Raw genomic sequence first — 57,671 nt, forward strand, 5'->3', positions numbered from 1 at the left:
ATAATTATTACCCACGTCCAGATACAGGTTTAACAACTGAATTTGTTCATCATCAAAACTCACTAATTTTAAAGTATAATCCAAACGCAACAATTTTCGGTTTTATCACAGGTACAACAAAGCGTGGGCCTTTATTTAAAGGTTTACCGACTATAGAATCAACGAGAACAAAACACCCTATTGAGAGTGCACAACTACTATTAGATCACCAGACAACACAAATTTTGATTGGCGATTCTAAACTTAATACGCCATTAGACGAACAATTAATGAATGCATTGTGTCATAGAACATTCACACTCACAGTTGATTTATTTGATACTCAAGCGACTTCTATATTACAGCAAACGCACACTGTACGCCCAGACAATCCACAAGCTGTAATTCGATCGCAAGAAGCTAGACACTATTGTACAAGTGAAATGAATGCTTATAATACGACAAATCGTGACACGGGTACTGTGACAATTGACAATAAACTGAACGGACGTTATCAAGGAGAATTACAACTCTTAAAAGCTGACTTACCAGCGCATCCTCATGTTAATGTTATAGGTAAAATTTGTGAGTCTGAGCGCAGATTGATTCATTGTATGAAGCCAAATGATACATTTAAATTTATTATTAAAACAAGGGAGTAGAAATGAATGAGTGATTTAACTACTGAATCTAGAAATAAAGCTACAATGCATTTAGATGAAATGTCTATTACAGAAATTCTTAAAACAATGAATGATGAAGACCAAAAGGTTCCTCAACAAATTAGAAAAGTCATACCAGAATTGGCTAAAGTCATAGAAATCACGACAAAACAATTTAGAGCTGGTGGTCGAATAATTTATATGGGGGCTGGAACGAGTGGAAGATTAGGTGTACTAGATGCTGCCGAATGTATCCCCACTTTCAATACGTCCCCAGATGAAGTCATTGGATTAATTGCAGGCGGTCAGAGAGCAATGACAGTTGCTGTTGAAGGTGCTGAAGATAGTACTTCTTTGGCAGAAGAAGATTTACATCATATTCACCTTAATGAAAAAGATGTTGTAATCGGTATCGCTGCAAGTGGTAATACACCTTATGTTATCGGAGGATTAAAATATGCAAATAGCATTGGTGCACATACCGTTTCAATTGCATGCAATACCAATACTAAAATAAGTAAAATAGCTACAAAAGCAATTGAAGTTAATGTAGGCCCGGAAGTATTAACAGGTTCCACTAGATTAAAATCAGGAACAGCACAAAAATTGATACTTAATATGATTTCAACTATCACAATGGTTGGTGCCGGTAAAGTATACGATAATCTCATGGTCGATGTAAAAGCTACAAACCAAAAATTAATTGACCGCTCTATACGCATCGTACAAGATATCTGTGACACATCATATCAGCAATCTGAGAAGTTATATAATGCTGCAGACCATAACCTTAAAGTTGCTATCGTTATGCATATGTGTGAAACATCAAAAGAAGACGCAAAACAGCGCTTAGACAATAATAATCACATCGTTAAGCAAGCAATCAGAGATTAAACCAAATACTTAAAATAATTTATGTATACTAGGAGGGTTTTACGATGTCTAAAGAACAAAAACTTGCAGAAAACATTGTAAATGCAGTTGGCGGTTTAGAGAACATGGAAAATGTTATAAATTGCATGACGCGCGTTAGAATTAAAGTGCACGATGAAAACAAAGTTGACTATGATAAATTAAAATCTACTAACGGCGTTATGGGTGTGGTCAAAGACGACCGTGTGCAAGTGGTCGTTGGGCCTGGCACAGTTAATAAAGTAGCTGATCATATATCTGAAATGAGTGGTGTGCGTTTAGGTGAAACCATTCCACACCAAGATAAAAATTATAAAGCTGAAACTGAATCAAGAGCTAAAGAAAACAAGGCAGCTTTTCAAAGCAAGCAAAAACGCGGTAAGTTCAATAAACTTTTAAAAACAATCGCAAATATATTTATCCCATTGATTCCAGCATTTATTGGCGCAGGTTTAATTGGTGGTATTGGTGCAGTTTTAAGCAATTTACTTGCGGCCGAGGTTATATCAGGTGCTTGGATTACGCAACTTGTCACTGTTTTTAATGTAATTAAAGATGGTATGTTAGCTTATTTAGCAATCTTCACTGGTATAAACGCTGCAAAAGAATTTGGTGCAACACCAGGTTTAGGTGGCGTTATTGGTGGGACAACGTTATTAACAGGTTTAACAGAAGAAAATATGATTACTAATATTTTCACAGGTGAACCTTTACAAGCAGGACAAGGTGGTATAATAGGTGTTATCTTTGCAGTTTGGTTATTGAGTCTCGTAGAAAAGAGATTACATAAAATTGTACCAAATGCCATAGATATCATCGTAACACCCACGATCACTTTATTCGTTATCGGCTTATCAACGATCTTTATCATTATGCCATTAGCTGGCTTTGTTTCTGATGGTTTAGTATCCGTAGTAAATGGCGTTATTGATATCGGTGGTGTTTTTAGCGGCTTCATCATTGGTGCTTTCTTCCTACCATTAGTTATGTTAGGATTACATCATATATTTACGCCTATTCATATTGAGATGATTAATCAATCCGGTGCTACTTACTTATTACCTATTGCTGCCATGGCAGGAGCAGGACAAGTTGGTGCCGCATTAGCACTTTGGGTAAGATGTAAGAAAAATACTACTTTGAGAAATGCAATTAAAGGTGCACTTCCTGTTGGTTTCCTCGGTATTGGTGAACCTTTAATTTATGGGGTTACGTTACCTCTTGGCAGACCATTCTTTACAGCATGTATTGGTGGTGGTATTGGCGGCGCAGTAGTTGGTGGTATCGGACACATCGGTGCCAATGCTATTGGACCAAGTGGTATTTCATTGTTACCTTTGATTTCAGATCATATGTACTTAGGATATATTGCAGGATTAATCGCTGCTTACATTGGTGGTTTCCTCTTCACCTTCTTTTTAGGTACAACAAAATCAATGAGAGAATCTGATAACTTAGGTGGTTAAACTATGACCAACGTACTTTATAAAATTGATAACATTTATGAAACTTTTACAAAAAGTGAAAAGAAAATTGCTGATTTTATTTTAAATGAACCGCATCGTATTATTAATATGTCTGTCCAAGACCTTTCTAATGAAATTAATACAAGTACTGCTTCAATTGTACGTTTTAGCAAGAAAATCACAGAAAAAGGCTTTCAAGAACTTAAAATTACAATTTCACGTTATTTGCCTGAAGATGCAATTAACAATAATCATATGGAATTAATTGATAATGAATCAGTCGATATTATCAAATCTAAAATGTTAGCTAGAGCAACCGATACAATGAGTTGTGTTGCGTCACAAATTGAGCAACATAACATCGATGATATCTGCGATACATTGAAACATGCGCGTACTATATTCTTATTTGGTTATGGTGCATCACTCGTCATTGTCACAGATTTATATCAAAAATTGTCTCGCATCGGTTTAAATGTGCGCTTAATACAAGAAACGCATTTATTAATGACTACCATGGCTACACATGATGAACAAGATTGTATTATTTTCGTGACCAATCAGGGTAGTCATAGTGAAATGCAATCTATGGCAAAAGTTGCTACAGACTATAATATACCTATCATTACGATCTCAAGCTCGAACAATAATCCTGTAGCTAAAGTTTCTGATTATACTTTAATTTATGGTCAAACAGATGAGAATGAACTACGCATGGCCGCAACAACGTCTTTGTTTGCGCAACTTTTTACTGTAGATATACTGTATTATCGATTTATTGCTTTAAATTATCAACGCTCATTGGATTCAATCACACAGTCCAAAATGGCACTTGATAATTATCGAAAACATTTATCAAAAATCCAATTTAAACACTAAAACAATGCTAATATTACTTTTTAAATAACATAATAAACAAGAACGACATAGAAATCGCATTTTTATAAAGGATTTCTATGTCGTTCTCTTTTTTAATCTAGCCTTAACATTATTTGTTTATTACATCATTACTTTACATCTTTTTGGAAAAAGTCGAAAATATTTTTGGCATTATCTGTATTATCAATATTTCCTTTAAATTTATCACTACCAGGACCATATGCATAAGTATTTACATCTTCTCCCGTATGGCCATTTGTAGTCCAACCAGTATGAGATTCGTCATTAATCGGTTTTTGTACTGCATCTTGAACTTTTTGTAATTGACTTTCATATGCTTTTTCGTCTTTTTTAAGGTCTTTAAGTTTTTTAGCTTCATCTTTTATTTTATTAATTTGATCTTGTGAAACTTCGAAACCATAGCCGTCTTTAATCACTTTCTCCACGTTTTTACCCTTGCTGATTTCTTCAGTCATATATTTACCTGAATGTTTCATTTGGTGAATAGCATCTGGATTCCAAACATAATCTTTACCTTTCGCTATAGACATACCACCTGTAGAATGATCTGCAGTGGCTACCACAAGCGTATCTGGATTCTCTTTTGCGTAATTCATAGCATATTCAAATGATTTTTCAAATCCAGACATTTCAGACATTACCCCTGTTACATCATTTGGATGTCCAGATTTATCAATAGAAGCGCCTTCTACCATTAAAAAGAACCCTTTGTCGTTTTGTTTTAATTTGTTTACAGCACTATCTGTCATATCCACTAATTTCGGATTTTTATCTGGTGCATCTATCTCTAATGGCATATCATTATCTGCAAATAATCCTAATATTTGTTTACTTTTAGAGTTTTGTAGTTCATTTTTATTAGTAACTACATCGTAACCATCTTTTTTAAATTTATTTTTTAAGTTGCCGTTATCTTTACCGAAATACTCAGCGCCCCCGCCCAGTAGTACATCTACTTTATGTTTGCCATTAATTTTGTCATTGTAAAATTGTTTAGCAATTTCATCCTTTTTATCACGATCATCTACATGTGAAGCGTATGCAGCAGGTGTAGCATCTGTAATTTCAGCAGTAGATACTAGACCAGTTGATTTACCATTTTCCTTAGCTTGTTCTAAAACTGTTTTAACATTGTTTTTATTGGCATCGACACCAATAGCACCATTATATGTTTTTTGTCCTGAACTAAATGCGGTTGCACCGGCTGCAGAATCAGTAACATTCTCTTTTGGATCATTTGGATTTGTACGCTGACTACCTATTAGATATTTATCAAAAGCGGTTTGATCCATTTCTTTAGTATCTGGATTATCTGCAAAATAGCGATAAGCAGCATTATACGAAGGTCCCATACCATCACCAACTAAAAAGATGACGTTTTTAGGGTTTTTTGTATTGCCCATGTAAGCTACATCAGAATTCTGATTTGAATCTTTAGTTTCATCTTTTTTCCCTGATGCATAAATCCCTTGTCCACTCCCTAATGATGAACCGGCAATAATTGTACCTGCAATTGTAGCAATAGCTAGTTTATTAAGTATTTTCATATAATAACTCCTTTAAATATGTATTATGACTTCAGCTTTATTCTAAAGCAGGAGTTTTGAGTGAGTATTTTTATATTGTTAATTTTTTGTAAAACATTAGTGTAATCATACTTACGATATTGTCGATAACAAAATAAGCCATAAATGATACAAGTAAATGCATCATTTATGGCTTTTTTAAAGTAGATTGTAAAACAGCCTACTGTTTTACGTTTTGCTTTATTATTTAAATTTGCTGATCATCACTTAATTTATGATAGCCTTTCAAGTAATAGAACAATGTCATACAACCTAAGAATACGATACCAATAACAACTGAAACAACTGTTTCTTTATTAAATAACATGCCTATTAACACCATGATAAAGAACGCCATTGTAATATAATTTGTTATTGCACCGCCTGGCATTTTAAACGGATGATTCTTGATTTCTTCACTGTGATTCTTTCTGAATCTTAAATGACTAATTAATATCATAAACCACGGTACCATACCTGGTAAAATTGAGGCACTGTATACATAAACAAAAATGCTGTCCGCACCTTTAATGAATAAAGGCAAAATAACATTCAATAATGCGCCAATTAAAATACCGATTGCGATTGCAGTTACTGTCCAAATAGGAACACCATTTTTCATAACTTTACGGAAAAACTTAGGTAACATTCCTTTTTGCGATAAGTTCAACGTCATTCGACTAGCACTAAATATACCAGAGTTACATCCAGACATCGCTGCCGTTAAAACTACAAAGTTAATGAGTCCTGCTGCAAATGTAATACCTACTTTTGCAAATGTTGCAACGAATGGACTGCCGATATTTCCTAATTCATCCCAAGGATAAACAGTTACAATAACGAAGATAGCTCCGATATAGAATATTAATATACGCCATATAACACCATTAACCGCACTTTTAATATTTTTTTGCGGGTCTTTCGTTTCACCAGCAGTGATACCGATTAATTCAACACCTTGATAAGAACCAATTACAATAGAAAGTGCAAAGAAGAATCCTATCCAACCATTAGGCATAAAGCCACCATGTGACCATAAATTAGATAGTCCAATAGCTTCTCCTCCATTACCAAGACCAAAGAATATCAAACCGAATCCTGCGATAATCATTAAAATAATTGTTACTACTTTGATCATTGCAAACCAAAATTCAAATTCACCAAATGCTTTAACTGACACTAAGTTAGCACCTGCCAACAATAATACTACAATTATACCTGGTATCCACTGTGGTAAATCAGGGAACCAATAATTCATATATTCTCCAACGGCGATAACTTCACTCATACCTACAACAACCCATTGGAAAATATTGCTCCATGCTGTCAGATAACCAGCAACTGGATTTATGTAATCACTTGCAAAGTTTGCAAATGAACCTGAGGTTGGATGTAAATATACCATTTCCCCCATAGCTCTCATTACTAAAAATAAAAACAGACCTGCTATTAAATATGCAAATATTACTGAAGGTCCTGTCCACTTGATTGTACTTGTCGCCCCCATGAAGAGTCCGACACCAATTGTTCCACCAAGTGCTATCATCCGCATTTGACGTGCACCTAGTCCCCTTTGTAATTCATTATTCTCATTCATCATTCAAACCCCATCTCATTCAAATATAAGTGAAAATAATTCACTTATTATGACGCTATTATACTATAAATTCTAAAAATTAAAACAATTATTTTTTGTTTATGTAAGCCCTTACATATGTTTTTATTTTAGATTACTTTGTGAGAAAACGCAATGTAAATTTTATTTTTGATATTATAGTGAACAATTAAATATTCTCATAAGTTAATTAATCCGCACTATTTAATTATGATTATTTTGTGAATTCTTTCACAAAAATGTTATAACATAGTATAATATTTTTAATTAATAGAAAGTGAGGATAAAGTTTTGAACGAAAAAAATATCAAATGGGATAAAGTTTTTTATGGTAAAGCTTGGGTCCATCATGTCGTAGAGACAATTCGTGCTAAAGATATATTGCAAAGTTTTTATTTAAAACGCTATCTGCTACGTGCCATTATGGCTGGATTTATCTTAGGCGTGATAACAGTTTTTGTCTTACTCATTAAAGGCTCATTAGCATCCGATGTTCCAATGGGTGTTACAAATTTAGTGGGTGCGATTGCATTCAGTTTTGCATTAGTATTAATACTTTTTACAAATTCCGAATTATTAACAAGTAACTTTATGTATTTTACAGTAGGCCTTTATTATCGAGTCATTTCGCCATTCCGTGTTTTTAAAATTTTTGCACTTTGTTTTATTGGTAATGCTCTAGGTGGATTAATATTCTTTTTATTAATACGTTCCTCAGATATAATGACTCCTGAGATGATGCAACAATTAGAAGCTACAATTGACCATAAAACATTAACTGCAGGTTTTGTCGCCATTCTTATAAAAGGTATTTTTGCTAATTTCTTTATAAACATCTCCCTTGTCATAGCGATGCAAATAGACGATGTTCTGGCAAAAATGTTTGTCATGATGTTTGGTGTATCAATTTTCGCATTTATGGGTTATGAGCACGTTGTTTATAATACTGTATTATTCGCAGGCGGTGTCGTATATCAAAGTGATGTTCTTTCAGTCTTACCTGCTTTAATCAATTTGCTTGGTGCAGGCATTGGCAATTATATCGGTGGTGGCTTGGTTATAGGCTTGTTCTATGCTTATTTAAATGATCATAAGCAATATCAAAACAACAAAATTCATTAACTACAGCTTAAGTTATTGCAATTGAAAGTTAAAGTCTAGTATTTATGAAGTTATAGTTCCTAATTTTATATGATATAATGCTCAATAGATTTTATTATAAAGGAGTTCAATATGAATAAACATCTATTGAAACGAACAATCACAGTTTCAATTATATTTGGCATATTATTTTTCCTGATCAATTATTTTAGTGATAGTGATGTTTCTGCCGGAAATTTAGTGCTAAAAAGTTTACTTACGATTGTTGTATTCGGGATACTATATTATTTAATTTTCACTATTGTAAATTCACCAGAACGAAAATATAAATTTGGTATTACTTTACCTATTTCACTACTCATTGCAATCATTATCAGCGCTATGTTTTCTGCCTTGAAAATCGGTATTATAACTGGACTAATTATTGGTATAATAGCGGGTTATCTATGGGAATTTATAGATACTCATAAAAATGGTGGTGATAAATCGTGAGCATTTTCATTGGTATTGTTGTTATCATTTTATTAAGCGTAAGTTTAATTCCTAATTTAAAAGCTGTTAAAAAATCTAAAGCTACTGGAGAAAAAAATCCACGTTTTGCAATTATGGTAGGGATAGATTCTATTTTACTCGTGTTAGTTATTGTGACACTAATACTTCAATTTTTAAAATAAGCTATCATTTTCATTTTATATTATAAAACCCCTTATTGACACATGTTTCAATGTCAAAATAAGGGGTTTTAAATTAAAATTGATTTTGTAAAACAAGAAAATATAAAACCAAAGCTCCTAATAAGTAAACAAAGCTTCCAACCATGAATGAGCGAAATTGTATCTTTAACGGAACTTTTTTATTAAAGATTGGACCTAAAACTAAATTTCCGATTGCTAAAATAATTGGACCGCCTAAAAAAAAGAGAATTAAATATCCATTCATACACTAGCCTCTACTTTTTTCAAAATATTTTTCAATGATTGCTGTACCTGATAAATCTTTACCTACATAGGCTATGTTACTAAAATCTTGTTTTTCCGTCATATCATTCGTGTTTACAATCACATCTAAACCAGCATTTACCGCTGCGGTTGCCCCATTGACCGAGTCTTCTATGGCTAAACAATTAACTGGGTTATAATTTAATCTTTGAACTGCTGTTAAATATAGTTCAGGACTTGGCTTTATTTCTTCTACATCTTCTCTTCCAACAACTACATCGATATACGTATCTAAGCCCAATTGATCGAATGTGGGTTTAATATCGTTTCTAAAACTACTTGTCGCAATAGCCATTGGTATATGGCGCACTTTACAATAATCCATAAGTTGTTTCATATGCGTAACAATCGGTAAATGTATACTTGTTTCATTATGCTCTTGATAAATTGCTTTCTTGCGTTCTGATCCGAGTTGAACCTCTAGGTATTGGTGCAAATCTGAAGCCAAACCTCCGATGGATTGTCGATAAAAATCTAAACTAACTTCCTCCAAACCATAATGATTTAGATGTTTATTTATTATTTCAAACAAGTGTTTTTCTGTATCAATAATTGTTCCATCAAAATCAAATATCACTGCGCGATACATACATTACCCTCCTCTAAAATAAGCATGATAAAATCAAATTATTGTCAGTGTATCATACTTTCCACTTCTCTAGCCTGCCAACGCCTCTGATAAAATAAACTAAGATGAAAACACAAAATATTAATGTTTTCATCTTAGTTATGAATTCCTTATTAATTTCAAACTAAAATCAGATATACTTACCTTTTGTTCCAGTATTTTGCAAGTATTGGTCCTGTAATATTATGTATTAAGCTAAATACCGCACCTGGCACTGCAGACAATGGATTAAAATGTACTGTGGCTAAAGAAACTGCTAATCCTGAGTTTTGCATACCTACTTCTATTGATACTGCTTTTTTATCCGGTCGATCTAATTTTAAGATTTTGGCAAATGTATACCCCAATACATATCCAATCAAATTATGAAGAATGACAACCGCAAAAATAAGTAAACCAGTGGCCAAAATTTGTGCTTTACTACTACCAACTACAGACGCAAGTATCAATGAAATAGCTACAACAGAAACAATTGGCAATGCAGTAGCAGTCGTATCAGCAAATTTCTTAAATACTTTTTGAAGTACAAAACCAATGATTATTGGTATTAAAATGACTTGAACTACAGACCAAAACATACTAATAAATGAAACTTGCAACCATTCATGCGCAAATAAATATATTAACGCTGGTGTTAAAAATGGAGCTAGCAATGTTGAAACACTAGTAATAGCAACTGACAGAGCAACATTTGCATTTGCTAAGTAACTCATAACATTACTAGATGTACCACCCGGACAACATCCAACTAAAATCACACCAATAGCAATTTCCGGAGGCAAATGAAACAGTTTGACAATTAAAAATGCACTTAAAGGCATAATTGTATACTGCAATATCACTCCGACAATTACTGATCTAGGTGCTTGAAATATAATTTTAAAATCTTTAGGATCTATGGTTAATCCCATACCTAGCATAACAATCCCTAGTAAATAAGGTACCCAACTACTTAAAGTAGCAAGTTGCGCTGGAAATATAAAACCAATGATAGCTGCAATAAGCATCCATATTAAGAACGTATTCGTTGCAAACTTACTTACTTTTGATAACATCTAAACACTTCCCTCTCTGTATTAATAAAGAAGAATGTATCATACTTTAAGCCTTGAAACAACAGAATTTTCTAAATATTATGAATTTAAAATTTGCAATTTTTAACAAATTTTATACTTCGTTCTAAAGACCTAGTGTCTTCTTTTAAAAAGAGTGGTACAATTTAATAGAATTTAAAACATGTACAATTTTAAGTGCAGTAGAATATTATTTTTAATATACGTACGTCACTTTATATAGATATGGAGGTATAATATGTTTTTAGATAAAACTGAAACGTTTGTATTAAACATCAGTGGTTTAAATAAACGTCATATCCGCAAAAATTTGTTAAAACTTTTGAAACAAGTACACTTTTGTGAATCATTCAAGTTTACTATTTTCAAAAAAAATCATTTATATGCTTTAGAAGTGAATTTACCCAAGCAACAACTACCTTATTTAATTAGTTTTCTCAGTTTCCACAATTATTTAATCTATCAAATTTTAGAAAATAATCATGCACATGAATTATTAGACTTAGATCATTTATTATTATCATCTAAACGTTTCGAAATCGCTGTTGACGGCCTTCACGATGCTTTTATTAAAGATAAAGTTATCGATATTATGAATTTACTCAATCACACTGAAACTATTGTTTATACCTTCAATCGAAATACCATCAACGTTTCTTGTTCACCTACAGTATTTTCTAAATTAATTCACGCTATCGCGACACACAACATTGATATTTATAGTGCGACCTATCAACCACGTTTAATGCATAAAACTAGGATTTCTTAAAGTACACACATGCACAATATCACTAATATAAACAACAATCTCGATTTGTTTCATTTCCACCGCAAATAAATAAATAAATATGAGTCTAAAGTATCAACATCTAATGCTTAAACATAAACGTCAATTTTTATTGTAATTATATAGAAATTGACTTTTTTGTGTTTCGTTACGTACTGACGATATGAGCGAGAGATTACAGGCTCGAGTCATATCCCCAGGCAAGCATGCACGATCAAAATCACAAGTTATATCAAAAGGACCAATTCTTTATTACTTATAATTTCAAACTAACTATGTTATTAACTTTATAAAATAAGAACATCATTAATTTATTAGGATTAATGAATTGTTTTAAATGAGCCTTTGCTTTTATATCTTGAGAAATATTTCAAACGATTTTGCATCGTGCTGACGCCCAGGGAAATGATATGATCGAGAGACTACAGGCTCGAGTTCATATCCCCAGGCAAGCATGCACGATCAAAATCACAAGATCCATATCAAAAGGACCAATTCTTTATTACTTATAATTTCAAACTAACTATGTTATTAACTTTATAAAATAAGAACATCATTAATTTATTAGGATTAATGAATTGTTTTAAATGAGCCTTTGCTTTTATATCTTGAGAAATATTTCAAACGATTTTGCATCGTGCTGACGCCCAGGGAAATGATATGATCGAGAGACTACAGGCTCGAGTCATACCCCCAGGCAAGCATGCACGATCAAAATCACAAGTTATCCATATCAAAGGACTAATCCATTTTTTTCATATGGATTAGTCCTTTTTTGAGCATAGTTTTATATGCAACCTTTTTATTAATTATTTTTATCTTCAAATACTAAATTTTCAAATGCTTCTCTTACTTGTGGTACAGACATCCCTACTACTACTTGCACATTTTTCCCACTTTTTACTAAACCATGAGCCATTTGTCTATGCGTAAAGTAATCACTATCTTCAACTTTATTGACATCATTCACTGTCAATCTTAGACGCGTCGTACAATTTGTGACATCTTTAATGTTTTCTTTTCCACCCAAACCTTCTAAATAATATATTGCTTTATCTTCAAACTCATTTGTTGAACCAGTTTTTTTAGTAACTTCTGTTTTACCATCCTTATTTTTATAATCATCTTTACTATATAATTTCATATCTTTATCGCCTTTTTGACGTCCAGGAAGTGGAATATTAAATTTTACAATTAAAAACTTGAATAAAAAGAAATAAATTGCAGTAAAACCTAAACCAATTGCAATTTGTATCACATAAGTTAACCAATGATTCTGTGCCAAAGGTATCCAATTCGTAGCAAAGAAATCTAATAACCCTCCGCCAAAGTTACCTACTAAGCCAAAACCATACATTAACGTATCCATTGTTGCTGCTAAAATTGCATGTAAAACGAATAAATAAGGTGCTATAAATAAAAATGTGAACTCTAATGGTTCAGTGATGCCAACAACAATCGCTGTCAATGTTGCTGGAATTAACAATGCTGCAATTTTCTTTCTATTTTCTTTCGGTGTCGTTGCATACATTGCTAAAGCAATACCAATTGAGCCGAAGACTTTCCCGTTACCCTGTAACATAAAACCATACGGGAACAATTCTTTTAATGGCTCTTTACTTTTAGCAAATTCATTTACATGTTCAAACCATTCAGCTTTTAACCCATGATTCACAACAACAGGACCTACTTCTATTGGTGCATAAATAAAATGATGTAATCCTGTTGGTATCAATACTCTTTCTAAGAAATGATACAACCAAACACCTATATAACCAGATCCAATAATAAAACCTTGCAATGAAGAAATACCGTTTTGTACCGTTGGCCATACAATACAAGTAATTAAAGCAATCGGTAACATGACAAAAAATGAAATCGTCACTACAAATGTCAAACCTTGAAATACACCAAGCATTTCAGGTAATTTTTTGCTATAAAATCGATTATGTATCCATGTCACAATGCTTGAAATAATAATACCGCCTAGAATATTTGTGTCTAATGTTTCTATACCAGCAATCGCTTTTAACCCCGTTACATTTTCCACACCTTTATCCAAATTTGCTCCGAATGTATGTGGCCATTGCGTTAATATGGCATTGATAAAAGTATTAAATATTAAATATCCCATTAATGCTGCTAATGCTGCATGTCCAGGTGCTTTTTTGGCCAAGGATAAGGGTAGTCCAACAACAAACACCACTTCCATGTGATTAAATATTGTCCAACCACCAGACTCTATCACTGACCATATTTTGAACCAATTCGTACCTTCTTCTGCAATACTCCCCATTATTGAAGGATTTTTAAATAGCGTCGCTAAACCGAGTACAATACCAAAAAATGCAAACATCAATACAGGTACAATCATTGCACTCCCAAATCTCTTTATTGCGTTCATATAAAGTTCCCCCTTCTTTCTAAATTTCTGAAACTATCCATTTATAATTATAAAGTGTTTATCAGTTCGAATGATTAAATATCAATTTATCTTCGATTTTATAGTAAACGCTTACATACAAACAATAGTTTGACGCTATTACGAACAATTTTGTACAATAAGATTATATTTTCAAAACGTGAAAATATTTTCAAAAATTTGAGGTGAGACTATTGCTTTTAGATGAACGTATTAACAATAATTTTAATAAATTAAATGAAAATGACCTACAAATCGCTCATTTTATAAACACACATATATCAGATTGTAAAACAATGAAAATACAAGACTTAGCGGCTTATACCCATGCATCAAATGCAAGTATCCATCGTTTCACTCGAAAGTTAGGATTTGATGGCTATAGTGATTTTAAATCATACTTAAAATTCGAATCTGAACAAGTTCATCAATTACCTTCTGACTCTATGAACGCTTTTAAGCAAGAAATTGAAAATACCTTCACTTATTTAGAGCGTATTGATTACGACCTAGTTACAGACAAAATATATCAAGCTGAAACGGTATACTTATATGGCACAGGTGTAGCACAAATGAACGTTGCGCAAGAAGCTCAAAGAATTTTATTAACCATACATAAAAATATTATTGTGCTACACGATGTACATGAATTTAAAATGGTATTAAATAAAGCTTCTGATAATGATTTATTTTTTATTATTTCTTTATCCGGAGAGACAGATCATTTATCTGACATAACGAATTTACTGCAACTGCGTCAAAAATATTTTATTTCTATTACTACGCTCCAAGATAACACATTAGCTCAAAAAGCAAATTATAATATTTACGTTTCAAGTAATACTTTTTATTTAACAAATGGCATCGATTATTCCAGTTTTATCAGTTATCATATATTTTTTGAAACGCTACTGCGTAAGTTTAATGAGCGCAAACAATATGGTCAATTTACCAATAATGAATCTATAAAATAAAAGAAGGCTGGACAAGTTAATTGTCTCAGCCTCTAAGTTCCACTACTTTTTTATTTAGCTCAGTTGAATTGATATAATGATTTTATTGTTCTTCTTCATAAGCTTCTAGCGTTGTTTGAAGCTTATCAAATAACATTTCAAAACCGTGCGCAGTGGAATCATGATATTCCTTTTTCTTTTGCTTATACTCTAACGATGTTAGTCTACGTTCTCTAGGCACATAAGCCGTGTAACTAAAAATCATTTGGGTAATACCTGGTTCTCTTTCAAACATCTCAACTTCGATTGTATCTTCAGAGTCACTTAATTCAGGCATACCTATAGTCATAACAATATATTCATTTGGGTTCAATGTAACATATGAACCCTCTACTATATTTTCTTTTCCTTTACGTACATCAATAATTTCATAGCCACCGTTTTGTACAGCATCTATTTCTATTGATTTATTCGTTCGTTCAGTTGTCATAAACCATTGTTTAAGAAATCGTTGCTCGGTCCAAGCTTGATATACTAATTCAGGTTCAACTTTAAAAAGTCGTTCCAATTGAATTTCTACATTTTCATTTTCCACATTGTATCTAGCCATGATTGTTCACCTACTTTCACTCTTATTACTATTCTAACTCATTATACTAGACTTCTAAACAATAATACTATGAAATCCAACTTCCTTTGATTTTCACTATAAAAGTGACAGCTTATTTATTCTATCGTTATTAGTCAGTAAACGTCAAAATTTTACCCTCTTTTTTATTAAAAACAGGGCAGTCAGTCTATATTCAAATGGTATAAACCGACGCCCTTCCCTATAATCAATTTTTTTTATTTAATTTTGGTAATCTAAAGAAGATTGCAATTAGTCCACAAATACCTAGAATGATAGGATAAATTGAATACGGCATTAATGAAACTGGTGAAATAGACGCCACACCTGCCGCTGCTATAACTTGTGGGCTATAAGGTAATAAACCTTGGAAACAACTTGCAAACATATCTAAAATACTTGCAGATTTTCTTGGATCAATATCGTATTCGTCCGCTATATCTTTAGCCAAGGGACCTGCCATTAATATCGAAATTGTATTATTGGCAGTTGATATATCAGCAGCACTTACAAGTCCTGCTATACCTAATTCTGCACCACGCTTTGATTTAACCCTATTGCGTACAAAATTCAACAACCACGTTATACCACCATTATGTTGTATCAATGCTACAAGTCCGCCAATTAATAACGCAATAATTGCAATATCTTCCATGCCAACAATTCCTTTTGAAATCGAACTAAGCAAGCCTGACCAATTAAATGATCCATCAACTATTCCAATAATGGCAGATAATACGGTACCACCAATCAATACGATAATTACATTGATGCCTGCTAACGCTAAAATTAATACCAATAAGTATGGAATAACTTTAATAAAATTATAATCATATGATTTTGTTGTATCTATCTGAGCACCATGCGTTAAAAACCAGAGCGCTATAACAGTGAATATCGCACCCGGTAATACAATTTTTATGTTCACTTTAAACTTATCACTCATTTTAGTCTTTTGAGTACGTACTGCAGCAATTGTAGTATCAGAAATCATTGATAAATTATCACCAAACATTGCCCCACCTACTACAGTGGCCATTGTAATCGCTGCAGAGACATCCGTCGCCTGACTTAAACCAAAGCCAACTGGTGCTATAGCTGCAACTGTGCCGACTGAAGTACCCATTGAAAGAGAAACAAACATACAAATGATAAATAAACCGACGATAATTAAGTTCTCTGGTATGAAGGATAGTCCTAAATTAACCGTTGACTTGACTCCACCCATGTCTTCTGTAGTTTGAGAAAAAGCACCCGCAAGTAGAAATATTAACATCATCAAAATAATATTTGAATGCCCTGCACCTTTTGTAAACACATCTACTTTTTTATAAAATGTTTCTTTTCTATTCATCAATAAGCCTGCGATAGATGCAATAATGATTGCAACATTAAGTGGCATTATTGAAAAGTCCCCAGTAATAACGCCCACACCTAAAAATATTCCAACAAATATGATAAGTGGTACAAGCGCCCATGCATTACCTTTTTTATTTTCCGCCATACAAAACCTACTTTCCTTATCATTACATTTATAATCAATCATTTAATATACTTGCCATAAAAAATAAAAAACTCTTTTCTTGTAGAAGAAAAGAGTAAATCGTTACATCTTTAATCTTATCTTCTAGCACAATTTATGCTACTGGAATTGGCACACGCATCACCATGTTGCCGAAGTTTCAAAGGGCCAGTCCCTCCACTTCTCTAGATAAGCTATTTTATTTATTTTATAACAGTACACTATTCATGCGACTTCGTCAATTATATATTTGTAATATGAAATAATACTTTAACTCAAATATTACTCTGTTGGTCTAACAATTGTAAATGTATCACCGATTGATGCATAATCATTTCCGGCTAATCGGCACACGGCTTCTAGTGCTTGTGCATTTATCTTACTGTCTTCAAAATATACATCTTCATTAATATGAAACATCAATACCTCACCAATAATTAGATCCGATCCCTCTTCAGCATCTCCTAAAGGAATCATCCGCTCTAATTTACATTCCATACGTATTCTTGCTTGTTCAATGCCAGGTACAGATATAAGTTCCGAGTCAACAAGGGTTAATTCTGTGCGTTCTAATTCATTTTCTCTACGCTCCAATGGTGCAGCTGTGCGATTAATTTGTTCTACATTTGTTTCATCAGTAATGTGCACTACAAAATTTCCAGTCTCTTCAATATTAAGCGAAGTGTCTTTACGTTTGCCTTTCGAACGTCCTGTAGAAATCATAATCATCGGTGGTGCACTATTCACTACGTTAAAGAAACTAAACGGTGCCGCATTTAACTTGCCATTTTTATCTTGAGACGTAACAAATGCTATAGGTCTAGGTATGATACTGCCACTCAATAATTTATAATTTTGCCTTTTAGACAATTGGCTTGCTTTAAAATGTTTCACTGAAATTCACTTTCCTTTCATAAATAAAAAGTGGCTATGTCAAAATGTCAGTGCGTAAACCGTTCATTTAAGCACTAATCACTTTGAAATAGCCATCTATCAAATTAATCTAGTTGTGTACCACCCGTAACGCCATATACTTGACCGGTTGTGTAACTTGATTCGTCAGCTGCCAAATGAACATACACACCAGCTAATTCTACAGGTTGGCCTGCTCTACCAAGTACTTCTTTTTGACCAAATGTAGGAATTTTCGATTGTGGTTGTCCACCTGATATTTGAAGTGGTGACCAAAATGGTCCTGGTGCGACACAATTAACGCGGATACCTTTAGCACCTAATTCTTCAGACAAGCTTTTAGTCAACGATATGATTGCAGCTTTTGAAGCTGCATAATCATGTAAAATAGGACTAGGATTATAACCTTGTACAGATGATGTTGTCGTAATTGTAGCGCCTGGTTCCAGATAATCGATTGCTTTTTGTACTGTCCAAAATATTGGATACACATTCGTTTCAAAAGTTTCAGCAAATGATGCTGTATCAAAGTCTTTAAGCGTATCTCTGTATTGCTGATGACCAGCTACGAGTGTAACATTATCTAATCCACCTAACGCATGATATGCACGCTCTACTAACTCATAATTGAATTGTTCATTGCGTAAATCACCCGGTATTAGAACAGCTTTTTGTCCAGCCGATGCAATAATTTCTTTTACTTCTTCAGCATCCTCTTGTTCTGATGGCAGGTAATTAATCGCAACATCAGCACCTTCTTTAGCATAAGCTATCGCAGCAGCCCTACCTATAGCTGAATCTCCCCCTGTTACTAACATCTTTAAACCTTTCAATCTACCGTAACCAATATATGAAGTTTCTCCACAATCTGGTTTAGGGTTTAAATTTTTTTGTAAACCTGGAACAGCTTGCTCTTGTTTTGGAAAATCTGCATTTGAATATTTCGTTCTAGGATCTTGAAACGCCATGGCATAATCCTCCTCAAAAATAATGATTATAATTATTTTTTACCCAAATTAAATCCTCCATAACATAGCTATTACTTTAAGATTCATTTAATAATTTCTGTACAAATGTTACAAAGTAATCTGGTACTTTTTCTAAAATACGCTCATCGGGATCGTATTTTGGATGATGTAAATCATACTCACTATTCGAACCAATAAAGACAAATACACTTGGGTACTTATTGGCAAAACCAGAAAAATCTTCACCAATGGTTAATGGCTGTTCCATTATATTCACATTATAACCCACTTGCTTAGCAACGTTAATTGCATCCTCTGTTAATTTTTCGTCATTGATAACAGCGCCTGGCAAACGGATATATTCTGTTTCAATTTCAACATCAAATACTTCTGCCAGTCCATTACCAATTTCTCTCAACCTTTTTTCAATGAATGTACGAATCCGCTCATCAAAACTTCTCACTGTACCTTGTACATAAGCTTGATCTGCAATAACATTCCATGTGTTACCACAAGATACTTCTCCTATCGTTACCACGGCATTATCAAAAGCAGATAAATTTCTGCTCACGATGGATTGAACGCTATTGATTAATTGACCTAATACGATGACTGGATCATTACCTTGTTCAGGTTTTGCTGCATGCGCACCTTTACCTTTAATTTTAAATTCAAAACGATCTACAGAAGATGTCACAGCACCGGATTTCACTGCTAATGAACCTATATCCATGGTAGGATAATTATGATAACCTAGCACTGCTTTTGTGCCATCAATGGCACCTGACTCAGCTAATTTAACAGCACCATAGCCCAGCTCTTCGGCAGGTTGAAAAATAAAACGTACCCTGCCCTTTAATTGACCTTCAATTTCTTTTAATCTTGTAGCTACTGCTAAAATACTTGCCATATGGATATCATGCCCGCAAGCATGCATGATGCCTTCATTAGTTGACGTGAATTCATGTATAACTTCTTCATTAATTGGTAATGCATCAATATCTGATCTAACAGCAACAAATGAATCTCCTTGTCCTACTTCTGCAATCAATCCAGTTTCCAAAGGTATATCTAAAATTTTAATTTCATAACTCTCTAAAATACGTCTTAATCGTTTCGTTGTTTCATATTCATCATCCGACAATTCAGGAAACTGATGAAATGTACGTCTCCACTTTACATATTCTTCATATTGTGGCATTACATGTCACGTCCTTTCTAAATTTATAAAACGTTTTAAAAAATAATATAGTATTGTTACAATCACTACTCCGAGCGCTAAATTATTAGAAATTAGGATAAGCACCATCGTTAGTATTACGATGAAAGCATTTATTAAAGGCGCTTGGCGTATAAAAGGTATTGTGCGTCGATCAAATGTGTTCAATGAAATGGTAATAAGTACAGTAGCTAAAACAGCCATCGGAATATGTCCTATAATTTCACCAAAAACAAATAAACTTACCAGTAAAAAACTACCGGTAACAAATGTCGAAACTCTAGAATTCGCACCCATTGTCACATTAAAACGTGATTGCCCAACAAGCGCACTTCCACCATAACCACCAAATAATCCTACTACAAAATTGGCTATACCTTGACCTATCGATTCACGATTTTTATCACTTGTTGTAGCGGTTACTTCATCCACCATACCTGCTGTTAAAGTCGTTTGAACAATTGCAACAATAGCCATCATTAACCCATATAACAACGCAGTTAAGAAGAAATTAACATTTAATATTTCAGTAGGAATGCTTGGATAAGGCAGTTTAATATGTATTGAAGATAAATCATGCACATATTTAATATCAGGCTTTAATATCCACGAAAATATAGTCAATATTATGATTGATATTAATGGTGCAGGTATAATTTTGATATATCGATTGCCCAACCAAATAATTAAAAATGACACGATTGCAACAATATACGTTGCAAAAGAAATTCCCAAGATATTCTTTAGCTGAGATGTGAATAATAGTATTCCTAAAGCATTCATAAATCCAATTACCACACCTACTGGTATCAATTCTAACCATTTATTAATTTGAAAATATCCCAATATAACTTGAATGATTCCCATAAATAATGTGGCTAATATGACTGCTTGCATCCCATGACTTGCTGCTAAAGGGGCTACGACTAATGATACACCACTACTTGGTGCTGAAACCATCAGTGTTCTATTGCCAGTCAAGCTGAGTACGAGCATCATCAAACCAGTACTTAACATACCGATTGTTGGGGTCACGCCTGCTATAAATGAAAAAGCAATTGCTCCAGGCAACAATGCAAGTGCAAGTAATATACCTGTAAGCATATTCTGTACTATGTCGCCTTTCCATTGATCAATATATCCAGCGTTACTCACACTATATCTCACCCCCAACCCCTTTAATTACTATACTATCATAATTGTCAAAATATTTTATTAACTTGCGTTTTATGTACTCTTAGATTTTACGTTTATAAAGTATGTATATTACAAAAATAAATAAAATAAGAATAGAGCAAGGAACAAATCAATATTGTTGATTTCATTCCTCACTCTATCTCGTGTCAAAAGTCTTAATGGTTCATTTTAATTACAGTTTCAATTTTAAAGATTTACGCGATTATCAAATAGTACCTTACCATCCTTAATCACTCTTTCTGCGTGATTTATACCATAATGATAAGGAATATATTCATGATTCGGTGCATCCCAAATTACAATATTTGCTTTATCACCCTTATTGATGGTACCTGCATCAACATCAATCGCTTTAGCTGCATTCACTGTCACCGCATTCCAAATTTCATTTGGGGATAATTTTAATTTTAATGCTGCAATAGACATCACTAATTGTAAATTATTAGTCACACAGCTACCTGGATTGAAGTCAGTAGCTATAGCAATAGCGCCGTCGTTATCTAACATACCTCTCGCGTCTGCATATGATTCCTTATCAAGGTAAAAAGTTGTACCTGGCAGTAATACTGCAACCGTATCACTATCTTTCAATTTTTGTTTGCCTTTTTCACTAGATGCTACTAAATGATCTGCAGAGATGGCATTTTCATCAATTGCAAGTTCTAAACCACCTAATGGATCAATTTCATCCGCATGAATTTTAATATCAAAGCCTTGTTTTTTAGCCGCTTCCATATAAGCTTTAGATTCTTCTACAGTGAACACACCTGTTTCACAGAAAATATCAGCAAAGTCAGCGTACGGTTTAACTTCTGGCAATAAATCTATCATTTCTTGTAAGAAAGCTTGGTTAGACTTCGCATCCTTTGGTACAGCATGTGGCCCAAGGAATGTATGTTTCATGTCTAAATTATATTTTTTTGCTAATCGGTTCGAAACACGCAATTGTTTAAGTTCATTTTCTTTATCTAATCCATAACCACTCTTACTTTCAACTGCTAAGACACCGTGTTGTAACATGGTTAATAGGTTTTTTTCCGCTTTTTCAAAAAGTTCGTCTTCTGTCGCTTGACGTGTAGCTTCTACAGTAGATAATATGCCTCCACCTTGTTCAAGTATTTCTAAATAAGAGACACCTTGACGTTTGAGTGACATCTCATGTTCACGTGAGCCACCATGCACGAGATGCGTATGTGCTTCTACTAATGCAGGTGAAACGACTTTTCCTGAGGCATCTATTGTCTCATTTGCTTCACAAGCCTCAGAATGTTCACCCGCATAAACAATCTTGCCATCTTGCACAACTACTGTTCCATTTTCAATAATGTTTAAATCATCTAATTCTTTGCCTTTTAAAGGGCGATCGGTAGTCTTCGGTAAAATTAGTTGTTTAATGTTTTGAATGATTAAGTCGTTCATTTTTTATCTCCTTTTCCTGTAATCATTGGAATGTGAATTCCTTTTTCATTTGCTACATTAATCGCTGATTCATAACCTGCATCAGCATGTCTTACTACTCCCATACCCGGATCTGTAGTTAATACTCGTCCTAACCGTTTGTCTGCCCTTTCTGAACCATCAGCAACAACTACCATGCCGGCATGTAATGAATAACCCATACCAACACCGCCACCATGATGGAATGAAATCCAAGATCCACCTGCTGCAGTATTGATTAATGCATTTAATATTGCCCAGTCTCCTACAGCATCTGAGCCATCCTTCATACCTTCAGTCTCACGATTAGGACTAGCTACTGAACCTGAATCTAAATGATCTCGACCAATTACAATTGGCGCAGAAATTTCACCTTCACGTACAAGTCTATTTAATGCTAATCCCATTTGTGCACGTTCTCCATAACCTAACCATGCAATTCTTGAAGGCAGTCCTTGAAATGCAATTTTCTCTTGTGCTAAATCTAGCCAACGAATAAGTTTTTCATTTTCCGGAAATAGCTTTCTCATTTCCTCATCTGCACGCTCAATATCTTTAGGATCTCCGCTTAATGCTGCAAATCTAAATGGTCCCTTACCTTCACAGAATAATGGTCTGATATATGCTGGTACAAACCCAGGAAAATCAAAAGCATTTTTTAAGCCGTCATTATATGCGACTTGTCTTATATTATTTCCATAATCAAAGGCGACCGCACCTTGTTTTTGAAATTCTAACATCAATGAGACGTGTTTATGCATTGACGCTTGAGATTCTTTTACGTATTGTTTTGGGTCTTTATTGCGTAGTGCACTTGCTTCTTGTAATGAATACCCTTGTGGCACATATCCATTTAAAGGATCGTGTGCACTCGTTTGATCCGTAATAATATCAATACTAAATCCTTTATCTAAAATTGCTTGATGTACATCGACCGCATTACCAACCAATCCAATAGATAATGGTTTGCCCTGTTTGCGTGCGTCTTCTGCTAAAGTTAATGCTTCATCTAAATCTCGTGTCTTTACGTCACAATAACGTGTATCAATACGCTTATCAATGCGGGTTTCATCTACGTCAACACCGATGACAACACCGCCATTCATCGTAACAGCTAATGGTTGTGCGCCACCCATACCGCCAAGACCAGCAGTTAGCGTAATCGTCCCATTTAATTTGCCATTAAAATGTTGATTAGCGAGTTCACCAAATGTCTCATATGTACCTTGAACGATGCCTTGCGAACCAATGTAAATCCAACTACCTGCAGTCATTTGTCCGTACATCATTAATCCTTTTTGATCTAATTCATTAAAATGCTCCCAGTTTGCCCATTCAGGTACTAATACAGAATTAGACAGTAATACACGTGGTGCTTCTTCATGTGTTTTAAATACAGCAACTGGTTTACCTGATTGGACTAACATCGTTTCATCAGCTTCTAATGAACGCAGTGTAGATTCAATCGCTTCAAATGCCTCCCAATTCCGAGCTGCTTTACCTATGCCACCATAGACAACTAAATCTTCAGGTCTTTCTGCAACTTCGGGATCTAAATTATTATATAGCATTCGTAACACTGCTTCTTGTTCCCAACCTTTACATTCAATCTCTAAACCTTTTTTTGCTTTAATTTTTTTCATGAAAAATCTCTCCTTCATCGAATTTAATTCAACCTTTGTTTTGATATTTAAAATATCCATAATGCAAATGGAATTGTTATCAGTAATGTTAGTACTACTCTTTCAAACCAAATAAGCACAAGTTTTCCTACTGAAATTTTAATTTCTGTAGATAATATGACCGGAACAACGCTTGAAAAAAAGATAATCGCTGAAACACTCATTACTGCTACAGTAAATCTTGTTGCTAAATCAGCTGATTGTGCAATTGCAGCTGGTAATAACATTTCAACAATTGAAATCGTTGAAGCCTGTGCTAATACCCCCACATTTTCTACTGGGAAAATGCTGATAAATGGATAAAAGATGTAAGATATATATTCGATTACTGGTGTGAATTCCGTGATTACTAATCCTAGAAAACCAATTGACATGATAGAAGGTAAAATAGCTATAGTCATTACGACACCATCTCTTAAATTTTCAAATACATTGTCAATTAATGACTTAGACTGTTTCACAGCTAATTTTGCTTCTAACCAAGACTCTTTCAACAATGGCATGTTTCTGCGAATCTCTTCTTGATATGGTTGGTCTTTATATGTCGTATGCTTTTCAAATCTGATAGGTGGGAGTTGTACGGTAATAGCAGTAACAATAAATGTCACTACGAGTGTAAACCAAAAATATAAATTCCAATGCTGAATAATTCCTAATGTATTAGCCACAATAATCATAAACGTAGCGGAAACTGTAGAAAATCCCGTTGCTACCACTACTGCTTCTTTATGTGTGTAACTACCACTCTTGTAGACTTTGTTTGTTATCAGTAAGCCTATTGAATAACTACCAACAAGTGATGCTACTGCACCGACCGCTGATTTTCCTGGTGTCTTAAATATTGGTCGCATTATCGGACGACAAATCACACCGATAAACTCTAACAAGCCGAAACCTACTAAAAATGATAAAAATATTGCTCCTATAGGAATTAAAACGCTTAATGGTATTGCTAGCTTTTCGTATAAAAATGGTCCGATACTTTCTTTTAAAACAAAAGCAGGCCCTATATTGAAAACAACCATGAAAGCAATGAATACCCCTACTACTTTAAATAAACTAAAGATTATGTTTGTTTTCGATTCATTCCACCGCTGATTAAGAAATGGATGAATTGCACCTATAACAATTAAAATCAATACATAATATGGTAAAACAGGTTTCACTATTAATGTGATCCATTGCACAATATGATCAATCATAATTGTTGATTGACCTTGTATAGTCACAGGAACAAAGAAAAATATAATACCAATCAAGCTATAAATGAAAAATCTCCACATGTACTTCACGCCCCTAACATGAAAGTACGACTCCCTCTATATCTAAAAGTATAATATGTTATTATATAGACTACCAATATCAATAAACTAATTATTAATAGCTTTAAACTATAAATATACGAATCATTTAGGAGTGACATTCATTTGAAAATTATTCAATTAGAATATTTTATTGCCGTCGTTAAATATAATAGTTTTACAAAGGCTGCAGATTTTTTACATATAAGCCAACCATCTTTAACGAACACAATTAAAAAAATAGAAGCAGATTTAGGTTATGATTTATTTTTAAGAACTACAAAGGATATCAAAATTACAGAAAAAGGTATCCATTTTTATAACTATGCCGTTCAGCTCGTGCAAAGCTATCATCAAACGCTGGAAAAAATGTATGATTTAAAAATGGGACATGCACCTAAAATAAAATTTTCTATTCTTGAATCTTCAAATCAATGGGTCTCACAAGTAGTTGCTATGCACCAAAAGGAATATGCAGACCAAACATATCATGCTTCAGAAGTACATGATCAGAGCACCATATTAGAGCGCCTGTTAAATTTTGAAAATCATCTCGGCCTAACAAATGAACAGATTGTCCATGACGATATACACTCTGTCCCACTATATAAAGAATCTTATGTACTCATAACGCCTAAAAATACATTTCCTAATAGCAAGAAGGTTTCTATTAAATCTTTACCACTTATTTTACCTACAAAAGGTTCCCAAGTACGCAAGCATTTAGATGACTATTTTAACCGTCTAAATATTCATCCAAATATTATTATAGAAGCCGATCGCTTTGAAGCTTCAACGAATTTCGTTCATCGAGGATTAGGTTATGCAGTTATACCACGTGTTTATTACCAATCTTTTAATGCACGAGATTTAGATGCAATTGAGATTAAGCCAACACTCAGTCGTACGATTTACATCAATTACTTAAAAAAAAGAAAGCACCCTGAACGAGTACTTTCCTTTATAAATCTATGCCTTTATTATTGGAATATTAAAGAATAAAATGATGTAAAAAATTAGCTGAGAGCTTTGCTGTACGATTATCGACATCATATTTAGGGTTGGTTTCAGCAATACTAATCGTTGAGACTTTTTCATTTGGGATAATGCGTTTGGCAAGTTCAAGTACAATATGTGGAAATAGACCTAACACTGCATTAGCACTTACGCCTGGTGCGTATGCGCTATCTATTACATCCATACATATTGTAAACATAATAACGTTATGGTTGTGTATAAAACGTTCTACCTTATCTTTTACAGGAGGAGATATTTGATGTAATAATTCCTCGGCATAAACAAAGCCGATATCTTTTTCGTCTGCATAATCAAATAGACCTTGTGTATTACCACCTTGTTGTATGCCTAATACCAAATAGTCTGCTTGATTATCTTGATCTAAAATCTGCCTAAAGCTCGTTCCAGAAGTGGACTGTGCTTCTGCTCTAGTATCAAAATGCGCATCAATATTAATAATACCTAAAGAAGCATCAGGATAAACTTCTCTTATACCTAAATACTGAGCATAAGCGATATCATGGCCGCCTCCCAATAAAAAAGTCTGTTTATGTCTTTGGATTGATGTTGCAACATATTGTGCGAATTCTTTTTGAGTTTCTTCTAAGTGATCGTGATCGTGTTCTACATTACCATAATCATATATCTTGCAGTCACTCAATACAGGTAGGTTGGCAAATGCTTTCTTAATTGCGTCGGGACCTTCTTTTGCACCTAATCTTCCTTTGTTCAATTCAACACCCTTGTCTACTGCATAACCTAATAACCCCACACCTTGGCGTGTCTCACGATAGTCATCTTTGATATTTCTAAAATTTACAGTTTGAAAATGTCTAAATTGAGATGAATCTGTTTCACTATCGACTCTACCTGTCCAGAAATCACGCTGTGCTAATTTATACATAATTCTCCTCCTTTTAAAACAATATCCTCATATAAAAGTATACGCTTACATTGAATTCAATTCAATTTATGCTTTTATTTACCCAAAAATCAGCTGCTTAATTTTTCAAATGACAATTAATTATTTCATTTAGATGTTAGTTTTGGCATTACTATTACATTTCAATGATAAATATCTAAATTTAATTTATTTCTGATTAATAAATATGTATAATTAGTGATAAATGATTTTCTGAACCCTATTGGAGGTTACATAATGAATAAACAACGTATATCAGGTTTTCAATGGGCAATAATGATTTTTATTTTCTTTATTATTGCTTATGCAGCTCCTATTATACTAAAAGATTTACAAAGTACTATTTCACTTAAAACTTTTGTCTTTGACTTAAGTGCTATAGCACCATTTATTGCTGCGCTTATATGTATTATTGTTTTTAGTAAACGCAAGGCGCAGTTATCTGGTTTAAAACTAACAATAGATTTAAAAGTGATTGAACGAATTCTACTTGCATTTATATTACCTTTAGTCATTTTCTTGATTGCTATGGTAAGCTTTAACATTTTTGCAGATAGTTTTGTATTATTACAAGCAGAAGATTTATCAGTTTCTATAACTGCAATTATACTCGGACAGCTAGTGATGGCATTCTTAATAGAGTTCGGTTTCCGTTCTTACTTGCAAAACATTATAGAAACGAAAATGAATACGTTTTTTGCCTCAATTATTGTTGGTATATTATATTCTATTTGGAATATAAACATGGCAATTAGCTTTGAATATACTTTATATGGTTTATTATATACATTTGCATTCTCTATGATTATAGGTGAATTGATTCGTGCTACAAAAGGTCGCACGATTTATATTGCAACGATATTCCATGCAGCAATGTCATTTGGTCTTGTTTTCTTATTCAATGAAGAGCTCGGCAGTGTTTTCGCAATGAAAGTAATTGCACTATCTACATCAGCTGTAGCAGTCGTTTACATTTTATTAAGTATTATTATTCGTGCGATACTTTATTTCTTTACGAAGCGTAGTTTAGATGAAGTCGATAGTAATAATTATTTAGACCACGTAAATGAATATTCAGAAGCATCTCAAGAAGAAGACAGCAGTGAAACATCCGATGATGCAACAACAAAATCACAAATTCATACAGAAGACGACGAGCACAGTAAATCTACTACTTCTCAAACTGAAGAGACAACAGACAAACATGTAAATTCAGATGATACTGATTCAAAAACATCAACTGAACTTATGGATGATACTGACACTCAAAATAATCACCAACAAACAAATCATGATGACAGTCGAAACAATATTATAGATGAAAACACACCACAATCACCGGAAAACAACGACGTTCAAGGAGAACATGAACATGTTAAAACACAGGTGAACGGTGCTGTTGAAAATTCTACTGAAAGAGCGCAAATAGAAGAAACATCAACAGAACATGATAATGATAAAAGTACTTCTGAGTCAATCACACAACAAAATAAAAAACGACAACGCTCACCTTTTAAATTAAAAAACAGACATGATCATCGTCGCTAACTAACAAAAAGCAGGTTACACTAATCGTATATTCAGATACCATGACTAAATCTCGTGATTATCTTAATGTATACCGTTAGTTAACCTGCTTTTATTATATTTTAATATACCGATTTATTATTTATCTAAAATTTTAACACCTGTTTGTGTACCTATAATGACTTGATCTGTAACATCGATAAAATATCCAGTTTCTAATACACCTACTAAATGAATTAAAAATTCATGCATAGCATAAGGATCGATAGATGAATTCAATGTAACATCAAGAATATAATTTCCATTATCAGTGATAAATGGGACATCATCCACCATCCGACGTATCACTTGTAAATTATCGTAAGCTGCAATTTTTTTAGAAACTAATAACCAATTAAATTTATCTACTTCTACAGGTAAATTAAACGTTTCACCTAAATATGATACACACTTAGATTCATCGACTAAAACAATAAATTTTTCCGCCATGGCGTCAATCACTTTTTCTCTAAATAATGCACCACCGCCACCTTTAATTAAATTCAAATTACTGTCCACTTCGTCTGCACCATCAATTGCAACGTCAATTTTCTCTACATCATTAACATCCACTACTCGAATACCTAATTCTTTGGCGATATAAGCGGTTTTATTAGAAGTGCATACACCTGTAATATCAATCTGTTCATGGTTCAATTTCTCAGCTAATTTTGGGACAAGCAATTCTATTGTTGAACCAGAACCAATTCCAACTACCATACCGTCGCTGATTTGGCTTAACGCGTCATTAAATGTACTAATTTTCAACTGTTTCGTATCCATAATGCGTCCCCTTTACATAACTTACTCTCACCTTTATTGTACATGAGATTGAAAAAAATACATAGCTAAAAAATATGTATAAATTTTAAATTAATATATCTTCTTGCATAATCAAATATGTGCTTTACAATAATAATACATAACCAACAAGGGGGATTGTCATGATTTATGATTTAAAAGCGATTGCTACAGGAAAAATAGAAGATTTACCTTATAGTTCTAAAAGACCGATGCGTTCAGCACTTAACAAACAGCCTTTTACCGGTAGGATGTGGCTTTCAAAAACAGGTTTTTCTGAAGATGAGCAAGAATACAAAGGACATGGCGGTCCAAATAAAGCTGTGTGTTTATATAGTGAAAAAAATTACAATTTATGGAAAGATGATGTCGCGGTTTTACCAGAGTATGCAATGTTTGGTGAAAATTTAACTGTCAAAGATTTGGATGAAAAAGACTTACATTTTGGTGATCAATTTCAATTAGGTGAAGCGATTATCGAAGTTGCAGAGATTAGAGAACCTTGTTGGAAAATACAAGAAAAGTATAAAATTCCTAACCTAATTAAACGTATGTCCAGTTCATGTAAAACTGGTTGTTACCTCAGAGTAGTTAAAGAAGGCTTTGTTAGCGCCTCATCTCAACTTCAGCTCATAAAATACGGAGAGCAAGATTCCCTTTTATCTGTATTTGAACTCAATGATATTTATTACAATGATAATAAAAATGTAGCGCGCTTAGCCTATGCTCTAAAAAATCCATATTTAACTGAAGAAAGACGACTCAAATTAGAAAAATATCTAAAACGTGCTCAAAAATAAACATCACAATATGCTAAAATGCCATATTCCAATGCGTAATAAAAAAAACAGATCCCTGTACAACAAGCATCTGTAAATATGATACATTTATAAAACTCAGGTTAAGTAACTGACAAAAGATGATATCCATACAGATTCACTAACCTGAGTATTACTTTTTAACCTATCTTCTATAGTACGGTATTATAAAACGTCGGTTGGTTATCCACAAGTATCACTTGATTACTTTGCACTAATTTAAATCACTTCAAGGTACTTGATTCAACCACGGTAATATTATTCTACTTCCCCACTCTTTTTTTCAGCAATTTTATATGAAGTCTTAGAATAAAAAGGCTGATTTGCTTCTAATATTGATGGTGCATTTTCTCCATACAAATTAATATCATTAGGTATGCATTGTGTTTCTAATGTAAATCCTGAATGTGCTTTATAAATATTAAAGTCACTTTCCCATTCGGTAGTATCATTAAAAGTAAAAATCACGACATTGGGCATATCTGTCTCAACAGACAGTTGAAAATGCTTATTTTCAACTGTCATACCTTGCTCTCCAATTTGAAACGGATGATCCAGACCACCATATTGTTTCATTTGTTCTTGAATATCATGGTGTTCACTATTAAAAATATCTTTAAATTGAAGTTGACTACGCTCAAAAACACTTTCTAAATTTAATGGTTCTTGTTTTGTTACAAAATGATCATTATCTAATAAGTGCATTTTTAATACTGAACTTGAGATGCTATGATTATCAATGACATTATTGTCTCTGTTCAAATTAAAATATACATGATTCATAGGATTAAAAATTGTTTTTTCGGTAGCTACAGCTTTATACTCAATTGTCCATTTGTGGTCAACATCATAAGTATGTATCACCTCTAAATTGATATTTCCCGGAAAATGATCATCTGACTGCTGAATTGTGGTAGAAAATACAATTTTTACTTGCCCTACTTGCTCAAATATTTCATAATCGAAATAACATTTATCTATCCCTTTAAAGCCACCGTGAATATTATTTTCACCATCGTTTGTATCTAATCGGTACGTTTTACCATCTAAGTGGAATTCAGCATTTGCTATACGTCCGCCATAACGGCCTACAGTAGCACCAAAATAAAAAGGATTTTGTTGATAGAATTCATCCGCTTCTACCACATTACCTAATACAATATTGTTATCATCATATTTCCATGACACGATACGAGCGCCATAGTTCGTGAAAACAATCTTAGTTGCTTCATTGTCTATTTTAATTAAGTCAATACCATTACTTTGTCTTTCTACTTTTGCAAACATCATCAATTACTCCCTTTCGAACCAAACATATTATTTCTCACTTTAACTTTCAGCTTTATCTTGAATAAAACTTCGATCACGACTGTAACGAACACCATTCCTGCTTTATCAAACAAGACACAATATTCTCATCAGTTTAATAATTCATTATTTTCAAAGTGAATTAAACAGCATTTTAAATTAGCTTAGATAAATATGTGCTCAAGATCTCCCCATTTACTGAGCAAAATACTTCATTCACTATTATTTAAAATTTTAAAATAGTTTACTACTTCCCTAAGTAGTTATCTTACTTTCCTATAGTGTAACAACTTAACTAAATCATTATCTATACTAATTATTAATTCTATCAAATATTATTTAAAATTGTGATGTTTTTTCTAGTTTTTTCTAGATATGTTTTATTTAGCATATTAAATGCACTTGCAAATCATTCTTTTAAGTATTTTTCATAAAAAAAATAGGGGTGAAACCATTATGCTTTTTAGCTTCACTCTCCTACTCATATATTTTAATACGCTTCAAAAAGTTATTGCTTTATCTATAACTTATCTTAACGATTGTTAACACATTTTAATTTTTACTGAAGACACGTTTCATGGACTTCAACAAGCCTTTATCAAAACTTAATATTGTATCTTTATAACTTCTTACTGCGATATAAAGCAAGATAAATATTGTTACTATTGATAAACTCATACTTACTACAATTTCCCAAGTAGCTACGTCAGGTGTTGATGCACGTAAAAACATGATAAAAGGAGATAATAAAGGAATAAAACTTGCAACTTTTATGAGTGTCGTGTCAGGATTGATAACACCAAACATTGCCATATATAACGCAATGATACTAATCAAAGTCATCGGCATAAGTGATTGGTTAATATCTTCGATTCGCGCAGTAATCGACCCCAAAATAGCGGCCAATATAATATATGAAAGTATACCTAAAATAAGAGAAAGCATACCTACGATAATTAATTGTACTGTTAGCTCATTAGGCTCAACATCAAATCCTTTAAGCATGTCTCCAATATCAAATAGCAACACACTTATGATGCCTACAATAATGAAAATACTGATTTGTGTTAATGCCACAGCGATGACGCCACACAATTTTGCAAGTATGTGTGTTACTGGAGATATACTTGTGATAATCATTTCAATGACACGTGAGGTCTTCTCAGTTGCAATTTCCATTGCCACTTGATTGGCATAATTTATGATTATGAAAAACATGAGCATAATGCCCGCATAAACGATAATCGTATTAAATGTTTTTTGTGACTCACTTAAATTTGTCTCGTTCGCACTATCTGAAAGCACCTGTGAGCTTACTTCACTTTGAGATTGCAATTGTTTTAGCTCATCTTCAGATAGATTTAAACTAGATGCCACAAGTTTGGTTTGAATGGCTGACAAAGTAGTTTGTAATTTTTGTTCATCTGTTTTTGACACGGTATCTTTACTTAAAATTTTACCAGTCAGTTTATGATTATCATGCAAATCAATGACATACGCTTTATCTAACTTTTCATTTTTCACTTGTTGATGTGCTTGTGATTTAGTCACTTTTTTAAATTTCGCATCACTATCAAGGTGATTACTTTGTGCTTTAATCACTTTATATACTTGGTCCTGATTAACTGCAATACCAATCTTATCAGGGCCATTATCAAATAGATCGACAATTTTATTTATATTAGCCGCTGCCAACATTAATATAACTACAATCGCAGTGAAAATCATAAATGATTTTGTTTTTACTTTACTTTTATACGTAAGTGAAAAAGTAGCCCAAAATTTATCCATTTGCATCACCTACTTTAGCTATAAAAATCTCATTTAACGTTGGTTCTATAACTTGAAACCTTTTGACAAAACCATACTGAACAACGATATTATATATTTCCTCTGCAATCACTTCGTCTTCTATCAACGCTCTTATTTCCCTTTTATTCCGTTCAACCTGGATAACACCAGTAATATCATCTATTTCTGACATCGCATGATTTGTTTCAATTATAACGCTTTTATTGCCATGATTTGCTTTCACCTCATCAATTGGCCCAGAAACAACAAGTTCACCTTTATTCAAAATACAAACATCATCACATAGTTCTTCTACATGTTCCATCCTATGAGAACTATATATAATCGTCGTTCCTGCATCATTTAAATCTTTTACGGCTGATTTTAATAATTCAACATTAACTGGATCTAAACCACTAAAAGGTTCATCCAAGATTAATAATTCTGGATTATGTAACATACTTGCTAAGAGTTGGATTTTTTGCTGATTTCCTTTAGATAACGCTTCTATTTTCTTTTCTCTATTCTCTTCAATATCAAAACGATTTAACCAATAATCAATGGATTTGCTTATCTCTTTTGATTTCATCCCTTTTAATGTAGCTAAATATTTCAATTCTTCTTCTACTTTCATTTTCGGATGTAACCCTCGTTCTTCAGGCAAATATCCTATTTTATCATATATTGTTTGGTCAATCGCTTTATCTTTATATAAAATTTGTCCTTCTGTAATCGGCGTCAAACCAAGTATCATTCTAAAAGTTGTCGTCTTTCCTGCACCATTACGTCCTAAAAATCCTAGCATCTTTCCTGATTCTAAAGTTATCGATATGTCATTAACTGCTGTAAAATCCTTATATTTTTTTGTAACATTTGCTATTTTTAAGGACATGATAAGATCCCCCCCTTTAAAGTCGAATGAATATATATTGATAATAACATTTCACACCCTGAAAATACATTTCAAATTGTACTTTATATTTTTATATCATGATCTATATCAGCTCTTACTTTTTCTTATTATCTATAAACATTGTTATCTTTACAATATTTTTTGCAAGCACTATCATTAGATTAAATAAGTAATTAGAACTTATTAAAATGATTTTGGGAGGCAATGCCGCAAAAGTTACAGTATTGGGATCGATTTTGGTACAGCATCTGGTCGTGTATTTCTCGTAGATACCTCCAATGGAGAGATTATTTCTAGCTACATAGAAGCATACCCTCATGGTACAATTTCAGGTTCATTGAACGGTCATGACTTACCGCACAATTATTTTTTACAAAGCGCTGAAGATTATACAGATATATTAGAAAAAGGTGTTCAACACGTTTTATCAGAAAGTAAAATTAATCCATCAAATGTAATTGGTATGGGAATCGATTTCACGAGTTGTACTATCGTCTTTTTAGATGAATATTTCAAACCATTACATACACATGAATCATTAAAAGATGAACCACATGCTTATGTTAAGCTTTGGAAACACCATGGTGCTCAAGAAGAAGCGACATTTATGAAAAAAATAAATGACACACATAACGCAAATTGGTTAGACTTTTATGGTCATAGTGTTAATAGTGAATGGATGATTCCCAAAATATTAGAGGTTAAACACAAAGCGCCAGAAATTTTAGCGCAGAGTGCATATATTATGGAGGCTGGAGATTATATTGTTAGTCTATTAACCAATCGCAATATTCGTTCAAATTGTGGCATAGGGTTCAAAGGTTTTTACAACGAAAAAGATGGCTTTAATTATTCATTTTTTGAAGCGGTAGATAAAGACTTACCTTCGATTGTAAAAAATAAATGTGAGGCACCAGTGATAAATATTGGCGAAAGTGCGGGGACTTTAACTACTTATTACCAAAAATTATGGGGACTATCAGATAAAGTTCAAATTTCTCCTTATATTATAGATGCGCATTCAGGAGTACTCGGCGTTGGTGCAATCGAACAAGGCGAATTCACACCTGTTATAGGTACTAGCACTTGTCACCTCATGCTCGACACTAAGCAAGTTGCAATTCCTGCGATTACAGGATCAGTCAAAGATGCAATTATCCCTGGTTTATATGCTTATGAAGCCGATCAAGCTGCAGTTGGTGATTTATTTAGTTATTCAGCTAGTCAGGCGCCAGCGTACATTGTAAAACAAGCGGAAGAAGAAGGTATTACTGTATTAGAGCACTTAGAAAATTTGGCTTCTGAGATACCAATTCATCAACAGCACGTAACCATTTTAGATTGGCATAATGGTAATCGGAGTATATTAAGCAATAGTAATCTTACTGGTAGTATCTTTGGCTTAACGTTACAAACACCATTCGAAATGATTCATCGTGCTTATATGGAAGCAACGGCCTTTGGGACTAAGTTAATTATGCAACAATTTGAAGATAACCAAATACCGGTTAATACTGTTTATGCTGCTGGTGGTATACCTATTAAAAGCGAATTACTCGTAGATATATATACTAATGTCTTAAATAAAGAAGTCGTCGTTATGGATTCTTCCAATGCTACAGCATTAGGTGCAGCAATGTTAGGTGCAAATGTAGGCGGTGCTTATCAAACACTTGAAGATACAGTACATCATATGAAACAACCAGTCTATTATCGTTTACAGCCTGATCCAGAAAAGGTAAAACAATATGAAGCACTTTTTCAACGTTACAAAGCTTTGCATGATGTATTAGGAAAGCATTATCCAAATTTATCATATATTAATAACTAAAATTTATAAAAACCCAATTATGACAAAAAAACAGTTTAACAGTTTGACTTGTCATAATTGGGTTTATTTTAATTATTGCTCTCTATACATGTCGTCAATTTTAGTATATTGGTTTGCATATTTATGGCTCGGACCATATTTATTTGTCTTTCGTTCACTATCCAAGCAACTAACGACGAGCGCATAAATACCAAAACCTATATAGAATGCATATATTAATACGATGAAAATAACACTTGCCATATGATTGAAATCTGAATCTAGTATAGCTATTACTGTAAATATGATATATGAAAACACTGAAATGCCCAAATAAATAAGTGGTAGTAACATCGATCTACCTGTATCATGAAATCTTCTAATAAATATCGCCCAATTAGGTATTAAAGTAGCTAACCCATACACAGCTATATATATCACACTGATAATAAGAAAGATTACGCTTATCATAATGACCGTTTCAGATTGAGAAGCTGCAGCGCTAATTAGTGCAATCAAACCAATGATATATATAACAAACGCTGGTACTAGAAAAATCATATGCCATAAAACCATATACCAATATTCACTTCTGCGTGCACGGCCTTTGAAGTTAAAATAATTTCTCCAAAATAGTTTTAATGCTTCTCCAAATCCAATTTTTCTTTCCAAATTGCTCCCCCCGTTCCAAGTACATTTGATAAAATGTTCATTTAACTTTAATATAGTCATTGATACTTTAACTTATGCGTTTTTAATTTTTAGTAAACTTATAAGATTATTCTACCAAAATTCCCACATGCTTGTAACACAATTTTACAATTTAATAAAAAAATTTTAAAAACATTTAATTTCGAAAACTAATATATGGAGGATTAATAAATGGATTTTTTACAACGTGATACAGTCACTATCGCCAAAGATTTATTAGGTGTACGTGTCATTTTCGAAGATGATTTGCATACATTTACTGGATACATCGTTGAAACTGAAGCCTATGTTGGTGAAAAGGATCAAGCCGCTCACGGATTTAATGGCAAACGCACACCCAAAGTAGAATCATTATATAAACTTGGTGGCACTATTTATGCCCATGTGATGCATACGCATTTACTCATCAACTTTGTAACACAATTAGAAGGTGTACCTGAAGGTGTCCTGATACGTGCTGTTGAACCAGAAGAGAATATTGAAGCTATGCGTTCAAATAGAAACAAAGATGGCTTTGAATTAACAAATGGCCCAGGAAAATGGACTAAAGCATTTAATATACCAAGACATTTGGATGGTTCACGATTAAATGAAGGCAATCTAAAAATAGATACTAAAAATCGTAAACATCCCAAACACATTGAGGAAACACCGAGAATTGGCATTCCTAATAAAGGTGAATGGACGCATAAACCACTGCGCTTTATTGTTAAAGGTAATCCTTATGTTTCAAGAATTTCAAAACGTACTACTATACCACCACAAGATACATGGCGTTAATAAAAGGGAAACAGAGATTAAAATTTAATATAATCTCTGTTCCCCTAAAATATTATTAAATTATATACATTCATTTTGAATGCCTAGTTTGTGTTAGATCACTTTCACTTTCTAATAGTTAACCTAATTAAAGCACAAATTATTTAGAAAGTTTTTTGTCTTTATCAAGTAAACCAAATTGTATCGTAATAACAGTACAAATGACAAAGATTACAGGATAAAATGTGTATTTTAAAACTTCTATATAAGAAACATCTCCATATTGTTCAACCATTAACATACCACTATCGTGCGGTAGCACCATTAAGGCACAACATGCGAATATATCTAATAAGCTTGCCATTCGTTTAGGTGGCACCTTATATTCATCTCCAATTTCTTTAGCGATAGGCGCAGAAATTAAAATTGCTAAAGTATTATGTGATAAAGCAGCAGAAAGCACACCGGACATTAAACTAATCACATATTCTGCACTTTTTCGGCCTTTTGCTTTTTCTTTCATTGTTTTAATAATCCAATCAATACCACCATAATAGCGAATTAACGCCACAAGTCCAGAAACTAAAAACGCCACAAGAAAAATAAGGAACATGCTTTCCATACCTTCACCAATAGCTTTTGTAAACTGGAATATGCCCAAATCACCTTGAAGTAAACCAATGACACCTGCCATTATGATACCGATTATCAACACTAAAATAACATCTAGACCTGCGATTGCTGCTATAAGTACAAATAGATACGGTAGAATATTTATAAAATTAAAACTTAAGTCACCTTCCACCTTACCTGTTCCACCCACAACTGCATATATAACTGCAGTAATAAGTGCAGCAGGTAGCGCAATCAACACATTCATCTTAAATTTATCTTTCATCTTAGCACCAACGCCGTTTGTAGCTGCAATCGTCGTATCTGAAATAATGGATAGGTTATCACCAAAGTATGCACCTGCAATAACAGCGGCACCTGCTGCTGCGACACTTAAGTCAGCAGCTTGAGCTACAGCAACACCTACTGGAATAAAGGCAGCTTGTGCTCCCGTAGAAGTACCCAACGTTAGCGCAGCAAAACCGCTCATAATGAATATACCAGGTATGAGTAGACTTGGTGGGATGACATTCAGCCCCATATTCACCATCGCTGACTTACCGCCCATTTCTGATGTAACCGTAGAAAAGGCGCCTGCTAATAACAGTATCAAACCTAGATTAACAATACCTGAATTGCCTGCATGCGCTGTAAATATTTCTACTTTTTTAGAAAACTTTGTTTTTCTATCATAGCATGTCCAAGCAATAACGATGCCGATAAAAATAGCAACATGTCTAGGTAATTGATCAAACGCATCTTCTTTACCCATTATGGTAAAAGTGATGCCTACACCAATATATAATCCTAAAAATATGATTAACGGTAGAAGTGCTAAAACACCATATTGCTTATCACTTCTATTTAATTCCTGCATAACACTCCTCCTTTTAAACCTAGTAATTTTATATGGCTTATAGTATATCAAAAAAGAAGCAAACACAGAAATTTAAAATCTCGTCACAACTCACGCTAAAAATAAAATGTGAGCATTAGTCAAAATCAAATTGACTTGTGCTCACACAATGCTATTTAATAATTAATATTTCAAATTTAATTGATTTCAGCATTACCTGTATCTGTTTTAATATGAATGAGATTTGATCCATTTCCTACTTGCTTGTTTTTAAACAAGTGATTATTAATATCCAACTCTCCTACGTCACTTTCAAATTCTATCCGTGTATTATTAGGTTTTTTATCCGTATAATCCATTGCTATATCGCCCACATCCGTTTTCACTTTAATCGGCTTATCAGCTGGCATATCTTTGATATCAATTGATCCAGTATCAGCTTCAAATTCGCCTGAATTAAATTGAGTCATTGCCATATCCATATCTGCGACATCAACTTCAGCAATTAAACGGTCAAATTTAGCATGCGTGATATTTAATTTCCCGACATCTGCGTATAACTTAGCATAATCCGCTTTTATTTGATCAATCATAATCGAACCAGATTCAGTATTAACATTTAAATGGCTTAATGACTTAGGTAATGTGATTATGACATCATTATTTTTAAAGTCCATAAATGTAATATCGACATTGCTGTCTAATGGTTTATCTTTCACATATAACGTGCCGTTTTTTATAGTAGTATCCATATTTATTTTGTCGTTAGAACCTCGTGATTCAACTTTAAGTTGATCACCTTTTTTAAGTTTTAAATTACTATTGTTCAAATCTATATTGAGGTTTTTCACTTTATTTTCATCATATTCCTTATGATAATTCTCTGTGACTTCTTTCGACTTTTTACTTTCTATTTGAAATTGGTTTACGACACCAATGCCACAAACAATCGTTATAATTAATCCTATTACAAAAAGACTAATCAATGTTTTCTTCATGAAATCCCACTCCTTTTCACAACACTTATATTCCATTTGAGATACTTCACACAAATTAAATAAAATGCTTTAGAAATTAAATACGTAATCACAAATAACATTAATCCCATTCCAAACAATGCACCTACTGCATATACATCAAAAAGTAATACATTTTCAAATCCACTTAAAAGTCCTTTCACTAATAACAATATTGGACTTAAAACGAATGAAATTGTCGTTACAATTAATGAAATAACGATGCTTAAAACGAAAATAAACGGTACTAAAATTACAAAGAAATTTAATATACTTAAACCCATCACTGCAAAAATGGCATTCCCAACGTCGCCAAATTTTTTACTGTCAGCAGCTTTTTCTACAGCAGCTGTCGCATTCATTTCTTTAGCTAAAGTTTTAGGATCACCTAGTTCTTTTGAAATTTGTGCTTCTGTTTTACCTTCTTTTAATCCACTATAAAAATGTGTTTCATACTCATTTAAAATATCTTGACGTTCTGCATCAGAATCATGTCTCAAATGTTTATGCAATTGTTTTAAAAATTCATTTTTAGTCATTCCGTTCACTCTCCTTTATAAATACTTCTACAATATTCGAAAATGATCGCCATTCATGTAATAAGTCAACTAACCTGTCGTTACCTTGGTCAGTCACTTTATAATATTTCCTTGCTGGACCCTCTGAAGAAGGTTGGTAATATGTCGTGAGTTCTCCATTTTTCACTAATCTTCGTAGCAACGGATACACAGTTCCTTCTGCAATACTCATATGTCTCGAAATATTTTGAACGAGCGAGTAACCGTACTGGTCATCTCTTTTGATAATAAGCAGCACAATAAGCTCTAGCGCACCCTTTTTAAATTGACTATTCATATGTTACCTCCTATGTAAAACCAGTACTATACATTACACAGTAGCTGTCGAAAAGAATATAACACACACTACTATACATTGCAAGGTACTATGTTATAGATAATTAATGTATTTATTCTTCTAGCATCTTTGCGTATTAGACAAGGGAATGATTATCTGAAAATTACAAATAAAACAATCTCTATTTATTCTATTTAATATTTAATTCCAAACTAGATTTATACTATTTAAATATGTATAATAGATAGCATGGAGTTTTGTAAGCACTTTCTTTATTGTCATTTTGCACATGACTCCATCTATATAACAAGACACACAGGAGAGTTTCATTTGAAATTTAAGGGGGATTGAAAATGCTAGAGCTAGATGCAATTACTACTTTAGCAATCGCAAGTTTATTATACCTTTTAGGTATATATATTGTTAATCATATTTCAATATTAAGAAGACTTTGTATTCCTGCACCTGTTATCGGTGGTTTAATCTTCTCGATTTTAGTTGCAATATTACAATCTACAAATATCATAACAATCAAACTAGATTCTGAATTTATACAAAACTTCTTTATGCTTGCGTTCTTTACAACAATTGGATTAGGCGCTTCTTTAAAGTTATTACGTTTGGGTGGAAAAGTACTTATTTTATATTTTATATTTTGTGGTTTTCTTGCAGTCTTCCAAAACCTTATTAGTATTTCATTAGCAAAAGTATTAAACATACCACCATTATTAGGTTTAACCGCAGGTTCTATGTCTATGGAAGGTGGCCACGGTAATGCTGCCGCTTATGGTCAAACTATAAGCGACATGGGATTCGATTCTGCATTAACCGCAGCTTTAGCAGCAGCAACATTAGGTCTTGTAGCTGGTGGTTTACTAGGTGGCCCAGTAGTAAAATTTTTAATCACTAAATATAACTTAAAACCAGAACATGCAGAAGAAACTACGACAGACTATGGTAACGTAAAATCTAATGAATACTTACATAATCGCATGAACCCTACAACTATCTTTTTCTTACAATTTACGATTGTAACTATTTGTATGGCTATTGGTTCATATTTAGGAAATACATTCTCTGATTTAACAGGTATTAACATTCCTATATATGTTGGTGCAATGTTTGTTGCAGTAATTATTCGAAATATTTCTGAATATAATAATTTAAACCTTATTGATATGAAATTCGTGGATAAAATTAGCGACATATCACTAAGCCTATTCTTATCTATCGCTTTGATGAGTATACAACTTACAGAAATATATCAATTGGCTTTACCTTTAATTATTATCGTTTTAATACAAGTCGTGTTTATCGTGCTATTCTCTATATTTATCGTGTTCCGCGGTTTGGGAAAAAATTACGATGCTGCTGTAATGATTGGTGGCTTTATTGGTCACGGTCTTGGAGCAACCCCAAATGCTATGGCAAACCTAGATGTGATTACCAAAAAATTCGGTGCTTCACCAAAATCATATCTTGTCGTACCAATCATGGGCGCATTTTTAATTGATTTGCTTGGTGTCCCAATCGTTACTACATTTATCAATCTATTCTAATGATATAATTTGATTTTTAACATAAGAAAACCTGAGACATAATGTCTCAGGTTTTTATTTTTCTATAATCATTGCATATACGAAAATCGACACAGTAGTTAATGACCTAAGCTACAAAAATGATTTCCTTATGAGTTATTAATTAGAAATATCAATATTTCGCTGATCTATCCAAGATTGTAATCTAGGACCAAAGATCATTTTCGAACCTTTTAAATCATTTATTGTAGGCGCATTTAGCATCGTCATAATTTTTTTCATATGTTCAGTAAATTGTTCAGTATAGTTTAGCGTTTCAGTAATACCATATTGTTCAACTTGATTTAAAAATGGGCGCGACATACCAACCGCACTCGCCCCGAGCGCTAAACATTTCACTGCATCTAATGGAGAGCGCACGCCACCACTAGCAAGTATATCCATATCTTTTTGAAAAGAAGTACTTTCTAATAATGATTCTACTGTCGTTTGTCCCCACATACTTAAATAGTCCATATCCTTGTAGGCACGTCTTTCATTTTCAATATCTACAAAGTTCGTACCACCACGTCCACTCACATCTACATACCTAATGCCAATTTCATATAAGTTTTTGATTGTTTCTTTACTCATGCCAAATCCTACTTCTTTGACAATAACTGGGACATTTACCCGTTCCACAATTTGCGCAAGATTGTCCATCCATGTAGAAAAGGTTCTATTACCTTCAGGCATGACCAATTCTTGTGGTGCATTGACGTGTACTTGCAATGCTTGAGCATCTAGCAATTGTACTGATTCGACAGCTTTATCAACAGGTACATCTGCACCCACGTTACTAAATATAATCCCCTCTGGGTTTGTATCGCGCACGACTGTAAAAGATGATGCCATATTACTATTGCGTAACGCTGCATGTGTAGAACCAACTGCCATTGCAATACCGCTTTCACGAGCCACAATTGCCAATTTTTCATTAATTTGTTTCGTCCATTCACTGCCACCCGTCATCGCATTAATATAAAGTGGTTGGCTAAGTGTAAAGTCTTTTAGCGAATGCTCAAGATTAACATCACTTACATCTATACTCGGAATAGAATCATGTACAAATCGAATTTCATCAAAATCTGAGATTGTAGCATCCGTTTGTGCCATTGCAATCTCAACGTGTTCATTTTTTCTTTGTTCTCTTTTTAAATCACTCATTATTTACTCCAATCCTCAATAGTTATTTTACTCAAGTCAGTTTAAAACTGCATCATTAATTTAATACTATAATATTAAAACCATTTTTCTTTTTTAAAATAAATCACACAACCTATACTAATACATAGCATAAGTACTAAAACAAAATAATAACCATATTGCCATTTTAATTCTGGCATATTTATAAAATTCATACCATAAATACCTGTAATTAATGTCAATGGTAAAAATACAACTGACACCAAAGTGAGGACTTGCATAATCCGGTTCATTTTATATGAAGCATATGTTGTCAAATTATCTTTTATTTCGTTTGTCATTTCTTGGCATATTTTTAAAATATTTTGTTGTTTAATCATATGATCATCAATATGTTGAAGATAAAGTTTATCTTTGTCATCGAATAATAATTGATGACATTCTTTTAATTGATTAACTAATTCTGTCATTGGATAAATCACGCGCTTTAATTTAATTAGCTCAGAACGTATTTTAAATACATTATCCATCGCAAATTTCATAGAACCATTCATATTTTCACTGTCTTCGAAGTCATATACCTTATCTTCGATGGCATAAACGAATTCAAAATAACGATCCACTAAACAATCTAACACCAAGATAAATATATATGTTGGGAGAACATTACGTATTGTTTGCGTTTTGAAAGTAGTTTCTACCTTCTTTAAAATATCAAATGGCTGATGATGGTATGTAATAAGCAAACGGCTTTTTATAAAAATATTTAATGCTTTTGCACTAAAATTCTCGGTATCGACATCATGAACAACTATATACTGATATGTGTTATATGCTTTGTATTTAGCTCTCGGTGTCCCGTTTACTGTATCATCAATTTCAAGTTTATTAAAGTTAAAACGTGTTTTTAAAAATGTATTTTCAGCCTCAGTTGGTTGATTAAAATCACACCATATGAACTGCGCTGTTTCAGGAATGTCTTCTAAACAATTAACGCTTGCTAACGTATTTTCAGAAGATAAATATCTAATTGTTATAGCCATAGGTCACCCCTAGAATCATTTTCTTTATTTTATCATGAAATACTATTTGTGTATGTTATATACAATTTTTAGTAAACTTAAGTTAGCTTAAATAATATAAATATATCTATTTTAACAATTAATGTTTTAAAGGAGATGTAACAATGAAAAACCCTTTCACAATTTCCAACAATGTGACACCTGCTATGATTGATCATAACGGTCATGTACATGATGCGAATTATAATATGGTCTTCAGCGAAGCTATCAATCAATTTAATTATACACATGGTTTATCTTTAGAAGAACGCACCAAGTTAAATTACACATTATTCACTGTTGAAGAACAAACAGCCTATTTATCTGAACTAACTGAAGATGACACCTTTACCATTACAATTTACATCTATGATTATAATGAAAAAAGCTTACATTTCTTTTCCGTTATGACAGATCAAGATGGCAACAATATAGCAACAAATGAAGCAATGATGTTAGGAATTGATCGCACAATCAACAAAACAGCGCCATTCCCTCAGTCATTTGCTGATCAAATTAGCAATTATTATGATAACCAACAATTAATTGAATGGCCAAAACAATTAGGTCATAAAATCGGTATTTCAAGATAGGAGTGATAAATATGTCACAAGGATTAATCGACACAGTCAAAGTGCAACTTTATGATTTAAATGATGATATGAAAGCAGCACTTAGTGAACTCAATCAAAACAAACAGCTGGTCATTAATGGGCCTGATAGTCAATTGATTAAACGCGGCTTTGATATTAGTTACTACCAAGGTCAAAAACAAGCTATAGATACTATTACTTCATTAGTGGAACAAATTGATGTAGAAGAAACTTTTATACAGCGTTACACAACTTTTGTTCAAGAAGAAACACAACTATATGAAAAATATCTCTCGAAATTTAACAATATGGATATACCAACACAAGATTTCAACGACTTTATAGCACAATACTATAAGCTAAAAGGGACACAATCTATATTAAATGTCCTCGATACAACAATGAATGAACACCCTTAATTGGCCCAAATGTTTGAGCATATAAAAACAGAAGCAAGGCGATATCAACAAAATTATGTTTGGTGTCTGCCCCGCCTCTGTTTTTAATTTTTCGTAACCTTATCATCATTTTGAAAATTGGGTATATACTTCCACATTAACGTTTATCGTGAATTGTATTGACGATTTCTTTAACAACTTTATGCGATTCTCTAATAGGTAATAATGCGAATGCATTCACCATTTTTTTAAAAGTATACAATTGAACTGGCTGACGCATATCTTCTAACATATAAACCAATTTTTTCATATCTGGTAAGTAAATCTCTCTTCCGCCACCAAAAATATATATGGGTGGTAAACCAAATAATTCTCCATTAATTGGTGATAACCTACTATCGTTTAATGGAAGATTTCCAGACCATACTTTCATAATTTTTTGTAAACCTTCTATATTTATGATGACATCTTTATCGATTAAATCATCTGTAATATTTTCATTATCCAATTGAGCATCTAGCATCGGTGAAAACAAATACAATTTAGCTGGTAAAGGTTGATTATTTGATTTTAACTGTTGCACAAAACTCAACGCCAATGCGCCTCCAGTTCCATCTCCCATCACAATAATATCTTCATTACTACATTCTGTTAATAATTGTTGGTAAACTTTATGAATCGCAGCATAAGTATCATCAACATGATATTTAGGTGCTTTTGGATAAATTGGCAAAACAACTTCATTTAAAGTACTTAACGCAAGTTTATCCATAAATCTCCAGTGAAATGCGGAAGGTTGTAAAATATTATATCCACCGTGAATATATAATATTTTCTTTTGTTGACTGTGTCTAAAGCGAAATCTGAACACCTGCATATCATCCATCATTTGTTTTTCTAAGTCTGATTTTACATTTAAAGTTTCAGGTTGCTTGTGCTTTTTTTCATTCATCGTTAATCTCTTTTGTAAAAATTTTTCAAAGCTTTGTTGGTCATCAAATATAATTGAACGATGTGGTAATAAGTATTTATTAACAAATTTTGTTGTTAGTCTTGATTTCATTCATAATCATCCCTATCTTTTTTTGTAACAAATTTTAGAATTATAGAATTTTTGTTTCAATTCAGTATTTAAAATAAATTATATGATAAAATAAAAATAATGACATAAAAACGAAGTTATAATAGATATTGAAGTTTATAAGTATGACAATTCATACTAAAAATTAAATTATTCAACTTCAATGGTTAAAATGTAACAGTTATCACATATTATAACAAAATAAAAGTCATAAAATAACTAGATCCCCATCTAATGTAATGAAAGGAGTAAGTTATGACCGCAAACAATCATCAATTTAAGGATTTTGAACATACTTTAACGAGTGAAACAATGCAACGAGGCGCTCGTTATGGAAAAAAGAAAAAATCTTGGGTTAGCCTTATTATACAAATTATCGTTTTAATCCTAGTTGCTATTTCAGGCTATAGTATGTTTAAAGAACCTATATTCAATTTAGTTTTTGTAGATAAAACGGTTAATTTTAAAGAATTAACAAATTTTCAAGAAACTATCAATAACTTAACGAATTTAAATATCAACGTTGAAAGTATCGATAACTTACAAACAAGCATTGATCGCTTGATACTTGTATTTTATGTATTTTTTATCGCTTGTATATTAAGTTTAATCTTAACCCTTTTTACGCTGTTTTTTAACAAAACGATATTGAAAATAGTTAACATGTTTATTATAGCGATCATGCTTGCAATTACTTTCGGTTTTTCTGCATTGATTAAAAATATTGCAACAAGAATTGCCGATTCAATGAATCAGTATTATATCACTGTTGATTCAGCTCAAATATTAACAGAGTCAAATGCAATCCATAACGCTTTTATTTTATTAGGTTGTAGTATCGCTTTACTTTTAATTAGTTTATTTTTTAGAAATCGAAAACCTAGAATATAACTTCATTTAAACTTCACCAAAAAGCTGGTACATATACTATCGATTACAGCCGTAAATGAATGACTGAAAAAATTCATTTGCGGGCTTTTTTTATCTCCACTTAATCGATGCACCGATTAAACGGATTTTAGAACAAGCAATTTTTCAAAACTACAATTAATAGCATGCATATTATCTAATAAACTGGCGCATTTATAAAAACGATTTAGCTTTCACTTATAATGTACACAAAATTAACTTAGCACAAGTTTTTGTCTCAATCGCTTTAACTATATGAAAATATAAACTCAGACTTTATTAATTAAGAAAATAAGCGTCAATTTCTACGTAACTATTATAGAAATTGACGCTTATTTATTAGTCAGTGATGTTACTACACTGGTTTTTTACTTATTCTTCATTTGAAATATAATGTGACTTATCTTTTAAGAACAAACTCAAAATAAATGCCAAAGCACTTAATAAAGTAGCTATTAAGAAAGCACTATTTACACCGTTAATAGAAGCAAGCTTTTGCACAAATTCTAAAACTTGTGAAGTTGCCATTTGTTCTCCACCCATTGCTTGAGCCATTTCTTGTAAACGGTCTTTAATAAATGGATTTGTTTTATCTAAATCTTGAGTATATGAAGCGATATGTTGTGTTGTTTGTGTAGACATTACTGTAACTAGCAAGGCCGTACCAATTGAACCTGCCAATTGTCTCAATGTATTAGATAAAGCATTGCCATGTGCTATGAGTCGTTGTGGCAACGCGTTCATACCAGCAGTCATTATTGGCATCATGATAAAACTCATACCAAATGAACGAATGATATAAATAACCATTAAGTGACCATACGTTGTATTCATGTTTAATTTTGTTAATTCCCACGTAGCATAGGTCATAATTGCTGTCCCTACTAAAGCTAGTGGTTTAATACCAATCGTATCTAATAATTTTCCTGCGATTGGACCCATGACACCCATTATTAAAGCACCAGGTAATAATAATAAACCTGATTGTACTGGTGTAAAGCCTCTTAAGTCTTGTAAATAAAGTGGTAATAAAATCATGCCACCAAATAAACTCATCGTTACAATCATGTTAATAACAGTTGTTAATGTAAAACCTGAGTATTTTAAAACTTCCATGCTTAGCATTGGCACACGCATTGTAAGCTCTCTAATTACAAAAGCAGTAATAAAAATGACACCAAGGATAAGAGATACTACAACAATTGGAGAACTCCAACTATTATTTCCTGCTTCACTGAAGCCATATAATAACGCACCAAAACCTATTGTACTAAATATGATACCTGGAATATCTGCTTTAGGATTTGTAGTAACTTGATAAACTCTGAACCATATATAGGCGATTGCTAATGAAATAAGCCCTATGATGAACATACCATAGAACATCACGTTCCAATGATAGTTTTCTACAATATAACCTGACAATGTCGGACCTATAGCGGGTGCTAAAATCATTGCTATACCGAGTGTGCCCATTGCTGCGCCACGTTTTTCAGGCGGGAATATAGTCATAAATACATTTGTACCAAGTGGCATTAAGATACCTGCACCAATTGCTTGTAGTACACGGCCTACCATCATTATTGTAAATGAACCTGACATACCACAGACTAAAGAGCCGATTGTGAACAATGCCATCGCTATTAAGAATAATTTACGATACGAATATTTATTAAATAAATAAGCACTGATTGGTATCAGAATACCATTCACAAGCATAAATCCTGTCATAAGCCACTGGCCTGTATTTGCAGAAATATTAAAATCAGTGTTTATTTTAGGCAATGCAACATTTAATAACGTTTGATTCAAAATAGCTATAAACATACCAAAAATCATCGCTATTAAAACTTTGCCTTGAGAAGTGCCTTTTCCAAACATAAATGAACTATGTTTAGCTTTCAGCTTTTCATTTACTTGTGCTTCTTCAGAATTCGGATTGATTTGTTCATGATCCGAATCATGTTGTGTTGATGATTCAGAAGCGTCACTATTAGTGTGACTTGCTTTCTCTGCTTTTTCTTCTATAGTTTCACCTTTGTTTTGCTCTTGATTTTTTGTTGTTGTATTATCGTCTTTAACTTTAAATTTAGATTGATAACTTTCGTTAGAAGCAATGTTTTCATACTTAGATTGTTCCATTTTTTGGGTAGATTTTTGCTTATTTCTTTTCACGATAAAGAAATTAAGTCCACCAACAAGAATGAGCGCTATGACTACGTAAACAATAATGAAGGTCATTGTCATTTTAAGACCTCCTTAATTTTTATGAATTTTTACTTCAGCGTTCATTCCTGGAACAACATTTTTAGATGGTTTTGAATCTAGTGAAATTTTCACTGGTACCACTTGTGATACTTTTGTATAGTTTCCATCACTATTTGATGAAGTCATCATTGAAAAGCTTGAAGCAGTTGCTTTACCTACTTCTTCTACTTTACCTTTTAATTCAGCGTCTTCACCATCTAATTTAATATTTACATCTTTACCTTCTTCAACGTCTGCAATATCTTTTTCATCCACATTAGCAGTTATATAAGAATCATCTAAATTATAAGCGTAAGCAATTGGTGTGCCAGCTTGAGCCATTGAACCTTCCATGCCATCAACTTTTACAATTGTGCCATCTTTAGGCATTTTAATACTCATATCTTGAGATTGACCACCTTCACCTTTAGCAGCAACCTCTGCAACTTTATCACCTTTGCTTAATTTTTCATTATTTTTAACATCAAGTGACTTGATTTCGCCAGAAGCTGGAGCTGACACTTTAATTTGTTCTCCATCCACTTTAGCATTTTCTGTACTTACAAAAGATGTTGCTTGATTATAAAAATGGAATCCTACGACACCAATAATAACAAGTACAACAATGGTAATGACATTGATTAATACCATTTTCTTCATGATACTTTCCTCCTATTTGCATTTAAAATTCACCTTGTATATTATAAAGAGATGAAATTTAAAAGTATACCGACACTTAAATAAAATGTGTTGGGTACATTATTTATGTTTTATGAAGGATTTATTATGAAACAAAATGCAAAACGCAAAATCATCCGTAATATGATTGCATTACTCGAGGTACATCCATTTGAAAATATAACTATCAAAATGTTATGCGCATATAGTGGTATAAATAGGACCACGTTTTATGATTACTTCGTAGATAAATATGACCTTTTAGCCACAATACAATCACACCATATTCAAAAATATAAAACACTATTAGAAAATTTATATAAAAGTTCAGAAGAAATTGCAGATGATCACTCTAAGTTATATCAGTTTTTCAAAATCATTTTACGTTATATTAAACGTCATTATGGTTATTTCCATGCTATTTTAGTCACATATCCCAATCGTGATTTATTTTTTGAGTATATGCATGCAACGCGGGATACTTATATTAAAATTTTGGACGAATATACCAATGTATTAAACAAAAAACAGTTTGTAATATACGCACTAGGTGGTCAAATGGGCCTTGTTTATACTTGGATTAAAGAAGGCTGTAATCAATCTGTTAAAGATTTAGCTCAAATTTTATTAGCTAATACAATTAAGTTGAATCGCTAACTAATTTCTTAATAAATCATCTAATTAAAAAGACTACTAAATTTCTACAAAAAAATAGAAATTTAGCAGTCTAATTTATTTAAATGAATATATTGTCACACCTTCTTCACTGGGGGCTAAAGTTGAATTAACTTTAAGTATTTGGGCTGAAGCTCATGCATCAGCTACTGTCAATGTAGCACCAAGATTTTACGCATATGCGCTTATGCTCGTTTCCTCGTTCTAAACACAAAGTAACTCATCACTTGTAGCAATATTAATAACAGACCCGCGATTATGATAATTGTGACATAAGGCACATAATTTCCTTCTCCCATTAAACCTACGAGCGGTGAGACCACCCCTCCTAATAAGTATTGCACAAGTCCAAGCAAACTCGATGCACTCCCATTACCTCCAGTACGTTCATCCATCGCAATAGAAAAACCAAGTGTTGCTACACCAGTAACTGGTGCAACAAGAATGATAAAACCTAAGAATAAAATCCATATTGAAAAATGGTTTAATAAAGTAATCGTTACACTTAAAATTCCTACTAATTGAATCAATGTCAAAATTCGTAATAATGTTTGTCGATTGATATAATCAACGAACTTACCAGTCAATTGACTTGAAACAATAAGACTAATGCCAATAACTGCAAACATAATACTAAATTGTTGTGGAGACATGCCATATATATGTTGCGTAATGAATGGAGAAGCTGAAATATAACTAAACAAAATAATAAATGTAACACCTTGAATCAACATTGGTAATACAAAACGTGGCGTTACTAATAATTGTTTAAAATTCTTAAATATAATTGCTATATGAGGACTATCCCTTTGTTCTATAGTTAATGATTCTGGTACTTTAAACATAGTTCCCAAAAACATAAGTATCCCAAATAAAGTTAGTATGACAAAAACCATATGCCAAGTGGAAAATGATAAGATCACGCCACCTAAAGCAGGTGCTAACACAGGCGCCACACCATTGACTAACATAAGTAAAGCTAAAAATTTTGTTAATTGTTTGCCACTGTATAAATCGCTTGAAATCGCTCTAGAAATAACTGCACCTGCGCCTCCACAAAAACCTTGTACAAACCTTAAAATGATCATCCACCATATATTGTCTACAAAAATAATACCTAAACTTGCTAATGTAAATAACAACATCGCAATCATTAGGGGTTGTTTACGCCCTATTGAATCAGAAAAAGGACCCGTAAATAAATTCCCAACGGCTAAACCAATCATAAATAAAGATAAAGTTAATTGTGAAGTTGAAGTTGTTGTATTAAAATCAGACTGAATTTGAGGTAAACCAGGTAAAAACATATCAATCGATAAGGCACCAATCGCAGTTAGCGCACCTAGAATTACAATAAAAATAATTGATTGCTTTTGTTGTTGATTATCTACCATTTTATAACTCCTTCAAAAATTACTTAAAATATCCAATTCGTCGATATCGACACTTGTTAATGTATTGCTAACTAACTTATTACAAATTACTAATTAATAAGCATTATTACTATTATAGCTTTAGCTCAAAAACAAAGAAAGTGTCAATTTCTATTAACTATTATAGAAATTGACACCTATTCATGAGTCAGCGTTGGCTTATTTTCAGATTACTCTGCTTATCCACTACTACATATATTATAGTGCTAATAGCAAACATACCTTTACATTACTCTTCCGAATATTTCACAACTTTAAGGTTACTGGCATCATCATCGCCTTCAAGTTGGTAATTCACTTCACCATATTGTCCGTTTTCTTTGACAGTCTGAGCAGTAATATAATATGTTTCGCCCTGTCTCACAATTTCAGTAATTTGTGGCTGAGGTAAATAAAAAATAGCATTTTCTTTCACATTATTTTTTATAGATTTATAGTTATTGGTATTTTTTTTCAAATAAGATGAAACTAAATTAAAGTTACTTTGACTGTGTGCATTATTCATTGCAGCCGTATAATTACCGAAAAAACGAACCACCTTATTTCTAAAGCTATTTTCTTCTTTTTCTTTTTTATCTACATAGTCTTGAATTTCATCACTATCAAAGTTTAATGTTACATATGTTTTATCTTTCAAGTTATCCGTTTTAACAGTCGTTTCGGCTGATTTAAATGTCTTTTTCTTCGCTTCTCCTTCAGCAGAAACTGTTAATTCTTGTGTTTTAGGATATGGCCCTATTTCTTTATTATTCGTATAGTCATATGTTTTATCATTCACTTTCACTTTAACAGTATCTTTATCTATTTCTGATGCACCTTTCAAATCTAAAACGATATAAGCTTCATTAAAATCTTCAGATACATCAACTGTCTCATGATTACTATTATTAAAATTAAATTTGAGTTCACCGCTAAACTGTCCGTTAGCCATCTCTTTTTTAGATTCTATGACATAATCACCTGGTATAAATTCACCGATTACTGTCGTCTTATTCTTTTGTGCATTTACTGTTCTTTGTTTATCATTTGCTTTGAATTTGTAAGTTGTATCGTACTTAGGCTTTACAATCGCTTCTTTTGTAGGGGCTGTAAAACTCATATTATCAAATATTAAGTAACGTCGCCCATTTTTACTGATACGCAAAACTTTTTCACCATTTTTGGCTGTTACAAAGTCTTCCTCACTCGTCTCATTATTATTTAAAGAAGCTATTTTTTGTTTAATATCTTTTGTATATTGTTTCATGCCAACTTCTTTTTTTATATATTTAATATAAGCTTTAGCCTCATTTTCATCCACACTATTATTTTGTGTGCTTAATAAGGTTGATAATTTTTGAGTATCATTATTATCTACAGCATTAATTAATATTTCCGATTGTGCTTCCGGAGAATTAAAATTTTTCAATAAGATAAATATAATCACCAGTAGAATAATGATAAAAGCTGCAATACCCCAGGGAATAATTTTCCTTGCTTTGTTATTAACAGTTTTTTTGTTTTCTTTTGAAGTTCGAGTCATTTTTTCGTTACTTGTCGACTCTATACGATAGCCACAATGACTACATCTTCGTTGTCCTATCCTTATATTTCCCCCACATTTAGGGCACTTTTGCATTTTATCACCACGCTCAGTCCTTATTTTTTACATTATTCCGTTATTTTAACATAATATATTTATAAACTATATGGCTTTATCAAGCCATTTCCACCAATTTTTTGTAATGTTTTAATTAAGTGAAATTTATTTTTACGCTACCTTATTTCTATTATATGTATATAAATCAGTAAAAGATATACATCATTAGTCCAATGTCTTCTTATATCTTCTATGATTTTTTCTTTCATCTTATATAGCTTAAGCTTTTAATTATGCACTTCAAATGAATCATTTTAACTTGGGTACGTCATTCCGGTTGTTGAAGCATGATTTTAATTAAATGTATTTAGCTTTGCTTTTAAATACTTTCATTGCTTATACTATTAAATACTGTGCTTCAAATTGAAATTTTTTAATCTTTGGTCAATAATTTCTAAAACATAACGTGCTTGTTCGATTTGTTCATCAGACAAGTCGTGTAAAATATCACTGACAATCGTATTGATAATTTCCTTACTTTGTTTATTAAATTGTTTGCCTCTTTCTGTTAATTTAATATATTTTAATCTTTGATCTGTATTTTCTTCTGCTTTCTCCCATTGAACTACTTCTGCTTGTATTAATTTTTTGATTCTCCGGCTAACGGCAGCTTTATTTACGCCTTGTCTTTCAGTTATTTCAGTTAGCGTCATGGTTTTTTCGTTTTCTAACATTAATATAACATTGGCCTGCTCTTTTGATACGTTATAGTCTTCTCTTAATTCTTTTAACAATTTAGCTAACAAAGTATTCACATCATTTATAAATTCACCCATAAAATCAATATGACTACTTAAATTTTTAACCATAACTTCTCGCACCTCTACTATTCTAGCTCACATAAGTAAACGTTATTTTTTTATATTATGTTAATAATATCAATATTCGAGATGGTATAAAAGCAGAAATTTGTATTCACTGCGTTTTTAATTGTTAAATCTAGCAAAATTACAAAATACAATACCATTAAAATTTGATTAATTTTAATAATTGCTCTACATTTAAAATATTATAAACTTTCGGGGTGAACCATGTATACGTTGTCTTTAATTATAAGTTTAATTATTTTATGTGGTTTTATTGCTATGATTAAAAATTTCAAATTCACTACTAATTTAACTTTTTTTGTAATTCAAATTATTTTAGGTTACTTTGTAATCATCTTACATGTAGGTAAGTTATCTTTGCCTATGCCACTCATATTCACTATGTTTGTTGGCGTGTTGTTAATACACATCAAACATCATCATTTATTTAAACATAGATTAAGCGCACTTTTTTTGCGCCGTTTGTATGCTATTGCATATAGAGTATTACTGTTTATGATTGCTTGTGCTTATATTAGTCTAATACCTGTAGGTATCAATGTGATTTTTTATTGGTTAGCTGCTATTGCATTTAGTGCATGTTTCACCTTCATTTGTTATGCGCTTTGCACATCTGCATTTTCAAATGTTACATACAAAGAAGACTTTGATGTCATATTGGTATTAGGCGCAGGTATTTTTACTGATCAAGTAACACCTATGCTAGCTAAAAGATTAAACAAAGCTATAGCATTACACCATTTAAATCCAAATGCTCGACTCATTGTAAGTGGTGGACAAGGTCCTGACGAACCAATTTCAGAGGCCTTGGCTATGTATCGATACTTAGTCCAAAGAAATATTAATCCTTCAATGATAGTACTTGAAGACCAGTCTACGAGCACTTTAGAAAACCTTAAATATACAAAAGTGCTCATTCAACAATTATATAGATATGAACCAAGTATCCTATGTGTCACAAGTCAATTTCATATTATGCGCGCTTTAAGGTTTGGACAAAAATTAAACCTCAACTTAAAAGGTGTCGGCAGTCATACACCTTATCATTTCTTTGAAATTGCATTAATTAGGGATTTTTTAGCAATCATGTACCAATATAAGCTTTTACTAACTTGTTACTTTGTAGTGTTATTTTGGGCAAGTATGATGGCGTTGTGGCATATTCCATCCATTTAAAGCCACTATACACAAAATAATTTGTGCATCCTATTTACAATAGAATATAGTGTTTTCTTCATAGAAAAAGAGTGGGACAGAAGTCTAATTTTATTAAAAGATTTCTGTCCCACTCCATTGATTTAGGAATCATAATTATATTACGGCTCATTTAATTATACTATTGATCAACGATGACACCATCATCTAATTCGATGACTCTATCAGCATAATCAAATAGTCTTTTATCGTGCGTTATCATAATACCAATCATATTTTTACTTTGAATTTGATTTTTAATCATATCTATCACTTCTGTGGCACGTTCAGCGTCTAAACTTGCAGTTGGTTCGTCAGCTAAGATTATTTTCGGATGATTCATCAATGATCTCATGATGGCAACACGTTGCTTTTGTCCGCCTGAAAGTGTGTGTGGAAATACGTTGAGCTGTTCTGCTAAACCGATTTGTGTTAATAGTTTTTCTGATCTATCAGTGGCTTCTTTTTTAGACATACCTGCTTCTTTACCTATTGTTGTTAACTGATCTTTAACTTTTAAATAAGGTACTA

Annotated in this window: 54 protein-coding genes and 1 riboswitch (2 of these 55 cut by a window edge); of the genes, 20 read left to right on the forward strand and 34 right to left on the reverse strand. The window is 32.6% G+C overall.

What is annotated here, in order from left to right:
- The 4 genes in view from CD032_RS01550 to CD032_RS01565 are tightly spaced (at most 44 nt apart) and all read left to right on the forward strand, a layout consistent with a single transcriptional unit that may run on beyond the window.
- Nucleotides 1–641, forward strand: partial view of a MupG family TIM beta-alpha barrel fold protein gene (locus CD032_RS01550; RefSeq protein WP_019468336.1) — the 3' portion only. The gene continues 409 nt to the left of window position 1, outside the view; 641 of the gene's 1,050 nt are visible here — the last part of the coding sequence; the start codon falls outside the window, past its left edge; its stop codon occupies nt 639–641.
- 6 nt (nt 642–647) lie between these two features.
- Nucleotides 648–1,535, forward strand: coding sequence for an N-acetylmuramic acid 6-phosphate etherase (gene murQ / locus CD032_RS01555; protein WP_019468337.1), 888 nt, complete (start codon nt 648–650; stop codon nt 1,533–1,535).
- A gap of 44 nt (nt 1,536–1,579) precedes the next feature.
- Complete coding sequence (locus tag CD032_RS01560; protein ID WP_019468338.1) at nt 1,580–3,019, forward strand: PTS transporter subunit EIIC; 1,440 nt, start codon at nt 1,580–1,582, stop codon at nt 3,017–3,019.
- Between the two features lie 3 nt (nt 3,020–3,022).
- Complete coding sequence (locus tag CD032_RS01565) at nt 3,023–3,898, forward strand: MurR/RpiR family transcriptional regulator (RefSeq protein WP_019468339.1); 876 nt, start codon at nt 3,023–3,025, stop codon at nt 3,896–3,898.
- A 128-nt stretch (nt 3,899–4,026) separates the two neighbouring features.
- On the opposite strand, the gene CD032_RS01570 is transcribed toward CD032_RS01565, so the two are convergent.
- Both CD032_RS01570 and CD032_RS01575 read right to left on the reverse strand, forming a co-directional pair.
- Nucleotides 4,027–5,466 carry an alkaline phosphatase gene (locus CD032_RS01570; RefSeq protein WP_019468340.1) on the reverse strand — a complete coding sequence of 480 codons (1,440 nt, stop codon included), beginning with the start codon at nt 5,464–5,466 and terminating at the stop codon, nt 4,027–4,029.
- A gap of 226 nt (nt 5,467–5,692) precedes the next feature.
- Nucleotides 5,693–7,081, reverse strand: a complete 1,389-nt coding sequence (locus CD032_RS01575) for an amino acid permease (RefSeq protein ID WP_019468341.1) — start codon at nt 7,079–7,081, stop codon at nt 5,693–5,695.
- 309 nt (nt 7,082–7,390) lie between these two features.
- Between CD032_RS01575 and CD032_RS01580 the strand changes: the two genes are divergently transcribed.
- From CD032_RS01580 to CD032_RS01590, 3 genes are all read left to right on the forward strand, one after another.
- Nucleotides 7,391–8,221, forward strand: coding sequence for a formate/nitrite transporter family protein (locus CD032_RS01580; protein ID WP_019468342.1), 831 nt, complete (start codon nt 7,391–7,393; stop codon nt 8,219–8,221).
- A gap of 111 nt (nt 8,222–8,332) precedes the next feature.
- Entirely contained in the window at nt 8,333–8,692 is a 360-nt protein-coding gene (locus tag CD032_RS01585) for a hypothetical protein (RefSeq protein ID WP_019468343.1), read from the forward strand.
- On the forward strand, nt 8,689–8,874 hold the full coding sequence (locus tag CD032_RS01590) for a hypothetical protein (protein WP_019468344.1): 186 nt from the start codon (nt 8,689–8,691) through the stop codon (nt 8,872–8,874). Before CD032_RS01585 ends, CD032_RS01590 begins: the two co-directional genes overlap by 4 nt.
- Before the next feature lie 73 nt (nt 8,875–8,947).
- Here the strand turns inward: CD032_RS01590 and CD032_RS01595 are convergent, their stop codons facing one another.
- The 3 genes from CD032_RS01595 to CD032_RS01605 form a co-directional block, all read right to left on the reverse strand.
- Entirely contained in the window at nt 8,948–9,139 is a 192-nt protein-coding gene (locus tag CD032_RS01595) for a hypothetical protein (RefSeq protein ID WP_019468345.1), read from the reverse strand.
- A gap of 3 nt (nt 9,140–9,142) precedes the next feature.
- Nucleotides 9,143–9,787 carry an HAD family hydrolase gene (locus CD032_RS01600; protein WP_103211128.1) on the reverse strand — a complete coding sequence of 215 codons (645 nt, stop codon included), beginning with the start codon at nt 9,785–9,787 and terminating at the stop codon, nt 9,143–9,145.
- Between the two features lie 179 nt (nt 9,788–9,966).
- Nucleotides 9,967–10,881, reverse strand: coding sequence for a bile acid:sodium symporter family protein (locus CD032_RS01605; protein ID WP_064264018.1), 915 nt, complete (start codon nt 10,879–10,881; stop codon nt 9,967–9,969).
- Between the two features lie 256 nt (nt 10,882–11,137).
- On the opposite strand from CD032_RS01605, the gene CD032_RS01610 reads away from it, so the two are divergent.
- The gene (locus tag CD032_RS01610; protein ID WP_019468348.1) at nt 11,138–11,668 is read left to right on the forward strand and encodes a hypothetical protein; all 531 of its coding nucleotides are present in this window, start codon (nt 11,138–11,140) and stop codon (nt 11,666–11,668) included.
- Between the two features lie 823 nt (nt 11,669–12,491).
- Here CD032_RS01610 and CD032_RS01615 read toward each other — a convergent pair.
- Nucleotides 12,492–14,090, reverse strand: a complete 1,599-nt coding sequence (locus tag CD032_RS01615) for an alpha-glucoside-specific PTS transporter subunit IIBC (RefSeq protein ID WP_103211129.1) — start codon at nt 14,088–14,090, stop codon at nt 12,492–12,494.
- 212 nt (nt 14,091–14,302) lie between these two features.
- Here CD032_RS01615 and CD032_RS01620 point away from each other — a divergent pair, with 212 nt between their 5' ends.
- Nucleotides 14,303–15,082: a MurR/RpiR family transcriptional regulator gene (locus tag CD032_RS01620; protein WP_019468904.1), complete on the forward strand. Its 780-nt coding sequence runs from the start codon at nt 14,303–14,305 to the stop codon at nt 15,080–15,082.
- 82 nt (nt 15,083–15,164) lie between these two features.
- On the opposite strand, the gene CD032_RS01625 is transcribed toward CD032_RS01620, so the two are convergent.
- From CD032_RS01625 to CD032_RS01665, 9 genes are all read right to left on the reverse strand, one after another.
- Nucleotides 15,165–15,671 carry an SRPBCC family protein gene (locus CD032_RS01625; RefSeq protein ID WP_019468903.1) on the reverse strand — a complete coding sequence of 169 codons (507 nt, stop codon included), beginning with the start codon at nt 15,669–15,671 and terminating at the stop codon, nt 15,165–15,167.
- A 226-nt stretch (nt 15,672–15,897) separates the two neighbouring features.
- Nucleotides 15,898–17,193 carry a Na+/H+ antiporter NhaC family protein gene (locus tag CD032_RS01630; protein WP_019468902.1) on the reverse strand — a complete coding sequence of 432 codons (1,296 nt, stop codon included), beginning with the start codon at nt 17,191–17,193 and terminating at the stop codon, nt 15,898–15,900.
- A gap of 113 nt (nt 17,194–17,306) precedes the next feature.
- A riboswitch (SAM riboswitch) is annotated at nt 17,307–17,407 on the reverse strand.
- Nucleotides 17,408–17,493: 86 nt separating this feature from the next.
- Nucleotides 17,494–18,105 carry a flavin reductase family protein gene (locus CD032_RS01635; protein ID WP_019468901.1) on the reverse strand — a complete coding sequence of 204 codons (612 nt, stop codon included), beginning with the start codon at nt 18,103–18,105 and terminating at the stop codon, nt 17,494–17,496.
- A 104-nt stretch (nt 18,106–18,209) separates the two neighbouring features.
- Nucleotides 18,210–19,091 carry an SDR family oxidoreductase gene (locus tag CD032_RS01640; protein ID WP_019468900.1) on the reverse strand — a complete coding sequence of 294 codons (882 nt, stop codon included), beginning with the start codon at nt 19,089–19,091 and terminating at the stop codon, nt 18,210–18,212.
- A gap of 76 nt (nt 19,092–19,167) precedes the next feature.
- Nucleotides 19,168–20,292 (reverse strand): amidohydrolase, encoded by a 1,125-nt coding sequence (locus tag CD032_RS01645; RefSeq protein ID WP_019468899.1) that lies wholly within the window; start codon nt 20,290–20,292, stop codon nt 19,168–19,170.
- Nucleotides 20,293–20,298: 6 nt separating this feature from the next.
- On the reverse strand, nt 20,299–21,414 hold the full coding sequence (locus CD032_RS01650; protein WP_046467653.1) for a SulP family inorganic anion transporter: 1,116 nt from the start codon (nt 21,412–21,414) through the stop codon (nt 20,299–20,301).
- 279 nt (nt 21,415–21,693) lie between these two features.
- Complete coding sequence (hutI, locus tag CD032_RS01655; RefSeq protein WP_019468897.1) at nt 21,694–22,926, reverse strand: imidazolonepropionase; 1,233 nt, start codon at nt 22,924–22,926, stop codon at nt 21,694–21,696.
- Nucleotides 22,923–24,587, reverse strand: coding sequence for a urocanate hydratase (gene hutU / locus CD032_RS01660; protein ID WP_019468896.1), 1,665 nt, complete (start codon nt 24,585–24,587; stop codon nt 22,923–22,925). The genes hutI and hutU overlap by 4 nt, the downstream gene beginning before the upstream one ends.
- Nucleotides 24,588–24,634: 47 nt before the next feature.
- Nucleotides 24,635–25,909: a YjiH family protein gene (locus tag CD032_RS01665; RefSeq protein WP_019468895.1), complete on the reverse strand. Its 1,275-nt coding sequence runs from the start codon at nt 25,907–25,909 to the stop codon at nt 24,635–24,637.
- A 144-nt stretch (nt 25,910–26,053) separates the two neighbouring features.
- Here CD032_RS01665 and CD032_RS01670 point away from each other — a divergent pair, with 144 nt between their 5' ends.
- Nucleotides 26,054–26,929 (forward strand): LysR substrate-binding domain-containing protein, encoded by an 876-nt coding sequence (locus CD032_RS01670; RefSeq protein WP_019468894.1) that lies wholly within the window; start codon nt 26,054–26,056, stop codon nt 26,927–26,929.
- Here the strand turns inward: CD032_RS01670 and hutG are convergent.
- The gene (gene hutG, locus CD032_RS01675) at nt 26,919–27,848 is read right to left on the reverse strand and encodes a formimidoylglutamase (RefSeq protein ID WP_019468893.1); all 930 of its coding nucleotides are present in this window, start codon (nt 27,846–27,848) and stop codon (nt 26,919–26,921) included. The genes CD032_RS01670 and hutG overlap by 11 nt on opposite strands.
- A gap of 255 nt (nt 27,849–28,103) precedes the next feature.
- Between hutG and sdpC the strand changes: the two genes are divergently transcribed.
- Nucleotides 28,104–29,414, forward strand: coding sequence for a peptidoglycan release complex CPBP-like subunit SdpC (gene sdpC, locus CD032_RS01680; RefSeq protein ID WP_019468892.1), 1,311 nt, complete (start codon nt 28,104–28,106; stop codon nt 29,412–29,414).
- 117 nt (nt 29,415–29,531) lie between these two features.
- Here sdpC and CD032_RS01685 read toward each other — a convergent pair whose 3' ends face one another.
- The gene (locus CD032_RS01685; RefSeq protein ID WP_026034779.1) at nt 29,532–30,218 is read right to left on the reverse strand and encodes a ribose 5-phosphate isomerase A; all 687 of its coding nucleotides are present in this window, start codon (nt 30,216–30,218) and stop codon (nt 29,532–29,534) included.
- A gap of 158 nt (nt 30,219–30,376) precedes the next feature.
- Between CD032_RS01685 and CD032_RS01690 the strand changes: the two genes are divergently transcribed.
- Nucleotides 30,377–31,033, forward strand: coding sequence for an MOSC domain-containing protein (locus CD032_RS01690; protein ID WP_019468890.1), 657 nt, complete (start codon nt 30,377–30,379; stop codon nt 31,031–31,033).
- Between the two features lie 276 nt (nt 31,034–31,309).
- Here CD032_RS01690 and CD032_RS01695 read toward each other — a convergent pair whose 3' ends face one another.
- From CD032_RS01695 to CD032_RS01705, 3 genes are all read right to left on the reverse strand, one after another.
- A complete protein-coding gene (locus CD032_RS01695; RefSeq protein WP_019468889.1) occupies nt 31,310–32,338 on the reverse strand; it encodes an aldose epimerase family protein in 1,029 nt (342 codons plus the stop codon).
- A gap of 573 nt (nt 32,339–32,911) precedes the next feature.
- The gene (locus CD032_RS01700) at nt 32,912–34,150 is read right to left on the reverse strand and encodes an ABC transporter permease (RefSeq protein ID WP_019468888.1); all 1,239 of its coding nucleotides are present in this window, start codon (nt 34,148–34,150) and stop codon (nt 32,912–32,914) included.
- Nucleotides 34,143–35,042, reverse strand: coding sequence for an ABC transporter ATP-binding protein (locus tag CD032_RS01705; protein WP_019468887.1), 900 nt, complete (start codon nt 35,040–35,042; stop codon nt 34,143–34,145). Before CD032_RS01705 ends, CD032_RS01700 begins: the two co-directional genes overlap by 8 nt.
- Before the next feature lie 244 nt (nt 35,043–35,286).
- On the opposite strand from CD032_RS01705, the gene CD032_RS01710 reads away from it, so the two are divergent.
- Nucleotides 35,287–36,894, forward strand: coding sequence for a ribulokinase (locus CD032_RS01710; RefSeq protein ID WP_026034778.1), 1,608 nt, complete (start codon nt 35,287–35,289; stop codon nt 36,892–36,894).
- A 72-nt stretch (nt 36,895–36,966) separates the two neighbouring features.
- Here CD032_RS01710 and CD032_RS01715 read toward each other — a convergent pair whose 3' ends face one another.
- Nucleotides 36,967–37,545 (reverse strand): DUF805 domain-containing protein, encoded by a 579-nt coding sequence (locus tag CD032_RS01715; protein WP_019468885.1) that lies wholly within the window; start codon nt 37,543–37,545, stop codon nt 36,967–36,969.
- Nucleotides 37,546–37,755: 210 nt separating this feature from the next.
- Between CD032_RS01715 and CD032_RS01720 the strand changes: the two genes are divergently transcribed.
- A complete protein-coding gene (locus CD032_RS01720) occupies nt 37,756–38,364 on the forward strand; it encodes a DNA-3-methyladenine glycosylase (RefSeq protein ID WP_019468884.1) in 609 nt (202 codons plus the stop codon).
- A 139-nt stretch (nt 38,365–38,503) separates the two neighbouring features.
- Here the strand turns inward: CD032_RS01720 and CD032_RS01725 are convergent, their stop codons facing one another.
- From CD032_RS01725 to CD032_RS01740, 4 genes are all read right to left on the reverse strand, one after another.
- Nucleotides 38,504–39,832 carry a Na+/H+ antiporter NhaC family protein gene (locus CD032_RS01725; RefSeq protein WP_019468883.1) on the reverse strand — a complete coding sequence of 443 codons (1,329 nt, stop codon included), beginning with the start codon at nt 39,830–39,832 and terminating at the stop codon, nt 38,504–38,506.
- Between the two features lie 176 nt (nt 39,833–40,008).
- Nucleotides 40,009–40,809 (reverse strand): DUF4097 family beta strand repeat-containing protein, encoded by an 801-nt coding sequence (locus CD032_RS01730; protein ID WP_019468882.1) that lies wholly within the window; start codon nt 40,807–40,809, stop codon nt 40,009–40,011.
- On the reverse strand, nt 40,806–41,366 hold the full coding sequence (locus tag CD032_RS01735; protein ID WP_019468881.1) for a DUF1700 domain-containing protein: 561 nt from the start codon (nt 41,364–41,366) through the stop codon (nt 40,806–40,808). Before CD032_RS01735 ends, CD032_RS01730 begins: the two co-directional genes overlap by 4 nt.
- Nucleotides 41,359–41,682 carry a PadR family transcriptional regulator gene (locus CD032_RS01740; RefSeq protein ID WP_019468880.1) on the reverse strand — a complete coding sequence of 108 codons (324 nt, stop codon included), beginning with the start codon at nt 41,680–41,682 and terminating at the stop codon, nt 41,359–41,361. Before CD032_RS01740 ends, CD032_RS01735 begins: the two co-directional genes overlap by 8 nt.
- A gap of 353 nt (nt 41,683–42,035) precedes the next feature.
- On the opposite strand from CD032_RS01740, the gene gltS reads away from it, so the two are divergent.
- Nucleotides 42,036–43,241, forward strand: coding sequence for a sodium/glutamate symporter (gltS, locus tag CD032_RS01745; protein WP_064264484.1), 1,206 nt, complete (start codon nt 42,036–42,038; stop codon nt 43,239–43,241).
- Between the two features lie 138 nt (nt 43,242–43,379).
- On the opposite strand, the gene fni is transcribed toward gltS, so the two are convergent.
- Nucleotides 43,380–44,426: a type 2 isopentenyl-diphosphate Delta-isomerase gene (fni, locus tag CD032_RS01750; RefSeq protein WP_019468878.1), complete on the reverse strand. Its 1,047-nt coding sequence runs from the start codon at nt 44,424–44,426 to the stop codon at nt 43,380–43,382.
- 74 nt (nt 44,427–44,500) lie between these two features.
- Nucleotides 44,501–45,448 carry a magnesium/cobalt transporter CorA gene (gene corA, locus CD032_RS01755; protein ID WP_103211130.1) on the reverse strand — a complete coding sequence of 316 codons (948 nt, stop codon included), beginning with the start codon at nt 45,446–45,448 and terminating at the stop codon, nt 44,501–44,503.
- A gap of 143 nt (nt 45,449–45,591) precedes the next feature.
- Between corA and CD032_RS01760 the strand changes: the two genes are divergently transcribed.
- Nucleotides 45,592–46,059, forward strand: coding sequence for a thioesterase family protein (locus tag CD032_RS01760; protein ID WP_019468876.1), 468 nt, complete (start codon nt 45,592–45,594; stop codon nt 46,057–46,059).
- 11 nt (nt 46,060–46,070) lie between these two features.
- The gene (locus CD032_RS01765; protein WP_019468875.1) at nt 46,071–46,478 is read left to right on the forward strand and encodes a hypothetical protein; all 408 of its coding nucleotides are present in this window, start codon (nt 46,071–46,073) and stop codon (nt 46,476–46,478) included.
- A gap of 136 nt (nt 46,479–46,614) precedes the next feature.
- On the opposite strand, the gene CD032_RS01770 is transcribed toward CD032_RS01765, so the two are convergent.
- Nucleotides 46,615–47,520, reverse strand: a complete 906-nt coding sequence (locus CD032_RS01770) for an alpha/beta hydrolase fold domain-containing protein (RefSeq protein WP_019468874.1) — start codon at nt 47,518–47,520, stop codon at nt 46,615–46,617.
- Between the two features lie 273 nt (nt 47,521–47,793).
- Between CD032_RS01770 and CD032_RS01775 the strand changes: the two genes are divergently transcribed.
- A complete protein-coding gene (locus CD032_RS01775; protein ID WP_019468873.1) occupies nt 47,794–48,429 on the forward strand; it encodes a hypothetical protein in 636 nt (211 codons plus the stop codon).
- Between the two features lie 390 nt (nt 48,430–48,819).
- On the opposite strand, the gene CD032_RS01780 is transcribed toward CD032_RS01775, so the two are convergent.
- On the reverse strand, nt 48,820–50,694 hold the full coding sequence (locus CD032_RS01780) for a DHA2 family efflux MFS transporter permease subunit (RefSeq protein ID WP_103211131.1): 1,875 nt from the start codon (nt 50,692–50,694) through the stop codon (nt 48,820–48,822).
- A gap of 12 nt (nt 50,695–50,706) precedes the next feature.
- Nucleotides 50,707–51,354, reverse strand: coding sequence for an HlyD family secretion protein (locus tag CD032_RS01785; protein WP_103211132.1), 648 nt, complete (start codon nt 51,352–51,354; stop codon nt 50,707–50,709).
- A 126-nt stretch (nt 51,355–51,480) separates the two neighbouring features.
- Between CD032_RS01785 and CD032_RS01790 the strand changes: the two genes are divergently transcribed.
- A complete protein-coding gene (locus CD032_RS01790; RefSeq protein WP_019468870.1) occupies nt 51,481–52,029 on the forward strand; it encodes a TetR/AcrR family transcriptional regulator in 549 nt (182 codons plus the stop codon).
- A gap of 203 nt (nt 52,030–52,232) precedes the next feature.
- Here CD032_RS01790 and tcaB read toward each other — a convergent pair whose 3' ends face one another.
- From tcaB to tcaR, 3 genes are all read right to left on the reverse strand, one after another.
- Nucleotides 52,233–53,441 carry a putative multidrug effflux MFS transporter TcaB gene (gene tcaB / locus CD032_RS01795; protein ID WP_019468869.1) on the reverse strand — a complete coding sequence of 403 codons (1,209 nt, stop codon included), beginning with the start codon at nt 53,439–53,441 and terminating at the stop codon, nt 52,233–52,235.
- A 268-nt stretch (nt 53,442–53,709) separates the two neighbouring features.
- Nucleotides 53,710–55,098: a membrane-associated protein TcaA gene (gene tcaA, locus CD032_RS01800; protein WP_026034777.1), complete on the reverse strand. Its 1,389-nt coding sequence runs from the start codon at nt 55,096–55,098 to the stop codon at nt 53,710–53,712.
- Nucleotides 55,099–55,463: 365 nt separating this feature from the next.
- Nucleotides 55,464–55,928, reverse strand: coding sequence for a MarR family transcriptional regulator TcaR (tcaR, locus tag CD032_RS01805; RefSeq protein ID WP_019468867.1), 465 nt, complete (start codon nt 55,926–55,928; stop codon nt 55,464–55,466).
- Between the two features lie 222 nt (nt 55,929–56,150).
- Here tcaR and CD032_RS01810 point away from each other — a divergent pair, with 222 nt between their 5' ends.
- Nucleotides 56,151–57,122 carry a YdcF family protein gene (locus tag CD032_RS01810; protein ID WP_019468866.1) on the forward strand — a complete coding sequence of 324 codons (972 nt, stop codon included), beginning with the start codon at nt 56,151–56,153 and terminating at the stop codon, nt 57,120–57,122.
- Nucleotides 57,123–57,282: 160 nt separating this feature from the next.
- Here the strand turns inward: CD032_RS01810 and CD032_RS01815 are convergent, their stop codons facing one another.
- Nucleotides 57,283–57,671: the 3' portion of an ABC transporter ATP-binding protein gene (locus tag CD032_RS01815; protein WP_019468865.1), read on the reverse strand. The gene runs 280 nt beyond the window's last position; 389 of the gene's 669 nt are visible here — the last part of the coding sequence; its start codon lies beyond the right edge, outside the window; it ends in the stop codon at nt 57,283–57,285.

This window comes from Staphylococcus cohnii subsp. cohnii (assembly GCF_002902365.1).
Lineage (GTDB): Bacteria > Bacillota > Bacilli > Staphylococcales > Staphylococcaceae > Staphylococcus > Staphylococcus cohnii.

What these genes read in the sequence shown, in the direction of transcription:
- fni (WP_019468878.1), bottom strand. Translation starts at nt 44,426, where the DNA reads ATGAGTGATTTAAAAAGAGAACAAAGAAAAAATGAACACGTTGAGATT.
- CD032_RS01790 (WP_019468870.1), top strand. Translation starts at nt 51,481, where the DNA reads ATGAAACAAAATGCAAAACGCAAAATCATCCGTAATATGATTGCATTA.
- CD032_RS01600 (WP_103211128.1), bottom strand. Translation starts at nt 9,787, where the DNA reads ATGTATCGCGCAGTGATATTTGATTTTGATGGAACAATTATTGATACA.
- CD032_RS01595 (WP_019468345.1), bottom strand. Translation starts at nt 9,139, where the DNA reads ATGAATGGATATTTAATTCTCTTTTTTTTAGGCGGTCCAATTATTTTA.
- CD032_RS01615 (WP_103211129.1), bottom strand. Translation starts at nt 14,090, where the DNA reads ATGAACGCAATAAAGAGATTTGGGAGTGCAATGATTGTACCTGTATTG.
- tcaR (WP_019468867.1), bottom strand. Translation starts at nt 55,928, where the DNA reads ATGGTTAAAAATTTAAGTAGTCATATTGATTTTATGGGTGAATTTATA.
- hutU (WP_019468896.1), bottom strand. Translation starts at nt 24,587, where the DNA reads ATGAAAAAAATTAAAGCAAAAAAAGGTTTAGAGATTGAATGTAAAGGT.
- CD032_RS01585 (WP_019468343.1), top strand. Translation starts at nt 8,333, where the DNA reads ATGAATAAACATCTATTGAAACGAACAATCACAGTTTCAATTATATTT.
- murQ (WP_019468337.1), top strand. Translation starts at nt 648, where the DNA reads ATGAGTGATTTAACTACTGAATCTAGAAATAAAGCTACAATGCATTTA.
- CD032_RS01665 (WP_019468895.1), bottom strand. Translation starts at nt 25,909, where the DNA reads ATGTGGAGATTTTTCATTTATAGCTTGATTGGTATTATATTTTTCTTT.
- tcaA (WP_026034777.1), bottom strand. Translation starts at nt 55,098, where the DNA reads ATGCAAAAGTGCCCTAAATGTGGGGGAAATATAAGGATAGGACAACGA.
- CD032_RS01740 (WP_019468880.1), bottom strand. Translation starts at nt 41,682, where the DNA reads ATGAATAGTCAATTTAAAAAGGGTGCGCTAGAGCTTATTGTGCTGCTT.
- hutG (WP_019468893.1), bottom strand. Translation starts at nt 27,848, where the DNA reads ATGTATAAATTAGCACAGCGTGATTTCTGGACAGGTAGAGTCGATAGT.
- hutI (WP_019468897.1), bottom strand. Translation starts at nt 22,926, where the DNA reads ATGAACGACTTAATCATTCAAAACATTAAACAACTAATTTTACCGAAG.
- CD032_RS01560 (WP_019468338.1), top strand. Translation starts at nt 1,580, where the DNA reads ATGTCTAAAGAACAAAAACTTGCAGAAAACATTGTAAATGCAGTTGGC.
- CD032_RS01705 (WP_019468887.1), bottom strand. Translation starts at nt 35,042, where the DNA reads ATGTCCTTAAAAATAGCAAATGTTACAAAAAAATATAAGGATTTTACA.
- CD032_RS01565 (WP_019468339.1), top strand. Translation starts at nt 3,023, where the DNA reads ATGACCAACGTACTTTATAAAATTGATAACATTTATGAAACTTTTACA.
- CD032_RS01645 (WP_019468899.1), bottom strand. Translation starts at nt 20,292, where the DNA reads ATGCCACAATATGAAGAATATGTAAAGTGGAGACGTACATTTCATCAG.
- CD032_RS01780 (WP_103211131.1), bottom strand. Translation starts at nt 50,694, where the DNA reads ATGACAATGACCTTCATTATTGTTTACGTAGTCATAGCGCTCATTCTT.
- CD032_RS01650 (WP_046467653.1), bottom strand. Translation starts at nt 21,414, where the DNA reads ATGCTTACAGGTATATTACTTGCACTTGCATTGTTGCCTGGAGCAATT.
- CD032_RS01735 (WP_019468881.1), bottom strand. Translation starts at nt 41,366, where the DNA reads ATGACTAAAAATGAATTTTTAAAACAATTGCATAAACATTTGAGACAT.
- corA (WP_103211130.1), bottom strand. Translation starts at nt 45,448, where the DNA reads ATGGCTATAACAATTAGATATTTATCTTCTGAAAATACGTTAGCAAGC.
- CD032_RS01775 (WP_019468873.1), top strand. Translation starts at nt 47,794, where the DNA reads ATGACCGCAAACAATCATCAATTTAAGGATTTTGAACATACTTTAACG.
- CD032_RS01810 (WP_019468866.1), top strand. Translation starts at nt 56,151, where the DNA reads ATGTATACGTTGTCTTTAATTATAAGTTTAATTATTTTATGTGGTTTT.
- CD032_RS01610 (WP_019468348.1), top strand. Translation starts at nt 11,138, where the DNA reads ATGTTTTTAGATAAAACTGAAACGTTTGTATTAAACATCAGTGGTTTA.
- tcaB (WP_019468869.1), bottom strand. Translation starts at nt 53,441, where the DNA reads ATGGTAGATAATCAACAACAAAAGCAATCAATTATTTTTATTGTAATT.
- CD032_RS01760 (WP_019468876.1), top strand. Translation starts at nt 45,592, where the DNA reads ATGAAAAACCCTTTCACAATTTCCAACAATGTGACACCTGCTATGATT.
- CD032_RS01700 (WP_019468888.1), bottom strand. Translation starts at nt 34,150, where the DNA reads ATGGATAAATTTTGGGCTACTTTTTCACTTACGTATAAAAGTAAAGTA.
- CD032_RS01720 (WP_019468884.1), top strand. Translation starts at nt 37,756, where the DNA reads ATGGATTTTTTACAACGTGATACAGTCACTATCGCCAAAGATTTATTA.
- CD032_RS01725 (WP_019468883.1), bottom strand. Translation starts at nt 39,832, where the DNA reads ATGCAGGAATTAAATAGAAGTGATAAGCAATATGGTGTTTTAGCACTT.
- CD032_RS01625 (WP_019468903.1), bottom strand. Translation starts at nt 15,671, where the DNA reads ATGGCTAGATACAATGTGGAAAATGAAAATGTAGAAATTCAATTGGAA.
- CD032_RS01690 (WP_019468890.1), top strand. Translation starts at nt 30,377, where the DNA reads ATGATTTATGATTTAAAAGCGATTGCTACAGGAAAAATAGAAGATTTA.
- CD032_RS01605 (WP_064264018.1), bottom strand. Translation starts at nt 10,881, where the DNA reads ATGTTATCAAAAGTAAGTAAGTTTGCAACGAATACGTTCTTAATATGG.
- CD032_RS01785 (WP_103211132.1), bottom strand. Translation starts at nt 51,354, where the DNA reads ATGAAGAAAATGGTATTAATCAATGTCATTACCATTGTTGTACTTGTT.
- CD032_RS01730 (WP_019468882.1), bottom strand. Translation starts at nt 40,809, where the DNA reads ATGAAGAAAACATTGATTAGTCTTTTTGTAATAGGATTAATTATAACG.
- CD032_RS01575 (WP_019468341.1), bottom strand. Translation starts at nt 7,081, where the DNA reads ATGAATGAGAATAATGAATTACAAAGGGGACTAGGTGCACGTCAAATG.
- CD032_RS01630 (WP_019468902.1), bottom strand. Translation starts at nt 17,193, where the DNA reads ATGGCGGAAAATAAAAAAGGTAATGCATGGGCGCTTGTACCACTTATC.
- gltS (WP_064264484.1), top strand. Translation starts at nt 42,036, where the DNA reads ATGCTAGAGCTAGATGCAATTACTACTTTAGCAATCGCAAGTTTATTA.
- CD032_RS01695 (WP_019468889.1), bottom strand. Translation starts at nt 32,338, where the DNA reads ATGTTTGCAAAAGTAGAAAGACAAAGTAATGGTATTGACTTAATTAAA.
- CD032_RS01765 (WP_019468875.1), top strand. Translation starts at nt 46,071, where the DNA reads ATGTCACAAGGATTAATCGACACAGTCAAAGTGCAACTTTATGATTTA.
- CD032_RS01570 (WP_019468340.1), bottom strand. Translation starts at nt 5,466, where the DNA reads ATGAAAATACTTAATAAACTAGCTATTGCTACAATTGCAGGTACAATT.
- CD032_RS01770 (WP_019468874.1), bottom strand. Translation starts at nt 47,520, where the DNA reads ATGAAATCAAGACTAACAACAAAATTTGTTAATAAATACTTATTACCA.
- CD032_RS01640 (WP_019468900.1), bottom strand. Translation starts at nt 19,091, where the DNA reads ATGGCGTTTCAAGATCCTAGAACGAAATATTCAAATGCAGATTTTCCA.
- sdpC (WP_019468892.1), top strand. Translation starts at nt 28,104, where the DNA reads ATGAATAAACAACGTATATCAGGTTTTCAATGGGCAATAATGATTTTT.